Origin of the sequence: Pseudomonas sp. SMV7 (genome assembly GCF_052041995.1) — a bacterium.
In the GTDB taxonomy this organism is placed as follows: Bacteria; Pseudomonadota; Gammaproteobacteria; order Pseudomonadales; family Pseudomonadaceae; genus Aquipseudomonas.
The window spans coordinates 327,492-383,997 of the sequence record NZ_JBKGGT010000001.1; the positions used below are offsets into that span (position 1 = coordinate 327,492).

The window sequence follows — 56,506 nt, forward strand, 5'->3', positions numbered from 1 at the left end:
GCGCCGGCTACATTGCCAGTGGGGCGATTCAGCATCAGCAGTGGGATGAAAAGCGCATCGACTTCCAGCCCTACCCATACCCCAGCTATACCGAAGAGCTGGTCAAGCGCCTCAAGCACACCTTGATCGAGGGCGAGCACAGTTTCCTTGCCGGCCTGGACCCGGCGCAAACCGCCCGCGACCTGGTTGACGATCGCTTCGTGCGCAACGCCATCGCCGCCGTCGGTGGCCCCTCGGTGTTCGGCATTGCCGAGAACTACCAGCGTAGCGAGGAGTTCGCGGTCTGATGCGCAAGCATGTCGTACATGCCGGCCTCGGCCTGGCCGGCCTGCTGGGGTTGCTGTTGTTGTGGTGGGCGGGCGTGCAGCTGTTCGGCGAGGCCGATGGCCTGTCGGCACGCTTCTCGCCCCAGGCGACCCTGGCCAGCCTGGTCGAGCTGCTGGGGCAGGGCGAGGTCTACGGGCATGTCTGGGTCAGCCTCAAGCGCATCCTGGTCGGCTTGTTGCTGGCGTTGCTGATCGGTGTGCCGCTGGGCTTGCTGGTGGGCAGCTATCGACACCTGGAGGCCGCAACCACGCCGGCGTTCCAGTTCTTGCGCATGATCTCGCCGTTGTCGTGGATGCCGGTGGTGGTGATGCTGATGGGGGTGGGTGACCAGCCGATCTACTTCCTGCTGGCGTTTGCCGCGTTGTGGCCGATCCTGCTGAATACCGCCGCCGGGGTCCGGCAGCTGGACCCGCGCTGGTTGCAGTTGAGCCGCAGTCTGAGCGCCACGCGCTGGGAAACCTTGTGCAAGGTGATCGTGCCGGGGGTGATCGGCCATGTGCTCACCGGTGTACGCCTGGCCATCGGCATTCTGTGGATCGTGCTGGTGCCGTGCGAAATGCTCGGGGTGAGCGCCGGGCTGGGCTACTTCATTCTCGATACCCGCGACCGCCTGGCGTATTCCGAGCTGATGGCGATGGTGTTGCTGATCGGCGTGCTGGGGTTCGTGCTGGATGCCCTGGCGCGTGGGTTGCATCGGCGCTGGGTACATGGCTGAAGGGCCAACGGGGCTTCTCCGCGAGCAGACCCGCGAGAAGCCCGTGGGTCAGTGCACGCTATTGCGCTGGCGTACACACGCCTGGGCCTGAGCGGTCAACTCATCCAGCCGCTCATCGCGCTGCTGTTCCGCTTCGAGCATGGCATCCTCACCCTGCTGGTTGAGCAGGTAGGTATGGATCTGCATCACTTCGGCCGTCTGGTAGATCGGCGCGATATCCAGGCGCCCGATCAGCGCACCGCTGGCGCGCCCGGTGCTGCTCATCAGCACTTGCGGGCCATTGGCGGCCACCACCTGCATGCCCATGGCCTCGAACCACGGCACCTGGCTGGCAAAGGCATTCAGCTCGACGCAGGCATGGCGCGCCTGCAGGTCGGCCAACAGGGCGCGGGCAATGCCCTGGCGGCGATGGCTGGAGCGCACGGCTAGAAACGCCAGCGCACACACCTGCTCGTCGTCCTCGGCAGGTAACGACAGGGCAAAGCCCAGCAGTTGGTCCGGTGCTTCGGCGTCCAGCGCAAGGGTCAGCGCCACGGCCAGGCCGCGGGTGCCGTCCAGCGCCTGCAGGTACTGGTGCACCTCCATGCCAACGCCGTATTGATACAGCGGATACAGCGGGTTGTCGGCGCTGATGGCAACGCTGCTCAGTTGGCCGACATGGTGGATCACCAGTTCGCGGATCTGGTTCTGGAAGGCTTCAGGCGGCACGCTGTCGAGGCGGCTCAGGATGAACATCGGGGGGTGGGCTCCGGCGGTTGGGTAGACGGCCCGCGCCGTGTCGGCGCGGGCCCTTAGTCTAACCGGTTTTGCCCGTCAGCCTTGTAGCTGCAAGGCACCAAGCATCAGATCGAGGTTCTGCACTGCTGCGCCAGCGGCGCCTTTGCCGAGGTTGTCGAACACGGCGGTCAACAATACCTGGCCATGTTCAGGGTTGGCGAACAGTGCCAGGCGCAGGTCATTGCTGTCGTTCAACGCCTCCGGGTCCAGGTTCGGCGCCGCGCCGTGCTGATGCAGGGGCAGGACCTGGACGTGGCGGGCACCCTGGTAGTGCTGCTCCAGGCAAGCCTGCAACTGCGCAGCGCTGACCTGGCCGGGCAGCAGGCGCAACTGTAGCGGGATGCTCAGCACGATGCCCTGGCGGTAGGCCGCGTAACCGGGCAGGAACATCGGCCGTGCCGACAGCCCGGCGTGCTGCTGAATTTCCGGCACGTGCTTGTGCGCCAGCTCCAGGCCATACAGTTGCAAGGTCGGGGCTTTGTCGGCACCGGGCTGCTCATGGCGTTCGACAGCCGCGCGGCCACCACCGGAATAGCCGGAGATGGCGTGGATGTTCAGCGGGTAATCCGCTGGCAGCAGGCCAGCCTTGACCAGTGGCCGCAGCAGGGCGATGGCGCCGGTGGGGTAGCAGCCGGGGTTGCTGACGCGTTTGCTGTGGGCGATGCGTTCGGCTTGCTGCTCGTCGAGCTCCGGCAGGCCATAGACCCAGCCAGGTGCCGTGCGGTGCGCCGAGCTTGCGTCGATCACCCGCACCTGCGGGTTGTCGATCGTCGCCACCGCCTCGCGCGCGGCATCGTCGGGCAGGCACAGCAGGGCGATGTCGGCGCTGTTGATCGCCTCGCGGCGACGTTGCGGGTCTTTGCGTTCGGCGTCCGGCAGGGTCAACAGGCTCAGGTCGCGGCGGCCTTGCAGGCGCGCATGGATCTGCAGGCCGGTGGTGCCTTGGTCACCGTCGATGAAGACAACAGGAGTGTGCATGGTCAGCGTCCGGTCGGGAGGGGATGGCCTATGCTCGCTTGTGGTGTAGATAAAGGAAATTTGAATATCATGACGGCAATATTCAGTTTTTCTGAACGTGACGGCTCTTGATATGCGTGAAATCAGCCTCGACCGCCTGCGCACGCTGGTGGTGATCGTCGACTTGGGCTCGTTTGCCGAGGCCGCCCGCCAGCTCAACCTGGCGCCGCCTACCATCAGCCTGCACGTGGCCGAGCTGGAGGCGCGCATCGGCGCGCCATTGCTCACCCGCGCCCGCGCTCAGGTACGCCCGACCGCCATCGGCGAAACCCTGCTGGCCCGCGCGCGACGCCTGCTGGCCGATGCCGACCAGGCGCTGGATGAAGTGCGCCGGCAGGTCGAGGGGTTGACCGGCAGGGTGCGCCTGGGTGCTTCGACCGGTGCCATTGCCCACCTGCTGCCGCAGGCGCTGGAGCATTTGCGTGCCGCGCACCCGGGGATCGATGTGCAAGTACAGGTGCTGACGTCCCAGGCATCGCTGGCCCGCTTGCGCGAGGGCACCCTGGATATCGGCCTGGTCGCCTTGCCGCAGGTGGCTGGCAAAGGGCTAGAGGTCACCCCTTGGCGGCGCGACCCGATCCTCGCCTATGTGCCGGCCGACTGGCAGCCGCCGGCCAAGGTCACGCCGGCCTGGCTGGCGCAGCGGGCGTTGATCCTCAACGACAGCAGTACCCAGCTGTCGCGGGTAACCGGCGAGTGGTTCGCGGCGGCAGGGTTTTACCCCGAAGCACGGATCGAGCTGAACTATAACGATGCCATCAAGAGCCTGGTCGGGGCCGGATACGGGGCGACCTTGCTGCCGCAGGAGGGGGAGGTGGCCGAACTGGATCGGCGCATCGTCCGCCGACCGCTGCGCCCGGGGCTGTGGCGGCAATTGGGCATCGCCTGCCGTGACGGGCAGGTGGAGCGAGCCACCGGGCATGTGCTGCAGGCATTGCAGCGGTTGCGGCAGTAAGGGGGCTGCACAGCAGCCCCAGGCTTCACCCGCGTTCTCGCGCGCGTACCGCGGTGACCGTCTCGCCACCCACCCCCCAGTTATCGGTCGGCACTTCCTCGATTACCACGAAAGTACTGGCCGGCGGCTTGCCCAGCACCTGCTGCAGCATGCGCGTGGTCTGTTCGATCAACTGGCGCTTGTGTTCGGCGCTCACCCCTTCATCGGTCACGCGAATATGGACATACGGCATGTTGTTCGCGCCTCCGTTCAGTGCCAGGTGCCAGCGGTGCTACCGCCGTCCACCGGCAGGATGACACCGCTGACGAAGCCTGAATCCGCCAGGTACAGCACGGCGTCCACGACATCCTGCGGCGAGCCGGTGCGGCCACTGGGTGACAGCGCGCCCATCCCCTGCAGGTTGCCGCCATGCAACGGCGTGTCGATGATCCCGGGCGCCACGGCATTGACCTGCACGCCGCTGGCTGCCAGTTCCAGCGCCAGGCCTTTTACCGCCTGGTTCAGGCCGCCCTTGACCAGCACCGGCAGCAGGGCCGGCACGCGGGTGTCCGGTTGCAGGGCGATGGAGGCGGTAATGGCGATGATCTGGCCATGCCCCTGGCGGGTCATGAGCCGCGCCGCTTCCTGGGCCGGGTAGAAGAACCCCTTGAGGTTGGTGCCGACCAGCGCGTCGACATCCGCTGCGCTGTACTCCGTGGCCGGTTTGGCAATGAAGATGCCAGCGTTGTTGATCAGCAGGTCGACACCGCCGAAGGCCTGCTCGGCGCGGGCGAACAGGCGTTGTGCGGTGTCTGGCTCGGCGATGTCGCCGGCTACGCCGATGAAGCGCGAAGGGTGGCCGAGGCGGGCAGCAGCCTGTTCCAGGCGGGCCTGGCTGCGAGCGTTGCCGATCACGTTGTCGCCGCGTTCGAGGAAGGCCTCGGCGAGGGCGAAGCCCAGGCCGCTGGAGGCCCCGGTGATGATGACAGTGCGTGCGGTATGCATGTGGCGGATCTCCAGTGAAGTGAGCCATGGGCTCGGTGTGGAGCCACTCTAGGTTGATACTGCTACTTGAAAAATGAGGCACAAGGCATTTCAATCGATACACCATGTAATCAATCGAGCCGCCATGAGCCGCCATTTCGATGACCTTCAACTGGGCAGCCTGGAGCTGTTCTGCCTGGCTGCCGACCGGGGCAGCTTCAGCGCGGCGGCCACCGAGGCTGGCGTCACGCCGGCGGCGGTCAGCCGCAGCGTGGCACGCCTGGAGGAACGCCTGGGTGTGCGCCTGTTTGTCCGCACCACCCGGCAGATGCGCCTGTCTGCTGCGGGCCAGGCCTATTACCAGCACTGTCGGCAGGCGCTGGGGCAACTGGTCGAGGCCGAGCGTCAGGCCACCGGCGGGCAGGCTGAGCCGAGCGGCCGCTTGCGCATCAGCGCGCCCACGCCTTATGCCCATCACCGCTTGCTGCCGCTGCTGCCGCGGTTCCACCTGCGCTACCCACGCGTGCAGGTGGACGTGCATGTCAGTAACCGCAACGTCGACTTTGCCGAGGAACCGTTCGACCTGGCCATTCGTGGCCGTGAGCCGGCCGATTCACGCCTGGTGGCGCGCCGCCTGGAGGATGCCGAGCTGGTGGTGGTGGGCACGCCGGGCTACCTCGCCCGTGCCGGCACGCCGCAGACGCCGCAGGACCTGCTGCAGCACGACTGCATCCAGTTCGAGATGCCCAGCAGCGGCCGTCGCCCGCCCTGGACCTTTCGCCAGGCTGGGGGCCTGGTGGAAATCGACACCCAGGGCGCGTTCACCTGCCTCGGTGACTTCCTCGCCACCACCACGCTGGTGCGCCATGGCGGCGGGTTGATGCAGGCATACCGGTTTACCGTGCAGGATGCCCTGGCCAGTGGCGCGCTGGTGGAGGTGCTGAGCGAGTATGGCGGGACCTCCCGGCCCTTCCTGTTGCTCTACCCTCAGGCCCGCTACATGCCGTTGCGGGTGCGGGTGTTCATCGACTTCCTGTTCGCCGAAGCAGGCTCGCCGGCAGGCTGAAACGCTGCGGCGCTGGCGAGGGCGATCTATGCTTTTCGCTGCGTCGGGTTGAATGAAACCCGACGGACCTATGGTTTCTCAGGAGAAAGCTCCATGAACCCCACGAAATGCATCCCTCTGCTGGTGATTGCCTCCGTCCTCAGTTTTGCCGCTCACGCAGACCCAGCGAGCAACTGCGCGGCCAAGATCAAGGAGCTTGAAGACATCAACAAGTCCGAAGGTCAGGCACTGCACGGTGGCATGGCGCATGACTATCACGAGTTGATGAAACAGGCCAAGGAGGGGCAGGCTGCAGGCGACATGACCAAGTGCCAGGCCTCGGCTGACCGCGCCAAGACCATCTACAACAAGGCGCGCAACAAGTAGCGATTGCCGATGGCAGCCTCTTCGCCGGTAACCCCGCGTCCACAGGATTGCCGCCCGATACAGGGCCGCTGCAATAGGTGTGGCAGCGGGACTACCTGCGAAGAGGCCGGCGCAGGATGGCGCCTGCTCAGAACCAGCGGTCGTTCTTCTTGCGCCCGCGGGTCAGCGCCGGCAGGATCAGGCCCGCCAGCAGGCCCGCGCCGGCAATGCTGCCGCCATACACCATGTAGCGCATCATCACCTGCTTGTTCTCGTCACCCAGGCGGGCCTTGGTATCGCGCAGGTCCGACTGGCTCTGGTCGAGCTGTTCGTTCAGCGCCTGGTTGCGCGCCTGCAGTTCGTCGATGAGCTTTTTCCGCGAATCGAGCGTTTCCTGCATGCCCTGTACGCGATTCTTCCAGCTGTCGTCGATGGTTTTCAGTTGCCCGGTCAGCTCCGCGACCTGGGCGTCGAGCTGCGGCAGGCGCTCGCCCTGGCCTGGTACCGCTTGCAGGTCGCTGCTGAGAATCCACACCACGTCGCCATTCTGCCCGCGCACCTGGCTGTAGTTGCCCTGGGTGCCGATCAGGGTCAGTTTCTGCCCGGACTTGAGGGTGCCGACGATGCGGTGGCCGTCGGTCGGACCGCTGCGCACGTAGGTGCTCAGGCTGTCGCTGACCCAGCGTGCATCGCTGGCGGGCTCTTCGGCGTGCACCGGTGCGGCAAGGGCCACCAGGGTGGCGATCAGGCCGCTGCGCAGGGCAGTGAGGGCGGAAGCAGTTGGGCGGAAATCGGGCATGTTGGTCTTCGCTGAAACAGGACAAAAGTAGGCCCGGTAACCTGGGCCGATGAACCGGTCGGTGAGTTGACCGCCAGCGAAAGACCGCTTTTTTGTCAGCAGGTTCACCACCTGATATCGGAAATGTCTGCAGAGTATTGCAGAGACCGCCAGCGTGCCGGTATGGCACCGCGATTGGCAAGACGGGCTAGACTCAATCGTTCACCTCTTTCATGGAGCAATACCATGACTGCCAAGAACACCCTTTGCCTCTGGTATGACAACGATGCCGAGGTGGCGGCGAACTTCTACGCCAGCATCTTTCCCGATACCCGGGTGACTGCGGTGCACAGGGCGCCTGGCGATTACCCATCGGGCAAGCAGGGCGATGTGATCACGGTCGAATTCACCGTCATGGGCCTACCCTGCGTGGGGCTTAATGGCGGCAAGGCCTTCACCCATTGCGAGGCGTTTTCGTTCCAGGTCAGTACCGAGGACCAGGCCGAGACCGACCGTTACTGGCATGCCATCGTCGATAATGGCGGCGAGGCCAGCGCCTGCGGCTGGTGCAAGGATCGGTGGGGGATCTCCTGGCAGATCACCCCACGCATCCTGATCGAAGCCATCGGCCACCCGGATCGTGCGGCGGCCAAGCGGGCGTTCGACGCCATGATGCAGATGGGCAAGATCGACGTGGCCCGGATCGAGGCTGCACTGAAGGGTTGAGCCAGGGCGAGACAGCAGAGCGTGCGAGAGCGGGTCCAGCGGCGAACAGCGGCAACGCGGGTGCCCTATGCTGGATTTCGCCGGTAACCCACTCCTGCACCGAGCGCATCAGGTTTCGGACACTTCGCTTGCTGCCACTGTTGCCTTGCGGGACGCCTTTTTCTCCTGCACCACGATATAGAACTCCTCGCCGTGCTTGACCGCACCATACAATACGGCCTTTTCGATCAGTTCATTGCCACGCAGGTGGCGCAGCATCATCGGGTCCTTGCGCAGGTCGCGGTACAGCGCCAGGCACAGCAGTACCATCACCACCACGAACGGCAGGGCCACGACGATGGTCAGGTTCTGCAGCCCGGTCAGCGCTTCGCCGGGCGCGCGCGGGTCGCCAATGGCCAGCATGATCGCCGCCACCGTACCGGTCAGCGCGCCCCAGAAGATCACCGTGCGCCGCGATGGGGTGGTAGTGCCGTGCTCCGACAGCGTGCCCATGACCAGCGAGGCGGCGTCGGCACCCGAGACGAAGAAGATGCCCACCAGGACCATCACCAGCACCGAGGTCGCCGAGGCCAGCGGATAGCTGTCCAGCAGCTGGTACAGCGCATGGTTGCTGTTGACTGCACCATTGGCCAACTGGAAGGCGCCCTCGCGCAGGGCCTCGATGCCCGCGCCGCCGAAGATGGTGAACCACACCAGGCTGACCAGGCTCGGTACCAGCAATACGCCGGTAACGAACTGGCGGATGGTGCGCCCGCGGCTGATACGGGCAATGAACATGCCGACGAAGGGTGTCCAGGAGATCCACCAGGCCCAGTAGAACACGGTCCAGCCGGCCAGCCAGCTGTTCATCTGCTCACCGCCGCTGGCGTTGGTGCGGGCCATCATTTCCGGCAGCAGCTTGATGTAGATGCCGATCGAGGTGGGCAGCAGGTTGAGCATCAGCAGGGTCGGGCCGACCATGAACACGAACGCCGCCAGCACCAGCGCCAGTACCATGTTGGTGTTGGACAGCCACTGGATACCCTTGCCGATGCCCGAGACCGCCGAACTGACGAAGGCAATGGTCAGCAGGGTGATGACCGAGATGTAGAACAGCTTGCCGGGGTTTTCGATCCAGCCGTTGTATTCCAGGCCGCCAGCGATCTGCAGGGCGCCCAGGCCCAGTGAAGCGGCCGAGCCGAACAACGTGGCGAAGATCGCCATCATGTCGATCAGGCGGCCCAGCGGGCCGTTGGCATGCTTGCCGATCAGCGGCCGGAAAGCCGCGGAAATCAGCTGCGAGCGGCCACGGCGGAAGGTGCCGTAGGCAATCACCAGGCCGACAATGGCGTACATGGCCCAGGGGTGCAAGGTCCAGTGGAACAGCGTGGTGGCCATGGCCACCTGCATAGCTTCGCTCGACTGACCGCTGGCCGACCCTGGCGGTGGTGACACATAGTGCGACAGGGGCTCGGCAACGCCGAAGAACATCAGGCCGATACCCATGCCGGCACTGAACATCATCGCCACCCAGGACACCGTGCGGAATTCTGGCTGCTCACCGTCACGCCCCAGCGGCACCCGGCCGTAGCGGCTGGCGGCCAGCCACAGCACGAACACCACGAACAGGCTGGAGGTCAGCACGAAGAACCAGCCGAAGTTGAGAATGACCCAGGATTGCGCGCTGGAGGCGCTGCTGGCCAGGCTGGCCTGGTTGAGGAAGCCCCAGAGGACGAAAGCGATTGCCAGCAGGCTGGTGAAGCCAAAGACGATCCAGTCGAGCTTGCCCTCGAAATGCCGGTCCTGGCGCGCTTCTGCGGTTTTCGAGGGGTCCGTCACGCCAAGGTCGAGCGTTTCGGTGATGTGTTCCTTTGCCATGTATGTTGGGGCCCTTTTCTGGCTTACCTGCCGGCGCAGGCTTGTTGTGTGTGGGCTACCGAGTTGGAGCACTCGCCTCGGCGGGAAACTGCTGGCGCGATTATCCTGCGCAGGAAATGCCGGCACCTGTCCCGATAGCGCCGCGGGGCGTCCATTACGCGACCTGGCAAATACTTTTAGTTCTGGGGGTAATGGCCCTTTCTGCTTCGCGTTCTGGTACCCTGAAGGGCATCACCCGGGCCCGCACATACGAGCACCGTAGAAGCGCTGCTGCTTGCGGGCCTGGCCGTACCAGGAAACGGAGATTCGTCAACATGGCCACTGACCGTGTGAGCCTGATTCATTTCGATAAATTGAGCATGAGCCCTGCCGCTGCCGATCGGTTCCAGAAAGCCCTCGACGCGCTGGAAGCGCTCAAGCTGCAGGACCGTTACGTGTACCTCATCGCTCCTTATCTGGGTGATATCGCTGACGCCTCCGACCGTGAGCAACTGGCCACCGCCCTGGAGCAGGGCTTGCGCGTGGTCGACGAGCTGCTGGCGGCCAGGTCGGTCAGCAAGGTCAAGGCCGAGGACGTACGCCAGGTGTTCCAGGGCGCGGCCGAACAGGCGCGGGCAGCCATGCCTGGCTGAGTGAGGCATGGCCAAAGACATCGACAACCCTTGTGTCGCGCTGTGCCAGTTGAATAGCGAGCTGTGCGTGAGCTGTGGCCGCACCCGCGACGAGATCCGCAAATGGCGGGGCATGAAGCGCCCCGAGAAGATGGCCACCGTGCAGCGGGCGGCAACGCGCATGAAAGCTATCGCCAAGAAGGCGGCCAAGCGGCAGAATGCCGACTGAACCTGCGTATCCTGCACGCGTCCCTTCCTGTTTTGTTGTCTGACGAGCCTGAAATGGATTCTCACTCGCTGTTAGCCTTTACCCTGGTCGCGGCCATCGCGATCGCCAGCCCTGGCCCTGCCACCCTGATGGCCATCAACAACAGCCTGGCCCACGGCCAGCGCAGCGCGATCTGGTCGTCGCTGGGCAATGGCTCGGGCCTGTTCTGCCTGTCGGCTGCCGCCATGCTCGGGCTTGGCGCACTGCTGGCCAGTTCTGAAATGCTCTTCAACGCCGTGAAGGTCCTGGGCGCCGGCTACCTGTTCTACCTGGGTGCGCGGCAGTTGCTGAAAACCAGCCCGATGCTGGCACAGGGCGGTGCAGAAGTGGCGGCCAAGGTGCGGCCCACACCGCTGAAGTTGTACAAGTCGGCGTTCTTCACCGCAGTCACCAACCCCAAGGCGACCATGTTCTTTACCGCGCTGTTCCCGCAGTTCATCGACCAGGGTGCAGCGTTGCTGCCACAGTTCCTGATCCTGACCGGGATTTTCGTCGCGTTGTCGCTGGTTTCGCTGAGCCTGTATGCGGCACTGGCGGCACGCGCCAAGGGTGTACTCACCCGGCCATCGCTATCGCGCTGGGTAAGCCGGGTGGTGGGCACCACCTTTATCGGCTTTGGCGCGGCGATCCTGGCGATGCGGCGGCAAGGGGCGTGAAGTAGGGGTGATGTGCGAGCAACCCCTTGGTTTCGCCACCGCTATGCTGGCCGGCAGCGTTTTGCCGGCCTGTGTCGTGCTGGCCGATAAACGGCCAGCCTGTTGCCTGCCCGTGGTCCAGACTGTCCATGGCGTGCACAGCGGGTTGCTGCAGCCGACCGAGGGTTGTCGATGATCGAACGTCGCTTACGCCACGCCTTGCGGCTGTTGCCGTGCCTGTTGCTGCTGCCCATGGTGGCGGTAGCAGGCGAAGCGTGCCAGCGGCTGACAGCCACCGGCAATGCCGAATACCCGCCCTACCTGTGGCGTGACCCGCAGAACCCCCGGCAACTGATCGGTGCCAATGCCGACCTGCTGAAGTACCTGGGCAAGCAGCTGGGGCTGGATATCGACGTGATTTACGCTGGGCCATGGTCGCGCGCGCAGGAAGAAGTGCGTACGGGCCGCATCGACCTGATGGCCGGGTATTTCCTGACCCAGGCCCGCCAGCAGCAGATGGACTTCATCTTCCCGCCGTTCCTGCATACCCCGAGCGTGGTCTGGGTGCGCCAGGACAATACCTTCTCCTACCGGCAATGGGCCGACCTCAAAGGCCGTAAGGGTGGCACGCTGGTCAGCAACAGCCATGGCCAGCAGTTCGACGACTATGCCAGGGCCAACCTCACCCTCGAAGCTGTACCCGGCGCCAGGCAGGCGTTCGAGAAGCTGTTGCACAAGCGCAGCGATTACGTGGTGTACGAGCAGTACCCTGGCATGGCACTGGTGCGCAGCTTGGGTATCGCGGGGACGGTACAGGTGCTGGAGCCGCCGATTTCCAGCGAAGGGCTGTACCTGGCGATGTCGCATCACTCGCCCTGCAACCAGCCCCGATTGCGCGAAGCGCTGGCGCGGGAGATGGAAAAGATCGTGGCCGGGGCGCTGCCTGAACAGCTGCTGCAGCAGAACCTGGAGCGTTGGCAGTAACCGCCTGCCGCGTTGGCTACAAGGACCGTGCCAGCTGTTCGGCTTCCTTGGCCCGGGTCACGCTTAGCGCGCCGGGCAGGCTGACGGCGTTCTTCGCGGCGAGGAGCTCGGCCATCACGCTGACGGCGATCTCCGCCGGTGTCTTGCTGCCGATATAAATACCGATAGGGCCGTGCAGGCGCTGCAGCGATGCTTCGCTTTCGCCGAAGTGTTCGATCAGGCGCTCACGGCGCAGTTGGCTGTTGCGCCGCGAGCCAATGGCGCCGATGTAGAACGCCGGGCTGTGCAAGGCTTCCAGCAGCGCCAGGTCGTCCAGCTTGGGGTCGTGGCTGACGGCGACGATGGCGCTGCGCAGGTCCGGGGCGAAGGCGCGTACCACGTCGTCCGGCATACCGCTCAGGCGGGTGACGCCGGCAACATTCCAACCGGCCGTGTACTCGGGGCGTGGGTCGCACAGGGAAACACTGAAACCGTTGAACAGGGCCATGGTCGCCAGGTATTCGGCCAGCGCACCGGCACCGATCAGCAGCAAGCGGTAGCCGGGGCCGAGGGTGTTGCACAGGCGCTGGCCATCGAAGCTGAACAGCTCGGGCGTGCGGGTGGCGGTGAGGCTGGCTTCGCCGCTGCGCAGGTCGAGGTCGCGGCGCACCAGGTTGCCGCTGTCGAGGCTGGCCAGCAGCTGTTCCAGTTGCGCCAGCGACGGGGCGAACTCCAGCACCAGTTCGAGGGTGCCGCCGCAGGGCAGGCCGAAACGGTGGGCGTCGTCGGCGCTGACGCCATAGCGCACCACCTGCGGCCGGCCTTCAGGCATTCCCGGTCCGCCATTGGCGCTGGTGTAGCGGTGGATGAGGTCGTCTTCGATACAGCCGCCGGAGACACTGCCGACTACCCGGCCATCGCTGCGCAGGGCCATCATCGAGCCCACTGGGCGCGGTGATGAGCCCCAGGTGCGCGCGACCGTGGCGAGCAGGGCACGGTGACCGGCGGCGAGCCAGTCGCGGGTGGTGCGCAGGACGAGCAGGTCGATGCTTTCCATGGGGACTCCATTAAACCTGATGTTGGCTGTGCCGGCCTCTTCGCGGGCTTGCCCGCTCCCACAGGGACCCCACAGTCCTGACGGGCGGCGCCATACCTGTGGGGGGGGGGGCGGGCAAGCCCGCGAAGAGGCCGGTACAGGCATTACCCATTTCAGCGCATGTGCAAAATGATCGGGCTACTGCTGGCCGGGTCGGTATGCCCGCGCAACTTGCCCACCGCCTGCGCGTTCACCGCACCGCCATTGTTCCCCCAGGCACTGCGCACGAAACCCAGCACATCAGCAATGTCCTGGTCGCTCAATTGCTCACGGAAGGCCGGCATGCGATAGGCATCGGGCAACCCGGCCGTCACCACCCGTTGCGAACCATTGAGGGTGATATTGATCGCCGAGGCGGCTTCCTTGGCCAGTGCCGAAGTAGCGCCGGCCAAAGGTGGCATCCACTCGGCCTGGCCCTTGCCATCCAGGCCGTGGCACGACGCACAGCGAGTTACATAGGTAGGCGCCCCAGGGCTATCGAGCCGTGCCGCTGCCGATTCGGCCTGGTACTGCCACGGCGCACCATCGCGTTGCGGGTCGCCGGGCAGCGACTTCAGATAGCGGGCGATGGCGGCCAGGTCGTCGTCGCTCATGAACTGCGTGGAGTTGTTGAAGGCCTCGGTCATCGAACCGAATACCACGGCGTGGCGGTTGCGCCCGCTCTTGAGGAACTGCGCTATTTCCGCCTCGCTCCAGCGCCCCAGCCCGGTATTGTGGTCGGCGCGCAAGCTCGGTGCATACCAGCCATCGAGCAGGGCACCGGCGAGGAACGGCTTGCCACTGTCATCCAGGGCCTTCTCGTTGAACGCCAGGCCGCGCGGGGTGTGGCAGCTGCCGCAGTGGCCAGGGCCCTGGACCAGGTAGGCGCCGCGGTTCCACTGTGCATCCTTGCCGGCCTGGTCGGCGTACGGTGTGCTGGTGGCGAACAGGCCGTTCCACACGGCGATGGGCCAACGCAGGTTCAGCGGCCAGGGAATGTCGCCGGGCTGGTTGGCCTGCGCTACCGGTTGCACGCCGAGCATGAAGAAGGCGTACAGCGCCTTGACATCGTCATCGCCAAGCTTGGCGTAGGACGGGTAGGGCATGGCCGGGTACAAGCGCCGGCCACCGGGCGCGACGCCGTGGCGCACGGCGCGGTCGAAGTCGGCCAGGCTGTAGCGACCGATGCCATTGTCGCGGTCGGGGGTGATGTTGGTGGCATGAATGGCGCCTAGCGGGGTGGCCATCTTCAGCCCGCCGGCGAACGGCTTGCCGTCCGGCACGCTGTGGCAGGCCACGCAGTCGCTGAGCCGGGCCACGTATTCGCCACGGCTGACCAGCGCCGGGTCGGCAGCCGTGGCCTGTTCGCCGGTAAACGGCGAAACGGGCTCGCGGGTGACATACCAGGCCAGCAGGCCTGCCGCGACCAGGCACGGCAACGCCAGCCAGCCAGCGGTTCTTGCGAAACGATGGGTCATGCTACGTCCTTGTGCGCTCAGCTGAAGGTATGGCGGCTCAGCGGCAGGCTGCGCACGCGCTGGCCGGTCAGTTGCGCGACCGCGTTGACCACTGCCGGGGCGACGGCGGGCAGCGGTGGCTCGCCGATACCGCCCATCTTCGCCCCGCTCTCGACGATACGCACATGCACCCGGGCCATGCGCGAGGGCGGCAGGATCGGGTACAGGTCGTAGTTGCGCGCGCGTGGCTTGCCGTCGACGTACACCGCTTCTTCCAGCAGCGTCTGCGACAGGCCCAGGGCGACGGCGCCGTTGACCTGGTGCTCGATGATTGCCGGGTTGACGATGCTGCCTGGGTCGATGGCCTGCCAGATGTCGTGCACCTTGACCTGGCCATTCTCGATCGACACCTCGGCAATGACCGCCGCCTCCGAGCCGAACGGCGAGGCCATGGCCACGCCGCGTGCGCGCTTGCTGCCGTCCTCGGCAGTGAACGGCCCACGCTTCCAGCCGCCGGACAGTTCGGCAACCGCCTGCAGCAGGGTGGTCAGGCGCGGGTTGTCGCGCAGCAGGTGCAGGCGCAGTTCGAACGGGTCCTTGCCGCCCTTGTCGGCCAGTTCGTCAAGGAACGACTCATAGAAGAAGTCGTTCAGCGAGTTGCCCACCGAGCGCCAGTAGCCAAGCATGGCCGGGCCTTTGACGTAGACCTGGGCGATGCGTTTGTTGGCGATGGCGTAGGACTTGCCCGACAACCCTTCCAGCGCAGTCGGGTCGAGCTTGTCGCCCTGTTTGCCGGCGAGGGCTTCGGTCGGGCCTTCGGTGGCGCTCACGGCCTCGAGGGCTACCGGCAGGCCGTCGGCATCCAGCCCGGCACGCAACTTCACCACCGCCACCGGGCGCAGTACGTCACGCAGGAACTCTTCCTCGCGGCTCCAGATGAGCTTCACCGGGCGGCCGACCGCCTTGGCCAAGGCAATCGCCTGAGGGTAGGGGTTGGCCGAGTCGTAGAGGAAGTGGCGGCCGAAGAAACCGCCCAGCAACGGCGAATGCAGGGTGATCTGTGCCGGGGCCAGGCCGGTGCGCCGGGCGATGTCGTCACGGAACATGTCTGGCGCCTGGTTGGGTAGCCACACCTCCAGCGAACCGTCGCCATTGAAGCGCGCCAGTGCCGAGGGTGGCTCAAGCTGGGCATGGTTGAGGTACTGGTTGTGGTAGGTCGCCTCGACGCGGGTCTTGGCACTGGCCAGCATGCCGGCTACATCGCCCTGGTTTTCGTCATCACGGGCCGGGCCTTTGACCGAGGCCAGGTGCTCGCGCCAGCCGTCGCTGGAGAAGTCGGCCGGCATTGGCCGTACCGGGCTGTCGGCGGCAGGCTCCTGCCAGTCCACCTGGATGGCTTCTACTGCGCGCTTGGCGTGCCACCAGCGCTCGGCAACCACCGCCACGGCACCAGGCAGCTGATGCACCGAGTGTACGCCTTTCATGGCCTTGACCTGCTCTTCATTACGCAGGCCACCGACGGTCATGCCCAGGCGTGGCGCGTGCTGCACGGCAGCATGGAGCATGCCGTCGACCTTGACGTCGATGCTGTACACGGCCTTGCCGGTGGATTTGTCATAGGCATCCAGGCGGCGTACCGGCTTGCCGATCCAGCGAAACTGGCTGGGGTCGCGCAGTTTGACGCTGGCCGGGTCGGGTACCGGCAGGTCCATGGCCCGTGCGGCCAGTTCACCATAGGGCACGGAGCGCCCGCTCGTAGTATGTACCACGTTACCCGGCGTGGTGGTGAGCTGCTCTAGCGGCACGCCCAGCTGCTCGGCGCCTGCCTGCAGCAGCATGGCGCGGGCGAGGGCACCCAGGCGGCGCATGGTCGGGTAGCTCATGCGTACCGACATGCTGCCGCCGGTAATGCGCATGCCGTTTTCCATCACTACATAGGCTTCCCCAGGCGGCGCGCTGTCGACCACGAACCGGGCCGGGTCGACATCCAGTTCTTCGCCGACGATCTGGGCCATGGCGGTGAAAGGGCCTTGCCCGCCTTCCATGAACGGGCTGAGCAGACGCACCGTGCCGTCCGGGCGGATCTCCAGGAAAGCTGGCACTTGGGTACCGCGTTCAGCGCTGGCTGCGGCCGCTGCCTGCACGCGGGCCGAGCCCATGGGCAGGCCAAAGCCAAGCACCAGAGCCCCGACAGCGGTACCGGCGAGGAAGCGCCGACGCGACAGGTTGAGGGTCGCGCCGTGCTGTAACTTGAGCAGTTCTTCTGCGGGTGTATCGACGGGCGTGCGCATCAGGCCTTCTCCCCTTGGGCCAGGTCATGCATGGCGGCATGGATGGCGTTGTAGGTGCCGCAGCGGCACAGGTTGACCATCGCCGCATCGATCTGCGCGTCAGTGGGCCTGGGCGTGTGCTTGAGCAGTGCGGTGGCCGCCATCACCTGGCCGGACTGGCAATAGCCGCACTGGGCAACCTGGTGCTCGACCCACGCCGCAACCACCCGCTTGCCGACAGCGTCGGCCTCGATCGCCTCGATGGTAGTCACCTCACGCCCGACCACACCGGCCACTGGCGTGACGCAGGCGCGCACCACATTGCCGTCCACCAGCACTGAACAGGCGCCACACTGGGCCAGGCCGCAGCCATACTTGGTGCCGGTCAGCCCCAGGTCGTCGCGGATCACCCACAGCAAGGGTGTATCAGCGTCTGCCTCGACCTGGTAGGTCTTCTGGTTGATGCGTAGTTCCATGGTTCACCTGCCCGTCAACGGTTGCTGTCGCTGTGCTTTTGCTGATCGGGGAATACGCTGTTCCCCAGTCCGGAAACGCTAGCACAGGGGGCTTACCGCTGGTCGGCTGCAAGGGCCAGGTTCAGAGGATCAGGCAAGTAATTCGGCGGAATGCGCAAGCTGGTCGCGCAAACAGGACTTCCACCGTGAAAACCCGGATAATGCCGGCCACTTTCGTTTTGCACGCTTAAATCACGGTAATCCCGCATGGAAATCAAGGTCAATTTTCTCGACAATCTCCGTCTCGAAGCCAAGTTCGACGACTTCACGGTGATCGCCGACCAACCGATCCGTTACAAGGGTGATGGCTCGGCCCCGGGGCCGTTCGACTATTTCCTGGCGTCCTCGGCCTTGTGCGCGGCTTACTTCGTCAAGCTGTACTGCCAGACCCGCAACATCCCGACCGAAAACATTCGCCTGGCGCAGAACAACATCGTCGATCCGGAAAACCGCTACAACCAGATCTTCAAGATCCAGGTCGAGCTGCCCGAGGACATCTCCGAGAAGGACCGCCAGGGCATCCTGCGTTCCATCGACCGCTGCACCGTGAAGAAGGTGGTACAGACCGGCCCCGAGTTCGTCATCGAAGTGGTCGACAACCTCGATGCCGATGCCCAGGGCCTGTTGATGCCGGTGGCGGACACCAGCACCTACATCCCCGGCAAGGACCTGCCGCTGGAACAGACCATCGCCAACATGTCGGGCATCCTCGCCGGGCTGGGGATGAAGATCGAGATCGCTTCGTGGCGCAACATCGTGCCCAACGTGTGGTCGCTGCACGTGCGCGACGCCCAGTCGCCGATGTGCTTCACCAACGGCAAGGGCGCGACCAAGGAAGCCGCGCTGGCCTCGGCGCTGGGCGAATTCATCGAACGCCTGAACTGCAACTTCTTCTATAACGACCAGTACTGGGGTGAGGACCTGGCCAACGCGCCGTTCGTGCACTACCCGAACGAGCAATGGTTCAAACCGGGCCCGCGGGATGCGCTGCCGGTCGAGATCCTCGACGAACATTGCCTGGCCATCTACAACCCGGACGGCGAGCTGCGCGGCTCGCACCTGTACGACACCAACTCGGGCAACACGGCCCGTGGCATCTGCTCGCTGCCATTCGTGCGCCAGTCCGACCAGCAGGTGGTGTACTTCCCGTCCAACCTGATCGAGAACCTGTTCCTCAGCAACGGCATGAGCGCCGGTAATACCCTGGCCGAGGCGCAGGTGCAGTGCCTGTCGGAAATCTTCGAGCGGGCGGTGAAGCGCGAGATCCTCGAAGGCGAGCTGTGCCTGCCGGATGTGCCGCAGGAGGTGTTGGCCAAGTACCCGGCGATCGTTGCCGGCATCCAGGGCCTGGAGGAGCAGGGCTTTCCGGTACTGGTCAAGGATGCTTCGCTGGGGGGCGAATTCCCGGTCATGTGCGTGACCCTGATGAACCCGCGTACCGGCGGTGTATTCGCCTCGTTCGGTGCCCACCCGAGCCTGGAAGTGGCGCTGGAGCGCAGCCTCACCGAACTGCTGCAGGGGCGCAGTTTCGAGGGCCTGAACGACCTGCCGCAGCCGACCTTCGAAAGCCACGCGCTGACCGAGCCGAACAACTTCGTCGAGCATTTCATCGACTCCAGCGGCGTGGTGTCATGGCGCTTCTTCAGCGCCAAGGCCGACTTCGAGTTCGTCGAGTGGGACTTCTCTGGCCATGGCGAGGACTCCAACGTGCAGGAGGCCGCGACCCTGTTCGGCATCCTCGAAGACCTGGGCAAGGAAGTGTACATGGCCGTGTACGACAACCTTGGCGCCACCGCCTGCCGCATCCTGGTGCCGGGTTACTCGGAAATCTACCCGGTGGAGGACCTGATCTGGGACAACACCAACCGCGCCTTGTCGTTCCGCGCCGATATCCTCAATTTGCACAGCCTCGACAACCGCGCCCTCAAGCTGCTGCTCAAGCGCCTGGACAACTGCGATGTCGATGACTACACCACCATCACCACGCTGATCGGCGTCGAGTTCGACGAGAACACGGTCTGGGGCCAACTGACCATTCTGGAACTGAAGTTGCTGATCTGCCTGGCCGTGCAGCGCTTCGAGGATGCCAAGGAACTGGTCGAGGCGTTCCTGCAGTTCAACGACAACACCGTCGAGCGCGGGTTGTTCTACCAGGCAGTGAACGTGGTGCTGGAAGTGTTGCTGGATGACGAACTGGAAATGGACGACTACGAGGCCAACTTCCGGCGTATGTTCGGCGACTCGCGCATGGACGCGGTGTTGGGCTCGGTCGATGGCAGCGTGCGCTTCCATGGCCTGACCCCGACCAGCATGAAGCTCGAAGGCCTCGATCGCCACTTGCGTCTGATCGAAAGTTATAAAAAGCTGCATGCGGCTCGGGCCAGGCTGGCCTGATCATGCGTTACTGACGGATATCGCCGGGGGCCGCTTTGCGGCCCTTCGCGACACAAGGCCGCTCCCACAAAGCGCGCGCTCGTATATATCGGTTTCAGATAGCCGCTATCCCCAATCTGTCTTGTCGCTTCGCCTGCCAGGCGCGTAGCGTTTTGCTGTCATTCCCCTCAACCCATGGCGCGTTGACCGCCAGAAGGAACTCGGCTGCGCGCCTTGAAAGGCGCAGACCATGAATACTTCCCTGGATACCAATGCTCTGAAAGCCAGACAGCAAGCCATATGGGCCAGTGGCGACTACGCAGTGATCGGTACCACCCTGCAAATCGTCGGCGAGCGCCTGGCCGAGGCCTGTGACTTGCGCTGGGACGAGCAGGTACTGGATGTTGCCGCCGGCAACGGCAACGTCACCCTGGCCGCGGCCCGACGCGGTTGCCGCGTTACCTCCACCGACTATGTGCCGGAACTGCTCAAGCGCGGCGAAGAGCGGGCGCGAGCCGAGCGCCTCACGGTGGTGTTCCAGACTGCCGATGCCGAAGCATTGCCGTTTGCCGATGGAGCCTTCGATGTGGTGCTGTCCACCTTCGGCGTGATGTTTGCCCCCGACCAGGCCCAGGCCGCACGCGAATTGAGCCGTGTGTGCCGGCCCGGTGGCAGGATCGGCCTGGCCAACTGGACCCCGCAAGGCTTCGTCGGGCAGATGTTCAAGACCCTTGGACGGCATGTGCCGCCACCTGCCGGGGCCTTGTCACCCGCGCGTTGGGGCGATGAGGAGCAGTTGCGCGTGCTGTTCGAAGGTGCGCTTGGCGGGTTGCAGGTCAGCCGCCAGCTGTTCAACTTCCGCTATCGCTCGGCGGCGCATTACCTCGAGGTGTTCCGCACCTGGTTCGGACCGATGCGTACAGCCTTTGCCTCGCTGGAGCCGGAGGCGGCTGCGGCGCTGGAGCGTGACCTGACGGAGTTGTTGAATGCTTGCAATGTGGGCGGCCCTGCGTCGTTGGTCGTACCGGGCGAATACCTGGAGGTGGTGATCACTCGCGGCCGTTAGCAGGGGTCCTTGGAGTCAGCGCGGCCCCCAGTTGGGTTCGCCGTGAGGAGGAACTTGTCTGAGCCGTGATCCGTGAAGTGGCGCAGGGACCTTGGTTGCGGTTCATCCATGCTCAGTTCTTGCACTTGGCCATGACCACCTGGCACGTTCTCGGTGAACCCCCCGACCGGCTGGCATAGCGCACGCAGTTATCCAGCGATTTCTTGCGGGCAATGCTCAAGGTATCGCCCCATGCCAGGCCACCTTCGCCAGTGGTAGGGACGGCTTTGGCGAAGCAGTTGGACCCAATTGTGCGTGCCGCATGGTTGGTCTTGCCGGTCTTGCTGGAGCAACCGGCCCCGAGCACCAGGCTGAGGGCCAGCAGGGTGGCCAACGCCCAGGGCGGACGCGGGCGAATCGGGTTGCTGCTCATCGCTTGTCTCCTTGCGCCAACGCCTCGCAGCATAGGCCATTCAAACCAAACGGTGAACTATCGCCTTGTCGAGAGGCTCCTTTGCTAGGCGCGCCCCGTGCACGCCTGGTGGCCATGCCATCAGTCCTTGGGTCACTGAATGAAAAGGAGGCACCGTGACCGTATCCGAGCAAACCTTCTACCGCTGTACACCCGGCCCGCTACATGCCTTGCTGCTGTCCGGCAGCGTTCCGTTGTTCCTCGCTGCGCTACTCAGCGATATCGCCTACTTCAACAGTTACCAGATCCAGTGGAGCAACTTCGCCGCCTGGTTGATCGCCGGCGCCCTGGTGTTCTGCGGGTTGGCGCTGTTGTTCGCGTTGGCCAACCTGATCCGTGCCGAGCGCAAGCGTGGCCGGCCGACGTTGTACTTCGTTCTGCTGCTGGTGACCTGGGTACTGGGCCTGGTCAATGCGTTCGAACATGCCAAGGACGCCTGGGCGGTAATGCCCTCCGGGCTGGTGCTGTCGGTGATCGTGAGCGTGCTTGCGACAGTGGCTGCCTTCACCGGTTTGAGCGGCCTGCGCTCGGGAGGTGCAGCATGAAGCTTGTGCCTGCGTTGAGCCTGTTGAGCATGGCGCTGCTGCTGGCTGCTTGTGGGGGTGATGGCGAGCCGACCCAGGCGCTTGGGCCTGACCCGAAACTGCCAGCGCCACAACGTGGCCTGCTGCCGAGCATGAAGATCGCCCAGCCGGCAGCCTGGGGTGAGCAGAAGCCGACGGTGCCTGAAGGCTTCAGCGTCACCGCCATTGCCACTGGCCTGAAGATCCCGCGGCAGACCCTGGTGTTGCCCAATGGCGATATCCTGGTTGCCGAGGGCCGCGGTGGCAGCGCGGCCAAGCTCAAGCCCAAGGATGTCATCGCCAGCCAGATCAAGGCCAAGGGCAATACCCAGGTCACGGGTGGCAACCGCCTGACCTTGCTGCGCGATGCCGACGGCGACGGTCGCTACGAGGTGCAGTCGGTGTTTGCAGAAAACCTCAATGCGCCGTACGGCCTGGCCTTTGCCGACGGCAAGCTGTACGTGGCCAACCAGGATGCCCTGGTGCGCTTCGACTACCAGGACGGCCAGACGCGGGCCGATGGCCCGCCAACCAAGGTCACCGACCTGCCCGCCGCGATCAACCACCATTGGACCAAGGCGCTGACGATCAGCCCGGATGGTCGTTACCTGTATGTGGGCATCGGTTCGAACAGCAACATCACCGAGCGTGGGCTGGAAGTGGAGATCGACCGGGCCATGGTCTGGCAGGTCGACGCTGCAACCGGCGCGCACCGGCCCTATGCCACTGGCCTGCGCAACCCGACGGCGCTGGCCATCCAGCCGCAGACCGGGCAGTTGTGGGCGGTGGTCAACGAGCGCGATGAACTCGGGCCTGACCTGGTGCCGGACTACCTGACCTCGGTGCGTGAAGGGGAGTTCTATGGCTGGCCTTACAGCTACTGGGGGCAGAACGTGGATGAGCGGGTACGGCCGCAGAACCCGGAAAAGGTAGCGGCGGCGATCAAGCCGGACTACAGCCTCGGTTCGCACGTGGCGGCATTGGGCGTGGCCTTCTCCATCCCGGCCATGGGCGAGCGCTTCGCCGACGGCGCATTCGTAGGTGAACACGGCAGCTGGAACCGGCCCAACCCGGTCGGCTACAAGGTGATCTTCGTGCCGTTCAGCAATGGCAAGCCGGCAGGCGAGCCGATCGACTTCGCCACAGGCTTCCGGGCTGAGGATGGCAAGACCCGCGGACGGCCGGTGGGCGTGACGGTGGACCCGCGTGGTGCGTTGATCATTGCCGACGACCTGGCCAATACAGTCTGGCGGGTAACGCGCAACCGCTGATGGTGCAGGCGACAGGAGCGGCCTTGTGTCACGAAAGGCCGCTCCTGCACAGGGCGCGAGCTGCTTGTCCCGCGATCAGAAGCGGTAGTTGAAGCTGGCTTCCAGCGTACGCGGTGCGCCTGGGGTGATCAGGTCCACCGAACCGTGCGCAGCGGCATAATAGTCGCGGTCGAACACGTTCTTCAGGCGCAGCGCGGCATCCCACTGCGGCACGCTGTAGAGCAGCGCGGCGTCGAAGGTGGTGTAGCCTGGCATCACCACCACGTTGTCCAGCGCGGTATAGCGCTCGTCGACATAGTTGGCACCGGCGGCCACACGCCATTGCGGGGTCAGGGTACGCACCAGCCAGACGTTGGCGCTGTTGCGTGGCGTCAGGGTTGGGGTCTGGCCTTCGTTGGCCACGCCATTGGTCTTGCTGTTGGACTTGGTGATCTCGGCGTCCAGGTAGGCGTAGCCGGCGTAGATCTGCCACTTGTCGCTCAGTTGGCCGCTGACGGTGGCTTCGAAGCCGTCGGTGCGCTGCTCGCCAGCCAGCACGGTGAGGTTGGGGTTGGCCGGGTCGGCAGTCTTCATGTTGGTGCGCTCGAGGCGGAACACCGCTGCTGTCACCGCCAGGCGGCTGTCGAGCAGGTCCCACTTGGCGCCGAGTTCGTAGTTGGTGGTTTCTTCCGGTTCCAGGTGCTGGTTGCTCGGGCTGACCGCGAACACCTCGCCCGAAGGCTGGTAACTGCGGCTGACCGAAACGTAGTAGGACTGGATGGCATCTGGCTGGTAGACCAGGCCGGCGCGCGGGCTCCAGGTCTTGTCGGTGCGGTCGAGGTCGACATTCTGCGCGCGGTCGTCGTCATACTCCTGGCCAAAGATGTCATAACGTACACCGACCAGCGCTTTCCAGTGCTCATTCAGCTCGATCATGTCCTGAACGTACAGGCCAGTGGTCTGCTGGAAGTTGGTGCCCTTCGACGACAGGTTGGCGGCATGCTCCGGTACCGCCACCAGGGCGTCGCGGTACACCGGCACCTGGGCCACGTTGCTCTGGCTCAGCACCCGCTGGTGCTTGTCCTGGAAGCCAACCTCCACGCCATACAGCAGGTTGTGCTGCATCCCGGCCAGTTGCGCCTGTTGCTTGAGCTCGGTCTGGTTGAACATGCCGTACTCGTCACGGGCGACGTTGCCGCGGTTGAGCTTGACCAGCAGCTCGCCATTCGGCGCAGTGACGAAGCGCGTCGGGCTGCTGTCGGCGAGGGTGTTGTTGCGGTCCAGGTCGTAGCGGTAGTAGCGGCTGGTGTTGGTCAGGGTCAAGTCGTCATTGATGCGGTAATCCAGGCTTGCGGTCAGCGAGAACACTTCGCTGCGGGCATAGTCCTGGTCGGCATCGCCGGAACCGAAGCGCTTGTCACGGTGCACATCCACCGGGCGGTTGCCCAACGCCGGGATGCCGAAGTCGATCAGGCGCTTGTCGTACAGGTAGGTGGCGCCCAGGTTCAGTTCCAGGTCGTCGGAGAGACGGAAGTAGGCCGATGGCGCGATGGCCTTGCGGTCGATGTAGCCGTCATCGCGGAAGGTGTCGCTGTCTTCGAAGGCGCCGGTCACGCGGTAGGCCTGGTTGCCCTGCGGGTCGGCCCAGCCACTGTCGAACTGGGTACGGCGCTTGCCCTCGCTGTCGAAGCTCATGCCGACTTCGCGCTTGGGCGTGAAGCTGGGTTTCTTGCTGATGCTGTTGATCAGCCCACCTGAAGAGCCACGGCCATACAGCACGGCGGCGGGGCCCTTGATGACCTCGACCCGCTCGATATTGGACAGGTCGCGGAAGTACAGCGCGTCGTCGCGCACACCGTCGATGTACATGTCGCCAATGGCGCTGAAGCCACGAATGGTCACCTGGTCGCGCTGGCCGTCGCCGTTGGACAGACCGACGCCAGGCACATTCTTCAGCACGTCTTCCATGGACTGCGCGCCCTGGTCCTTGATCACGCTTTCCGGCACGACGTTGACGGTTTGCGGGATGTCGCGCAGCGGGGCGTCTATCTTCAGGGCGCTGCGGCTTTCACCGGCCTTGTAGCTTGGTTGCTCGTAGGCGCTGGTGACGGCGGTAGCGGGCAAGGCCAGGGAACCCTGCGGCTCAGGTTGAACGGCCGCGTGGACAGCAGGCACAACCAGAATGCCCAGCATGGAGAGCGATGCTGGGGCAACAGACTTTTTTGCCATTACAGGTGACTCTTTGTTGTATTTGAGAGTGCGAATAGTAATGATTTGTAAACGTAAAGCAAGTGTAAAGAATTCGCATTTACTCTTGCAATGCTGAGCAGGTCCACTGCGCGAAGCGTGCGTCGAAAGGGTTGTCAGGCAGGTCGGCTGACAGTGGCTATGCTTGTCAGCGCGTGAACAGTTTGCGCAACCATCCGGTCTTGATTACAGGGAAGCAGGCCTATGAATCCAATCCGCTCCATCGCTCATGCTGTCGCTCTGGCCACGCTGGCCTCCGCTGCCAGTTTCACCGTGCACGCCGCGGGTATCCCCATCGGCAGCGAGGCGCTGGAAAGTCACGTCACCACGCAAGTCACGGCCATTGATCTGGCCAATCGCCAAGTCACGGTGAAAGGCCCTGATTCGAGGAAGGATGTGACCTTCCAGCTGACGGAAAAGGCCAAGGCGCTGCCCAACCTCAAGGTGGGTGACCAGGTCGATATCTATGTGACACGTGCGGTGGCCTACGTGTTGAACCCGGAAGTGGGCGGGGCGCCCAAGGCGACCGACGAGTCCGGTACCATCCGCGCCACGGCGGACAATCCCAACCCCGGTGGCGAGGCGTTCCGCCAGGTCAAGGTCACCTCGCAGATCAAGAAGATCGACCTCGAGCAGCATGAAGTCAGCTTGCTGCCACCGGAAGGCAAGCTGCAGGTGGTCAAGGTCGAGAACCCCGACCTGCAGGCACGCATGAAAAACCTCAAGGTCGGGCAGACCGTCGACGCTATCTACACCGAAGTGCTGCGCGTCGAAACCTCACGCTGATCTCCACTAGCGCCGACCTCGGCTGCTGCCGGGGTCAGGCTTCGGCTGGCGCGGGTCGGTATCCGCCACGATGCCGTGCAGGCCGGATGGTGTTGTTGAAACCGCCGTAACACCCAGTCAGGGCGGGCTTTTGCCGGCATCCTTGAGCCCGTTGGCGACCGAGTCCCTGGGGCTCGTAGCCCATGCATGCAACGAATAGTGTGCGTGCAGCATTTCGATTTCCATCAGTTTCGCGGATTGCACATCATGGCCGCATCCATCCATACGATGAGGAAGACGGTCGTGGTCAGTAAATCGATGTTGCTGCTGGCATTACCCGTGGCCCTGGCGTTGCTTGCCGGTGCCGTGTTGCCGTTCCAGGCTGCCGGCAACGCCGCCGTCGGGCGTGCACTGGGGCACTGGTTGTGGGCGGCGTTCACCTCGTTGACAGTGAGCTCACTGGTAGTGATTGCTGCGTTGCTGTTGCTCAGGGTGCCGGCGCCCGACCTCGGCAAGGCCCTGCAAGGGCCTTGGTGGCTGTGGATCGGCGGTGTACTGGGAGCCCTGTACGTGGCCGGCGCGGCAGCGCTGACACCGAGGCTGGGCGCCGCGGGATTTCTGGTGTTGGTCGTGGCGGGGCAGATCATCACGGCGGTGGTCGCCGACCACTTCGGGTTGATGGGGCTGGGCGGCAAGCCACTCAGCCTGGCCAGGGTGGCTGGCGTGGTGCTGATCCTGCTGGGTGTGCTGCTGGTGCAGGGCAATTGGGCGGCGGGCGCACCGGCCAGCACCGCGGTGGTTGCGAAGCAGCCGGAGGGCTGATCAGGGCTCTGGCTGGCTGCAGGCCCGCACGGTTTCGCGCAGCCAGCGGTGCCCCGGGTCGTTGTTCTTGCGAATGTGCCAGGCTTGCTGGTAATCGAATGGGGCGATGGTCAAGGGTGGGGTGAACTGGCGCAGCGTTGGATGCTGCTGCAGCGAACCTGCTGCCCGCCGCGCTACGGTAAGGATCAGGTCGGTACCGGCCAGCACTTCGACGGCTGCACTCCAGTGGGGCAGCGCCAGTGCAATGCGACGGCGCAGCCCCAGCGCGGCCAGTGCGCGTTCGATCTCATCGAAAGCATCCGGGCGCATTGCCATCAACACATGCGGGCGGGCCAGCCAGTCCTCCAGGGCCAGGCCACCGCTGGCGGGCAGTACCTGGCAATCGGCGACGCTGATGAAGTCGTCGGCAAACAAGGCCTCGGTAGTGATTTCTTCGGGTGGGGCGGGGAACAAGCCCATTGCCAGGTCCAGTTCGCCATCGAGCAATTGCGCCAACATGGCTTCGCGGCTGGCCTGGCTGATGGCCAGGTCCACTCCCGGGGCGACCTGGCGCAGGTGCCTCAGCAGGGGCGGCAGGATGATGCGAGACGCGTAGTCCGACAGCGACAGGCGGAAGCGGCGTTGGGCCTTGGCCGGGTCGAATTGCGGGGCGGCCAGCAGGCCGTTGAGGGTGTTCAAGGCGTCCTGCAGAGGCCCGACCAGCGATTGGGCGCGGCTGGTCAGGACCATGTGGCCATGCTGGCGCACCAGCAAAGGGTCGTCGAAATGCTTGCGCAACTGCGCCAGCGCATGGCTGACCGCAGGTTGGCTACGGTGCAGGCGCAGGGCAGCACGGGTGACATGCTTTTCGCATAGCAAGGCGTGCAGGGCCAAGAGCAGGTTGAGGTCTATCTTGCGCAGTTCATCCATGGGGCGAATTGCCTGGGGCCTGGGCTACGGGGGCGACCAGCTTAACAAATGCCGATGCTGATGCGGGGCCGCGGCGTAACTCCCAGACCAAAGTTGGCGCCCTCTGACTAACTCCTGCGTAGCATTAAGTATGATATGTAACCTGTTGATATATATGGGTTCAACGTCTTGCTACGGCATGCTGCACACACTGCTCGTAGTAGGTCTGCCTGATCGCCGCCGGCTTGAGCCGCGAGCGGCTGTTATAGGTCTGCTCGGTAATCCCGAAGGCGGTCATGCGCATCCACGGTTTGGCGAACTTGCGTACCTGTAGCTTCTTGCGGGTGGCATACAGCGTTACCCCGGAAAGCTTGGCCTGCTGGGCTTCGGCGGCGATCTGCGCGCCCCAGTCGCACGTGTGGCGATCGTTCTGGCTCAATGCCCGTGCATGAGCGCCGAAAGCGAGCGTGGCCAGCAGGCAGCCGGCCATCGTGGCTAGAATTACGCGCATGTTGCTGTCCTAAATATCTGAAGGAGCAGGAAGTTTGCCTACGCTTGAGCGAACCAGGGGCCAGCAATATGCCGTCAGTGCGTGGCCCTGTGCAGCGCCGGGCCGTGCAGGCGAGAAATACCGCACCGTATGTATGTGATCGTACAACTGCTTGCGCTATGATGAGCGCTGTCTTCCAAGGTGAAACACAGCGTAATGACAGAGCAGCAGGTACAGGCAAGGACCCGGCGCAAGCCGCGCAGTCTGGCCCAGGAACTGGTCACGGTGCTGACCGAGCGCATTCGCAGCGGCCAGCTCAAGCGCGGCGACAAGCTGCCGACCGAATCGCAGATCATGGCCGAAGAGGGCGTCAGCCGCACGGTAGTGCGTGAGGCAATCTCGCGGCTGCAGGCCGCCGGGCAGGTCGAGACCCGCCATGGTATCGGCACCTTCGTCCTGGACGCGCCGGCCACGGGTGGCTTTCGCATCGACCCGGCGACCGTCGTCACGCTGCGTGAAGTGCTGGCGGTGCTGGAGTTGCGCATTGCCCTGGAGATCGAGTCGGCAGGCCTGGCAGCGCAGCGTCGCAGCGACGAACAACTGGCCGGCATGCGTGCGGCGCTGGATGAAATCAACGAAGGCGCGGCCCACGCCAGCGATGCGGTGTCAGCCGACTTCCAGTTTCACCTGCGCATTGCCCAGGCCAGCGGCAACCACTATTTCGCCGACATCATCAACCACCTGGGCACCAGCATCATCCCGCGTACCCGGCTGAATTCGGCGCGCTTGGCGCATGATGACCAGGCGCATTACATGAGCCGGCTGATGCATGAGCACGAAGCGATCTACGAAGCCATCGCGCGGCATGACAGCGAAGGGGCCAAGATGGCCATGCGCATGCACCTGAGCAATAGCCGCGAGCGTTTGCGCCAGGCCCATGCCGAGGCCGAGGCGCAAGGGGCCTGAACCCCTGCTGGCAGCGCCGGCCTGTTCGCCGGCACGCCGAATGAAAAGCCCCGCCATGCGCGGGGCTTTGTTGTTTCGGGCAACCGGTCAGATCGGCCCTTCACGCCATTGGCCATTCACCAGCCGACGCAGCCCCAGCGGGTTGTCATCGCGCAGTGCTGCGGGCAACAGGGCCTGCGGGTAGTTCTGGTAGCACACCGGGCGCAGGAAGCGGTCGATGGCCAGGGTGCCGACCGAAGTGCCGCGCGCATCCGAGGTTGCCGGGTAGGGCCCGCCATGCACCATCGCATCACATACCTCGACACCGGTCGGGTAGCCGTTGACCAGAATCCGCCCGACCTTTTCTTCCAGCAATGGCACCAGCCAGGCAAAGGCCGCGAAGTCTTCGGGCTCGCCGATCAGCGTCGCGGTCAGTTGCCCGCGCAGGCCGAGCAGGGCGCTGCGCAATTGCGCGTTGTCCTGCACTTCGACGGCCACGGTGGTGGGGCCGAACACTTCTTCCTGCAGCAACGGGTCGGCTTCGATCAGCAAGCGGGCATCGGCCTTGAACAACTGCGCACGGGCCTGGCTGCCTGCCTGAGCCTGGCCGGCCAGGTGCTGGATACCGGCATGGGCCTGCAAATGCTCCAGGCCAGCAACGTAGCTGCGCAAGCCTGCGGCGTTGAGCAGGGTCTGGCCGGCTTGCTGAGCCAGGTGGTGGCCAAGCTCGGCCAGCAACTGGCTGTACTGCGGCGACTGCAGGCCGATGACCAGGCCCGGGTTGGTGCAGAACTGGCCAGCGCCGAGGCAGACCGAACCCGCCAGGTCGCGGGCAATCGAATCACCACGCTTGGCCAGGGCGGCCGGCAGGATGATCACTGGGTTGATACTGGACATTTCGGCGAACACCGGGATCGGCTGCGGGCGTTCGGCGGCCATGCGGCACAGGGCGTCACCGCCTTTCAGCGAGCCGGTGAAGCCAACCGCCTGGATCGCTGGGTGCTTGACCAGCCACTCGCCTACGCCGCCACCGAAGACCATGTTGAACACGCCCTTGGGCATCCCGGTGCGCTCGGCGGCGCGCTGGATGGCGCAGGCCACCAGGTCGGCCGTGGCCATGTGGCCGCTGTGGGCCTTGAACACCACCGGGCAACCGGCAGCCAGGGCGGCGGCGGTGTCGCCCCCGGCGGTGGAGAAGGCCAGCGGGAAGTTGCTGGCGCCGAACACCGCAACCGGGCCGACGCCGATGCGCATCTGGCGCAGGTCTGCGCGTGGCAACGGCTGGCGCTCGGGCAGGGCAAGGTCGATGCGCGCACCGAGGAAATCACCGCGGCGCAATACCTGGGCGAACAGGCGCATCTGGCCACTGGTACGGCCGCGCTCGCCGTGGATACGTGCGGCGGGCAGGGCGGTTTCGCGGCAAACGATGCTGACGAAGGCGTCGTCCAGCTCATCCAGTTCGGCGGCAATGGCGTCGAGGAACTCGGCGCGCCGCGTCGGGGCCAACTGGCGGAATTCGGCAAAGGCCGTCGCGGCAGCCTTGGCAGCCTGGTCCACTTCGCCTTCGGTAGCCTGGAAGAAATTGTATGGCAGCGCCTCGCCAGTGCTGGCGTCCAGGCTCTGCAGGCGCTGTTGGCCCGCGGCGCTGCGCTGGCCGGCGATGAAGTTGTGGCCGAGGATTTCAGGCATGGGGTGCTCCTGTGGGCTTTAGGGGAAAAGTGGAACGCATTCGGGGCGCAGCCCTGTTGGAGCGGGTTTATCCCGCGAACAACCCAACGCGATGGATGGCACCGGCTGCGCCGGTGATCGCGGGTGAACCCGCTCCTACAGGGGTGGTGAACTAGCGGACGTCCGAGCAACCTCGGGGCATCAGGTAATCGGCGCCGGGTTGAACAGGGTGATGTCGTTATGCAGGCGGTGCTGCTCGGCCCAGGTCCGCTTGCGGCCGCTGGCCACGTCCAGGTAGTAGTGGAACAACTCCCAGCCCAGCGCTTCGATGGTCGCGCGGCCGCTGGCGATGCGCCCGGCATCGATGTCGATCAGGTCGGGCCAGCGCTGGGCCAGCTCGCTGCGGGTGCAGACCTTGACCACCGGCGCCATGGCCAGGCCGTAGGGCGTGCCGCGGCCAGTGGTGAACACATGCAGGTTCATCCCGGCGGCCAGTTGCAAGGTGCCGCAGACGAAGTCGCTGGCCGGGGTGGCGCAGAAGATCAGGCCTTTGCGCTTGACCCGCTCGCCCGGGCCAAGCACGCCCTGGATGGCACCGCTGCCGGACTTGACAATCGACCCCAAGGCCTTCTCGACGATGTTCGACAGGCCGCCTTTCTTGTTGCCCGGTGTGGTGTTGGCGCTGCGGTCGGCGGCGCCCTGTTGCAGGTAACGGTCGTACCAGTCCATCTCACGGATCAGCGCATCGGCGACGTCCTGGTCTTGCGCGCGCGAAGTGAGCATGTAGATCGCATCGCGCACTTCGGTCACTTCCGAAAACAACACGGTGGCACCGGCACGAACCAGCAGGTCGGCGGCGTAGCCCAGCGCCGGGTTGGCGGTAATGCCGGAGAAGGCATCGCTGCCCCCGCACTGCATGCCCAGGATCAGCTCGCTGGCCGGTACGCTTTCGCGGCGGCGCTGGTCGAGTTTTTTCAGGCGGGTTTCGGCCAGTTGCATGATCTGTCCGATCATCTCCGCAAAGCCCAGGCTGGCGTCCTGCAGGCGGTACAGCCATGGCTCGCTGAGGTCCACCGAGGGATCGTCGGCGTGCATCACCTGGTCGGCCTGCAGCTTTTCACAGCCCAGGCTGATGACCAGGGCTTCGCCGCCCAGGTTGGGGTTGCGTGCCAGGTTGCGCAGCGTGCGGATCGGGATGTAGGCATCGCGCGCGTTGATCGCCACGCCGCAGCCATAGCTGTGGGTGATGGCGACCACGTCATCGACATTTGGGTAACGGGGCAGCAGCTCGCTGCGAATGCGCTTGACGGCATGCTCCAGCACGCCAGCCACGCACTGCACGGTGGTGGTGATGCCAAGTATGTTGCGGGTGCCGACGCTGCCGTCGGCATTGCGGTAGCCTTCGAAGCTGAAGCCTTCGAGCGGCGGCAGCGGCGGCGGAATGGCATCGCAGCGCGGCAGGCTGTCCAGCGCCGGGGCGGCCGGCATGGCCAGCTGGCGCTCCTGCACCCAGCTGCCCTGGCGCAGGTCTTCCAGTGCGTAGCCGATCACCTGCCCATAGCGGCGCACGGGTTGGCCCTTGGCAATGGCCACGGTGGCCACCTTGTGGCTTTGCGGCACGCCTTCGACCAGGGTCAGGCCGTCGGCGAAGCGGGCGCCTTCGCCCAGGCCGCCGGCATTGACCACCACCACGACATTGTCGTCAGCGTGCAGGCGGACGTAGCGGGGCGAGTCGGAATGTTCGATCAACTGCATGTGCGGGCCCTATCTGTAAGGTTCTCAGGCTTTTGTACATCCGCCTGCGCCGGGGGGCCGACACAGGCGTGCTCAGTCAGTGCTGCGAGCTGGCCAGTTCGCCGCTGGCGGCTGGCCCGGCGTCAGGCTTTGGGGTTTCGCGCAGCTCGATGCGCCTGATCGGGCCGACGATGACCAGGTAGCTGAACACCGCCACCAGGGCATTGGCGCCTACGTACACCAGCGCCCACTTGAACGAGCCGGTGGCGCTGATGATGTAGCCGATGACGATCGGCGTGGTGATCGAGGCGATGTTGCCGAAGGTATTGAACAGACCGCCCGACAGCCCGGCGATCTGCTTGGGTGAGGTGTCGGCGACTACCGCCCAGCCCAATGCACCGATGCCTTTGCCGAAGAACGCCAGGGTCATGAAGCCGACCACCATCCATTCGCTATCGACGTAGTTGCAGAACACCATGCTGGTCGACAACAGCAGCCCGCAGACAATCGGCAGCTTGCGCGAGAAGGTCAGCGAGTTGCCGCGGCGCAGCAGCCAGTCGGAGATCACCCCACCGAGCACGCCGCCGATGAAACCGCAGACCGCCGGCAACGAGGCGATGAACCCGGCCTTGAGGATGGTCATGCCGCGCTCCTGCACCAGGTACACCGGGAACCAGGTGAGGAAGAAGTAGGTAATGGCGTTGATGCAGTACTGGCCCAGGTACACCCCCAGCAGCATGCGGCTGGTCAGCAGTTGCCTGACATAGCCCCATTTCGGGCCGTCGCTGCCGCGCTTCTGGTCCATGTCCACAAGGCCGCCATTGTGCTCGATATGTTCGAGTTCGGCCGGGCTGATGCGCGGGTGCTGGCGCGGGTTGTAGATGGTCTTCAGCCAGACCATGGAGAACACGATGCCCAGTGCGCCCATGACGATGAACACGTGCTCCCAGCCGAAGCTGAACACGATCCAGCCCATCAGCGGGGCGAACAGGGCCGTGGCAAAGTATTGCGCCGAGTTGAAGATGGCCGAGGCGGTGCCGCGTTCCTGGGTCGGGAACCAGGCCGCGACGATGCGGGCATTCCCCGGGAACGACGGGGCTTCGGCAAAACCGACCAGGAAGCGCAGGGTGAACAGCGTCACCACCGCCCAGGCCACCGGCAGGCCACCGACAAAGCCCTGCAGCAGGGTGAACAACGACCAGGTGAAGATGCTGAAGGCATAGACATTCTTCGAACCGAAGCGATCGAGCAGCCAGCCGCCTGGAATCTGCCCGGCCACGTAGGCCCAGCCGAAGGCAGAGAAGATGTAACCCAGGGTGACGGCATCGATGCCGAGGTCTTTCTGCAGGCTGGAACCTGCGATGGCAATGGTGGCGCGGTCGGCATAGTTGATCGTGGTCACCAGGAACAGCATGAACAGGATCAGGTAGCGCACATGCGTCTTTTGGCTCGCTTGCATGCTGGCAATACTCCCACTAGTTATTTTTGTGCGGGCTCATGAAGGGTCCGGAGTGGCTGGCCACTCCGGGCGCGGCATCCGGCAGGCCGCGGGCGGCGCTTACTGCGGGCCCATCTTGTCCATCAGCGCGGCGAGCTGTTGGTATTCCTCGGCAGTCAGGTCGGTCAGCGGGGTGCGCACCGGGCCGGCATCGTAGCCGGCAATCCTGGCACCGGCCTTGACGATACTGACGGCGTAACCGGCCTTGCGGTTGCGGATGTCCAGGTAGGGCAGGAAGAAGTCGTCGATCAGCTTGGCCACGGTGGCGTGGTCGTCACGGGCAATGGCGTTGTAGAAGGCCATGGCGGTCTTCGGCACGAAGTTGAACACGGCGGAGGAGTACACCGGCACGCCCAGGGCCTTGTAGGCAGCCGCATAGACCTCGGCGGTCGGCAGGCCACCCAGGTAGCTGAAGCGTTCGCCCAGGCGGCGACGGATCGACACCATCAGCTCGATGTCGCCCAGGCCGTCCTTGTAGCCGATCAGGTTCGGGCAGCGCTCGGCGAGCTTTTCCAGCAGGTCGGCGTTCAGCCGGCAGACATTCCGGTTGTACACCACGACACCAATGTTCACTGCTTTGCACACCGCTTCGACGTGGGCGGCGACGCCTTCCTGGCTGGCTTCGGTCAGGTAGTGCGGCAACAGCAGCAGGCCCTTGGCACCCAGCCGTTCGGCTTCCTGGGCGTACTCGATGGCCTGGCGGGTAGCGCCACCGACGCCGGCGAGGATCGGTACCGAGGTGGCACAGGTGTCGACAGCGGTCTTGATCACTTGGCTGTACTCGCTGGCGGCCAGCGAGAAGAACTCACCGGTGCCGCCGGCGGCGAACAGGGCGCTGGCGCCGTAGGGGGCAAGCCATTCCAGGCGCTTGACGTAGCCCGCCGGGTTGAAGTCGCCCTGGGCATTGAAGTCGGTGACCGGGAAGGACAGCAGGCCGTGGGATAGGATGGATTTCAGTTCTTGTGGGGTCATTGTTGTAGGCATCCTGTGGCGCTTGGGGGTGAAGGGTGTTGTTCTGCGCTGGAAGTAAGTTATCGTACAACTAGTGCGATGGCTAGTGCCTTTTGGGAATTTTTTGCGGGGATGGCAGGAGGATTGGGGGACGCCAGGGCGGATTGGTTTTAGATGTGTGTGGTTGCGTAAATCGAGCGCAGAAGATCCAACGACAACCGCTCGGCAGTCATCATATCTCTTAAGAAGAAAAGGAAAAAAGATCGCGGAGACAGGCACAAGCCCGCCGCCCGCTTCCACGGGAAGTGTTCTGGGACCAGCAGAGGGTGACCGTGGAAGCGGGGGCGGCCTTGCGCCGCCCCGCGATCAAAGCGCAGTAAAGCGAAGGTCAGGCCGCCTGCTGGCGCTTGATCTGCGCCTTGCGTACCTGGGCCCGGCACGCATCGCCGAAGGCCTGGAAGATCTTGATCGAGTCCGGGTTGCTCGCCGCTTGCCACTCCGGGTGCCATTGCACGGCGAACAGGAACGGCGAGAGGCTCGGGGCATGAATCGCTTCGACCAGGCCGTCTTCGGCGTGGGCGATGGCCTCGATGCCGGCGCCGAGCTTGCGCAGGCCCTGGCCATGCAGCGAGTTGACGCGAATCTCGTCGGTGCCCAGGGTGTCACGCAGCCAGCTGCCTGGCTCGATCTTCACCCCATGCACCTGGGCGTATTGCACCTCGACCGGGTCTTCCGGGTTTTCCCGGTGGTCATTGAAGCCAGGCTCGGCGTAGACCTTCTGGTAGATGTCGCCACCCAGGGCCACGTTGATTTCCTGCATGCCACGGCAGATGCCGAAGATCGGCAGGCCACGCTTGATCGCCGCCTTGACCAGCGGGATGTCGAACAGGTCGCGGTGCTTGTCCTGGCCTTTGCCGGGGGTCTGGTTTTCCTGGCCGTACAGGGCCGGGTCGATGTTGCTGCCCGCGCCGGTCAGGTACACGCCGTCGGCCATGTCCAGGTAGGTTTCGAGGTCATCGATGCCGCAGCAGGTGGGGACCAGTACCGGCACGCAATCGGCGAATTCGACCAGCGGAGTGATGTATTTGTGGGTCATGACCTGGTAGTCATGGCCTTTGCGCTCTTGGCTGCCCATGGTCATCAGGACGACGGGTTTGCGCAGGGAAGGTTGCTTGTTGCCAATGTTGCTGTTGGACATATGTCACCTTGGGACAGGTTCGGCCTGTCGTTGTTGTGCAGGTGCACGGCGCGCGGCCTTGGGTGCAGCCTGTAGCCCCGAGCACTGCCGGCTCGTCAGAGGCGACGATTCCGGTCGGGGCTTGTAGATAGCTTGCCAGAGCCGTTCGATATGTCAAACGACGGAGCAGGGCTTGATGGCAGGGAATGCGCCGGTTTTTGGGAGCTGAAACCGATGCGGGCCTGTGACGGCGTGGGTTTGGCGGGGGTCGGGGTCAATAATATTTAACGATGCAGTTGGGTCTTTGCAGCGCTGCAATGAAGGGCCGGCAGAGTCGCCCACGCCTTCGGCTGACGCGGAACTGTGCAAGAGCGGCCTTGTGTTGCGAAAGGGCTGCAAAGCAGCCCCGGCAATTTGTATATCTGCGCTGAGACCTGGGGCTGCCATGCAGCCCCTTCGCGACACAAGGCCGCGCCTCCGCCAGCTATCGCGCCAGCTTGCATGATGTTCAATCAGTGCAGTATCTGCGCCAGGAACCCTTTGGCCCGCTCGGTACGCGGCTGGTTGAAGAACACCTGCGGCGGGCTGTCCTCGATGATCTGCCCGCCCTCGAGGAACAGCACGCGCTCGGCCACCTGCCGGGCAAAGCCCATTTCATGGGTGACGCAGAGCATGGTCATGCCGGTACCGGCCAGTTGCACCAACACGTCCAGCACCTCGGCGACCATCTCTGGGTCCAGCGCCGAGGTGGGCTCGTCGAACAGCATGATGCGTGGCTTCATGCACAGCGCCCGGGCAATCGCCACCCGCTGCTGCTGGCCACCGGACAGCTGGCTGGGGTACTTGTGCGCCTGGCTTTCGATACCGACCTTGCTCAGGTACATGCGCGCCCGCTCTTCGGCATCCTTGCGCGACAACCCGCGCACGCTGGTGGGCGCCAGCAGGCAGTTGTCCAGCACGCTCATGTGCGGGAACAGGTTGAAGTGCTGGAACACCATGCCGATGTCGCTGCGCACCCGCGCCGCTTCGCGGCTGGTGGCAGCCAGGTCGATGCCATCGACCTTGATGCTGCCCTGCTGGGCCACTTCCAGACGGTTGATGCAACGGATCAGCGTCGACTTGCCCGAACCCGACGGCCCGCATAGCACGATGCGTTCGCCTTCACGCACCTGCAGGTTGATGTCGCGCAGTACATGGAACGCGCCGTAGTGCTTGTTAAGGCCCTCGATGCGGATCAGCAGCGGGCGTGGGTCGGGTTCGGGGGCAAGGCTGGCAAGGCTCAGTGGTGCGGTCATCTTTGTTGTTCTCCCGCGTGGGTTCAGTCGAAACGGGTCGCGCTATAAGGCGCGGGGTCGGTGAAGGGGCGTTCGCCAGTGACCAGTTCGGCCAGCAGGCGGCCGCTGACCGGGCCCAGGGTGAGGCCGTGGTGGGCATGCCCGAAGTTGAACCACAACCCTGGGTGGCGCGGGGCCGGGCCGATCACCGGGCGCATGTCCGGCAGGCAGGGGCGGCGGCCCAGCCAGGGGGTGTCGTCCAGGCGCTCGCCGAGCGCCGGGAACAGCTTGCGGGCCAGGGCTTCGCAGCGGCCCAGCTGAATCTGGTTGCCCGGTGCGCTGCTGGCCGCGAACTCGATGCCGGTGGTCAGGCGCACGCCGCGGGCCATGGGCGCCAGCACGTAGCCGCCCTGGGTATCGCAGATGGAGTGCTCCAGCTGCGCACCGTCGCGGGTGCTGTAGTGCATGTGGTAGCCACGCTTGATCGCCAGCGGGATCTCATAGCCCAGGCCGCTGAACAGGTCGGCGGACTGTGGGCCGAGGCAGGCCACCACCTCATCGGCGCTGATCGGGCCGCGGCGGCTGTCGACCTGCCATTGGCCGCCGACCTGGCGCAGGCTGCGTGCATCGCCATGCAGGAACTGCCCGCCGCGTTGCAGGAACAGGCTGGCGTAGCCGCGGGTGAGGGCGCCAGGGTTGTTCACGGTCTTGGGGTCGAGCCAGTGGATACCGCCGACCACGGTGGCGTCCAGTTGCTGTTCGCGGGCCTGCAACTGCCCGCATTCGAGGATTTCGAACTGCAGGCCATAGCGGCTCAGGCCTATGGCGTCGGCCTTGGCCTGCGCGAACAGCGCCGGGTCGCGGAACACTTCGATCCAGCCTTTGGCCTGCACCAGGCCTTCCAGGCCGGCGGCGGCGATCAGCGCATCGTGTTCCTCGACGCAGCGTTGCACCAGCGGCAGCATGTCGGCGGCAGCCCCGGCCAGGCGCCCCGGGGCCGACTGGCGCCAGTAACGCCACAGCCACGGTGCCGCCTTGGGCAGGTGCAGCAGGCTGTAGCGCACATCGGGCTGGCGGTTCAGGCCATAGCGCAGCAGCGCGCCCAGTTGCCGCGGGAAGGCGTAGGGAATGACGCTGGAGCGCTCGATCAACCCGGCATTGCCGTGGCTGGTGCCGCTGCCCGGTTCGTCGCGGTCGATCAGGATCACCTGGCGCCCGCGGGCCTGCAGGTGCAGCGCGGTGCTGACGCCGACGATACCGGCGCCGAGGACAAGGGTCTGGCAATGCATTGGAACGTATCCTTCGGTCAATTCAGGTGGCGGCCCAGGCGGGCTTCCAGGTGTTTCAACAGGCGCCGTACCAGTTCGACGATCAGCAGGTAGAGCACGGCGGCCCACAGGTAGATCTGGAAGTCGAAACTGCGCGAGAAGGCCAGTTTGGTCACACCCATCAGGTCGTAGATGGTTACCAGCGAGGCGATCGCGCTGGCCTTGATCATCAGGATCAGTTCATTGCCCAGCGGGCCGATGGCCACCAGCAGCGACTGCGGCAGGATCACCTTGAAGAAGGTGGTGGAGCGCTTCAGGTTCAGTGCCCGCGCGGCTTCATGCTGGCCAGGAGCCACAGCCATGAGGCTGCCGCGGAAGATCTCGGCCTGGTAGGCGGCAGTGTTCAAGGTGAATGCCAGCAGGGTGCAGAACCACGCCTCGCGGAAGAACCACCACAGGCCGACGTCCTGCCAGAAGCCCTTGAGCGAGCCCAGGCCGTAATACAGCAGGAACAGCTGGGCCAGCAGCGGCGAGCCGCGGAAGAAGTACACGTAGCCGGCCGCCATGCGTTGCAGCAGCAGGCTGCGCGACATGCGTGCCAGGGCCAGCAGCAGGCCCAGCACGGCACCCAGGCTGAAGGAAATCGCCACCAGCTTGGCGGTCACCAGCAGGCCGTCGAGGAAGCGCGGGCCGTAGCGTTCCAGCAGGTTGGGGTCGATAACCAGCGCCAGCAGTTGTTCGAGGCTCATGCGCGTGCTCCTTGCAGGTGGCGGTTGCTGCGCCGTTCGATGAAGGCGAACACGCGTCCGGAGAGGGCGGCGAACAGCAGGTAGCCCAGGCAGGCGACGCCATAGAAGAACATCGGTTCCTTGGTCACGCTGACCGCCAGGTTGGTCTGGCGCATCAGGTCGACCAGCGAAATGGTGGACACCAGTGAGGTGTCCTTGAGCAGCGACAGCCAGTTGTTGGACAGGCCGGGCAGGGCGATGCGGGTCAGTTGCGGCAGCAGCACCTTGAAGAAGCCGGTGCGTTTGCTCAGGCCCAGCGCCGAACACGCTTCCAGCTGGCCCTTGGGCAAGGTCTTGAAGGCGGCCAGCCAGATCTCGCTGGAGAACGCGGCGAACACCAGGCTGAAGGCAATCATCGCGGCGAGGAAGGTATTGATCAGGAACTCACCCGGGTAGCCCATGGCGGCGAGGATCTTCTGCGCGGCGATCTGGCAGCCGTAATAGATGATCAGCAGCGTCAGCAGTTCCGGCAGGCCACGGAACACCGTGGAAAAGGTGGTGGCCCAGAGCCGTGGCAAGCGCTTGCGCGAGCGTGCCGCGAGGGCGACCAGCAGGCCCAGCGGCAGGCCGACGGGCAGGCAGGCCAGGGCCAGGGACAGGGTGACCAGGGCACCGGCCAGCAGCGCCTGGCCCCAGCCTCCGCTGGCGAAGGACAGCAAGGACAATTGATCGAGCATGACAAACCCCTAGGGCGGGTAGGTGCGATCTCTAGTGGAAGCGGCCTTGCGTCGCGAAAGGGCTGCGTAGCGGCCCCAGGATTCATGCAACTGCACAGATTGCCGGGGCCGCAGCGCGGCCCTTACGCGACGCAAGGTCGCTCCCACAGGAGGTGCGCAAAGTTTCCTGAAGATCAGTTGTAGATATCGAAAGCGAAGTACTTGCTGGCGATCTTCTGGTAGGTGCCGTTGGCCACGATCTGTTGCAACGCAGTATTCAGGCGCTGGCGCAGGGCTTCGTCGTCCTGGCGCACGGCAATCGCGGCGTCGGCCTTGGTGTTGGCCACGTCGCCGAGGATCTTGCAGCAGTCCCCGCCGTTCTTGTTCATCCACTCCTGCAGCGGGAACTTGTCGGCGATCACGCCGTCCAGGCGGCCAGCGGCGAGGTCGGCGTTGGCTTCGTCCATGGTCGGGTACAGCTTCACGTCGGCGCCCGCCTTGGCATAGACGTCTTCGGCGTAGATGGCCTGGGTCGACGACGACTGCGCGCCCACGGTATAGCCGTCGAAGTTGGTCTGGGCGTCGCTGATCTTGCTGTCCTTGGCCACGGCGACGGTCAGCGGTGTGCGGTAGTAGTGGTCGGTGAAGGCGATTTTCTTGCGTCGCTCCTCGGTGTTGATCATCGAGGCGACCACCGCGTCGTACTTGCGTGCCATCAGGGCGGGGATAATGCCTTCCCAGTCCTGGGCCACCAGCGTGCATTCGACTTTCATCTGCTCGCACAGGGCGTGGGTGATGTCGACATCGAAGCCGTGCAGCTGGTTATCGGCGTCGACATAGTTGAAGGGCGGGTAGGCGCCCTCGGTGGCGAAGCGCAGGGTTTCGGCACTGGCGGCGCCCGACAGCAGCAGGGCACACGCACCCACCAAGGCCATGGTCTTGTTCATCTCGCACCTCTTGCACTCTTGCTATTGTTGTTTTCCCGTCGCCCACGAGGTGTAGCCGACGAATTCGTTATGTAGAGCGGCAGTTGCTTCCAAGCGTTTTTCAACATCCGGCCCGAGCTTCTTGCAGACCTCGTTGACCATCAGGTGGACCCACGACAGCATGGCCGAGGTGGACTCCCAGAACAGATTGAACTCGGTGGGGATACGGAACACCTCGTCGGCGTTGGCATCGGCCCAGTCACAGAAGGTGTCGGTCACCAGGGTGACCGCAATGCCGGCCTGGCGCGCCTTCTGGCACAGCAGCAGGGCGTGGCGGGAATAGCGGCGCGCCTCGAACACCAGCAGGGCGCTGTCTTCGGCGCGGCCCAGCAACACGTCGCCAAAGTGCCCGGCGCCGAGGTCGACCAGTTGCACGCCATCACGCAGGTACTGCAGCAGATGGCTCATGCACATGGCGATGCCGCGTTCGGTCTGGAAGCCGGCGATGAACACCCGCGGCTTGCTCGCCAGGCGTTGCGCAACGGCGTGCCAGGCGTTGCCCTGGCGATACTCGTGTACCCGCACCAGGGCGGCGATTTCCAGCTCCAGGCTGCCGACGTTGTCGCTGGCGTCCTGGTTCTGGCGGTAATCTTGCAAGCGGTCACCCACCAACCACGGGCCATCGCCCAGGTCGTTCTGCAGGTCTTGCTTGAGCGCCTTGAGATGGGCATAACCCAGTGAGCGGCAGAAACGGCCAACGCTGGATTCGCTGACGCCCAGCTTCGCCGCAATGCTGGCCGAGGTCTGGAACGGCAGTTCATGCAGGTTGGCGAGCATGTAGGTGGCGATCTTGCGGCCCGAAGCAGCGGCCCCTTCGAGGCTGTGTTCCAGGCGTTGCTTGATCATTTGGCTCATGCTGCGGCTCCAGGGGTGAGGCTTGGGAAAGAAAATGAATGTTTTCTGTCATCAAGTCAACAATTGACAGATAGCTGTCACATGCAGGAAAGTTTTTGTCGTTGCAACGCTGTAGCCATTCCAATTCCAACAAGGAGCTTCAGATGTCCGCACCTTCCCCCAGCACCGTCGTGCGCGTGCCTTTCAGCGAGCTCCAGAGCCTGTTGCAGGCCATTTTCCAGCGCCACGGTTGCAGCGATGGCGTCGCCAGCGTGCTGGCCCACAATTGCGCCAGCGCCCAGCGCGATGGTGCCCACAGCCATGGCGTATTCCGCATGCCCGGCTACGTCTCGACCCTGGCCAGCGGCTGGGTCGATGGCCAGGCCACGCCGCAGGTCAGCGATGTCGCGGCTGGCTACGTGCGGGTCGATGCCGCGGGCGGCTTTGCCCAACCGGCGCTGGCAGCGGCCCGTGACCTGCTGGTGGCCAAGGCGCGCAACGCCGGTATCGCCGTGCTGGCGATTCACAACTCGCACCATTTCGCGGCGCTGTGGCCAGACGTGGAACCCTTCGCTGACGAAGGCCTGGTGGCGTTGAGCGTGGTCAACAGCATGACCTGCGTGGTGCCGCATGGCGCGCGCAAGCCGCTGTTCGGCACCAACCCCATCGCCTTCGCCGCGCCCTGCGCCGAACATGACCCGATCGTCTTCGACATGGCCACCAGCGCCATGGCCCACGGCGACGTACAGATCGCCGCGCGCGCCGGCCAGCAGCTACCTGAAGGCATGGGCGTGGATGCCAATGGCGAGCCGACCACCGACCCCAAGGCGATCCTGGAGGGCGGCGCCTTGCTGCCGTTTGGCGGGCACAAGGGCTCGGCACTGTCGATGATGGTCGAGTTGCTGGCGGCGGCGCTGACCGGCGGGCATTTCTCCTGGGAATTCGACTGGGCGGGGCACCCGGGCGCGAAGACGCCTTGGACCGGCCAGTTGATCATCGTCATCGACCCGAGCAAGGCCGAGGGCGAGCGCTTTGCCCAGCGCAGCCGCGAGCTGGTGGAGCAGATGCAGGCAGTGGGGCTGACGCGCATGCCAGGCGAGCGGCGTTACCGTGAGCGCGAGGTGGCCGAGGAGGAGGGGGTGGCGTTGACCGAGCAAGAGTTGCAAGGCCTGAAGGAGCTGCTTGGCTGACCCGGCCTCTTCGCGGGCACGCCCGCTCCCACAGTGATATCGCCGCCCTTGGGACCTGTGGGAGCGGGCATGCCCGCGAAGAATCCAGCACAGATCTTCAGCCATGCATTGTTGCATGGACAACCTTGCACAATAGTTGATGTCCCTGGCCGCGCTCTCCGGGTATGCTCAGGGCTGACTTTTCGTACTGTCCTGATCCAAGGAGCTGCACGCTGTGTTCAAACATGTCGATGCCTATGCCGGCGACCCGATCCTCTCGCTGATGGAAACCTTCAAGGCCGACCCGCGCGCCGACAAGGTCAACCTGAGTATCGGCCTGTACTACGATGAGGCCGGCGTGGTGCCGCAACTGGCGGCTGTGGATGCGGTGGAAAAACGCATCGCCGGCCAGGACCACGAAGCTTCGCTGTACCTGCCGATGGAAGGCCTGGCCAGCTACCGCCAGGCCATCCAGGCGCTGCTGTTCGGGGCCGATCACCCGGCCGTGAGCGCTGGCCGCGTAGCTACCGTGCAGACCGTGGGCGGTTCCGGCGCGCTGAAGGTCGGTGCCGACTTCCTCAAGCGTTACTTCCCGCAATCGGAAGTCTGGGTCAGCAACCCGACCTGGGACAACCACCGTGCCATCTTCGAAGGCGCCGGGTTCAAGGTGCACACCTACCCGTACTTCGACCAGGCCACCCGTGGCGTGGACTTCGCCGGCATGCTGGCAACCTTGCAGACGCTGCCGGCCAACAGCGTGGTGCTGCTGCACCCGTGCTGCCACAACCCGACGGGTGCCGACCTGGACCAGAACCAGTGGCAACAGGTGGTCGAAGTGGTCAAGGCGCGCCAACTGATCGCGTTCCTCGACATCGCCTACCAGGGCTTCGCCGAAGGCCTGGTGGAAGATGCCTATGCCATCCGCGAAATGGCCCGGGCCGGCGTGCCGTGCCTGGTCAGCAACTCGTTCTCGAAGATCTTCTCGCTGTACGGCGAGCGCGTCGGTGGCCTGTCGGTGGTCTGCGACGACGAGGCCACCGCCCAGAGCGTGCTGGGCCAGCTCAAGGCCACCGTGCGCCGCAACTACTCCAGCCCGCCCAACTTCGGTGCCCAGCTGGTCGCGGGTGTGCTCGGCGATGCCGGCCTGAATGCCCAGTGGGCGGCGGAAGTCGAAGTGATGCGCAAGCGGATCCTCGACATGCGCCAGGCGCTGGTCGATGCCCTGGCCGTATTGCTGCCAGGCCAGGACTTCCAGTTCTTCCTGCGTCAGCGCGGCATGTTCAGCTACACCGGCTTCAGCGTCGAGCAGGTACGCCGCCTGCGCGACGAGTTCGGCGTCTACCTGATCGACAGCGGCCGGGTGTGCATGTCCGGCCTGCGCCCGGCCAACCTGCAACGGGTTGCCGAAGCGTTCGCTGCGGTCCAGAAGTAAGACCGGCAGGGGCCTGAGCGGCCCCTCCTGTGGGAGCTGGCCGCTCCCACAGGACGCTCCTTCACCTTCGCGTCAGCCCGCAGGCACAACCCGCTTGTAAAGACAAGTGCAACCGTCCCTCGGATAGGGCTTCGCAAGCGCACCCTTTCCGTGCACAATCGCGCCCCTCTTTCCCGGTTGAGTTGGGCGGAACGTCTATTTCGCCATTCTCAGCCTGTTGCAGTCTTGCGAGTGGAGCTTCACCCGGAATGAATGAGCAGGCCCCAAGCGTTGAACAACGCTTTGCAGAATCGACCCCCGCCACCCTTGGCAGCTGGTCGCGTCACGACACCACCTGGATGCTGGGCCTGTTCGGCACAGCCATCGGCGCCGGAACCCTGTTCCTGCCGATCAACGCCGGCCTTGGCGGTTTCTGGCCGCTGCTGATCCTGGCCGCGCTGGCTTTCCCGATGACCTACTTTGCCCACCGCGGGTTGACCCGCTTCGTGCTCTCGGGGCGCGGTGACGGCGACATCACCGAGGTGGTGAAGGAGCATTTCGGCGCTTCCGCCGGCGCCGCGATCACCGTGCTGTACTTCTTCGCGATCTTCCCCATCCTGCTGATCTACAGCGTGGCGCTGACCAACACCGTGTCCAGCTTCCTCGAGCACCAGCTGCACATCGAGCCGCCGCCGCGGGCCATCCTGTCGTTCGTGCTGATCCTCGGCCTGCTGGCCATCGTCCGCTGCGGCGAGCAGGCCACCGTCAAGGTCATGAGCCTGCTGGTCTACCCGTTCATCGTCGCCCTGGCGCTGCTGGGCCTGTACCTGGTCCCGCACTGGACCGGCGGCATCCTCGACAGCGCCCACCAGGTGCCGCAGGCGTCCGCGTTCCTGCATACCCTGTGGCTGGCGATCCCGGTGATGGTGTTCTCCTTCAACCACTCGCCGATCATTTCCGCCTTTGCCGTGGACCAGAAGCGCCGCTACGGCGCGCACGCCGATGAACGCAGCGGCCAGATCCTGCGTCGTGCACACCTGCTGATGGTACTGATGGTGCTGTTCTTCGTGTTCAGCTGCGTGCTCACCCTGAGCAGTGCCCAGCTGGCCGAAGCCAAGGCGCAGAACCTGTCGATCCTGTCGTACCTGGCCAACCACTTCAGCAACCCGACCATTGCCTTTGCCGCGCCGCTGATCGCCTTCGTGGCCATCGCCAAGTCGTTCCTCGGCCATTACATCGGCGCCAGCGAAGGCCTCAAGGGCATCATCGCCAAGACCGGTGCGCGCCCGGGTGCCAAGGCCCTGGACCGCATGGTTGCTGCGCTGATGCTGGTGGTGTGCTGGATCGTTGCCACCCTCAACCCGAGCATTCTCGGCATGATCGAGTCGCTGGGCGGGCCAATCCTCGCGGTGCTGCTGTTCCTGATGCCGATGTACGCCATTCGCCGGGTACCGTCGATGCGCAAGTACAGCGGTGCGGCGTCCAACCTGTTCGTCGTGGTGATCGGCCTGGTTGCGCTGAGCTCGGTGGTGTACAGCCTGATCGGCTGATGCCCACCCTGCGCTGAAGCATGCCCGGGTCGCTTGTCGCTACCCGGGCATTTTTTTGTCCACAAGATTTGTCTGGCAATAGAACAATTTCACCTGCCCCATAGGCACTCGAGCGCCTTCATGCTTAACTCAGTGTCCTTTTCAAACCCCCGCATAAGGAATTCGTCATGGCTCAAGTGACTCTCAAAGGCAACCCGGTCCAGGTCAACGGCAACCTGCCGCAGCCCGGCGCCCAGGCTCCGGCTTTCTCCCTGGTCGGTGAAGGCCTGGCCGACAAGTCGCTGCAGGACTACGCCGGCAAGCGCAAGGTGCTGAACATTTTCCCTAGCGTCGATACCCCGACCTGCGCCACTTCCGTGCGCAAGTTCAACGCCCAGGCCAACAACCTCGACAACGCCGTGGTGCTGTGCATCTCTGCCGACCTGCCGTTCGCCCAGGCACGCTTCTGCGGTGCCGAAGGCCTGGACAATGTGAAGAACCTGTCGACCCTGCGTGGCCGCGAGTTCCTCGACAACTACGGCGTCGCCATCGCCGACGGTCCGCTGGCCGGCCTGGCTGCCCGCGCCGTGGTGGTGCTGGACGAAAACGACAAGGTGCTGCACAGCGAGCTGGTTGGCGAAATCGCTGACGAGCCGAACTACGATGCGGCGCTGGCTGTGCTGAAGTAAGGGTTGTGTCAGGGCGGTGTGGGCATTTATTGCCTGTACCGGCCCTTCAGCGGGTATGGGCTACGGAATCTTCCGGCCTGGCACCGCTCCAGGCAACACTCTGTAAATGGCTCGGAACGCGTTCCGGGCCGTTTTCATTTAAAGTTCAGTGTCTTGGCAACGTCAGGCAAAGGTAAACCTCTGGTAAAGGCCCTTTGCTAAAGCGATGCCAGTGCTTATCGTTTCATCCTCCCAGGTCGTCATTCCGGACAAGGTTCGTTCAACCCATGCAAGTGCCCAATTCCCGCTCCCCCCGTCGCTGGCTCGTCGGCCTGCTGATCCTCCTGCTGGTGGCTGCACTGGCCTGGTGGCTGTGGCCTGCCGCGACGCCGGCACACAAGGAAGCCGGTGGCGGGCGCGGCGGCAAGGGCATGGGCATGGGCATGATGGGCGGCCGCCCTGGCTTTGGCGGCTCCAGCGACCCGGTACCGGTGCGCGTCGAGCCGGTGCGTGTGGGCGACTTCCCGCTGTACTACAAGGCCCTGGGTACGGTCACTGCGACCAACACCGTGAACGTGCGCAGCCGCGTGGCTGGCGAGCTGGTGAAGATTCACTTCAAGGAAGGCCAGCAGGTCAAGGCCGGCGACCTGCTCGCCGAGATCGACCCGCGCCCCTATCGCATCGCCCTGCAACAGGCCGAAGGCACCCTGGCGCAGAACCAGGCCCAGCTGAAGAACGCCCAGGTCGACCTGGCCCGTTACAAAGGCCTGTACGCCGAGGACAGCATCGCCAAGCAAACCCTCGACACCGCCGAGGCGCAGGTGGCGCAATTCCAGGGCTTGGTCAAGACCAACCAGGCGCAGGTCAACGATGCCCGGCTGAACCTCGAGTTCACCCAGATCCGTGCGCCGATCAACGGCCGTGTGGGCTTGCGCCAGCTTGACCTCGGCAACCTGGTCGCGGCCAACGACACCACCGCGCTGGTGGTGATTACCCAGACCGAACCGATCAGCGTTGCCTTCACCCTGCCGGAAACCGAGCTGAGCACGGTGCTGGAACGCTACCGTAGCGGTGCCAGCCTGCCAGTCGAAGCCTGGGATCGCAGCGACAGCAAGCTGCAGGCCAGCGGCGTGCTGGGCAGCATCGACAACCAGATCGACACCACCACCGGTACCCTCAAGTTCAAGGGCCGCTTCGAGAACAAGGACCTCGCCCTGTTCCCCAACCAGTTCGTCAACGTGCGCCTGCTCGCCGACACCCTCAGGCAGGTGACCATGGCCCCGGCGGCGGCGATCCAGTTCGGCAACGATGGCACCTTCGCCTACGTGGTCAACGAGCAGAACACGGTGAACGTGCGCAAGCTCAAGGTGGGCGCCAGCGACGGCGAGCACAGCGTCATCCTCGACGGCCTCAAGGCTGGCGAGCGCCTGGTGCTGGAAGGCACCGACCGCCTGCGCGAAGGCACCAAGGTGGAAGTGGTCGAAGACAGCTCGCAAGTGCCGACCACGCCCGGCCAGCACCTGCAGGGGCAGGAGGCCAAGGGTTCGGCGCAGGCCGGTGAAACACAGCCTGGTAAAACAGCAGGCAAGGCGGGCGCATGAACCTCTCGCGCCTGTTCATCCTGCGGCCGGTCGCCACCACGCTGAGCATGCTGGCCATCGTCCTGGCCGGCCTGATCGCCTACAAGCTGTTGCCGGTTTCCGCCTTGCCGCAGGTCGATTACCCGACCATCCGGGTCATGACCCTGTATCCCGGCGCCAGCCCGCAGGTGATGACCAGCGCTGTTACCGCCCCCCTGGAGCGCCAGTTCGGGCAGATGCCGGGCCTGGAGCAGATGGCGTCGACCAGCTCCGGCGGCGCCTCGGTGCTGACCCTGCGCTTCAACCTCGACATGAACATGGACGTTGCCGAGCAGCAGGTGCAGGCCGCGATCAACGCCGCCAGCAACCTGTTGCCCAGCGACCTGCCGGCGCCGCCGGTGTACAACAAGGTCAACCCGGCCGACACCCCGGTGCTGACCCTGGCCATATCCAGCAAGACCATGCCGCTGCCCAAGCTCAACGACCTGGTCGACACCCGTGTGGCGCAGAAGCTCGCGCAAATCAGTGGCGTGGGCATGGTCAGCATCGCCGGCGGCCAGCGCCAGGCAGTGCGGATCAAGGTCAACGTCGATGCGCTGGCCGCCAACGGCCTGAACCTGGAGGACGTGCGCACCCTGATCGGCGCCTCCAACGTCAACCAGCCCAAGGGCAACTTCGACGGGCCGACCCGCGTCTCGATGCTCGACGCCAACGACCAGCTGCGCTCTCCCGAGGAATACGCCAACCTGATCCTGGCCTACAACAACGGTGCACCGCTGCGCCTGAAGGACGTCGCCGAAATCGTCGACGGCGCGGAAAACGAACGCCTGGCCGCCTGGGCCAACGACAACCACGCGGTGCTGCTGAACATCCAGCGCCAACCGGGCGCCAACGTCATCGAGGTGGTCGACCGCATCAAGGACCTGTTGCCGTCGATCACCGACAACCTGCCGGCCGGCCTCGATGTCTCGGTGCTGACCGACCGCACCCAGACCATCCGTGCCGCGGTCAAGGACGTGCAGCACGAACTGCTGATCGCCATCGCCCTGGTGGTGATGGTCACCTTCGTCTTCCTGCGCCGCTTCAGTGCCACCCTCATTCCGTCGATTGCCGTACCGTTGTCGCTGATCGGCACCTTCGGCGTCATGTACCTGGCCGGTTTCTCGGTTAACAACCTGACGCTGATGGCCCTGACCATCGCCACCGGCTTCGTGGTCGACGATGCCATCGTCATGCTGGAGAACATCTCCCGACACATCGAGGAGGGCGAGACGCCCCTGCAAGCAGCGCTCAAGGGCGCGCGGCAGATCGGCTTCACGCTGGTGTCGCTGACGTTCTCGCTGATTGCGGTACTGATCCCGCTGCTGTTCATGGCCGATGTGGTCGGCCGCCTGTTCCGTGAGTTCGCCATCACCCTGGCAGTGGCCATCCTGATTTCCCTAGTGGTGTCGCTGACCCTCACGCCGATGATGTGCGCGCGCCTGCTCAAGCGTGAGCCCGCGCCTGAAGCGCAGGGCCGTTTCTACCGCGCCAGCGGCGCCTGGATCGACTGGCTGATCAGGCACTACGGCAATGCCCTGCAGTGGGTCCTCAAGCACCAGCCGCTGACCCTGCTGGTCGCCGTGGCCAGCCTGGCGCTCACCGTGTTCCTGTACCTGGTGGTGCCCAAGGGCTTCTTCCCGGTGCAGGACACCGGGGTGATCCAGGGCATTTCCGAAGCGCCGCAAGCCACCTCGTTCGCCGCCATGAGCGAGCGTCAGCAGGCCCTGAGCAAGGTGATCCTGCAGGATCCGGCGGTGCAGAGCCTGTCGTCCTACATCGGCGTCGATGGCGACAACGCCACGCTCAACAGCGGCCGTCTGCTGATCAACCTCAAGCCACATGGCGAACGTGATGTCAGCGCCAGTGAGGTGATCAGCCGTCTGCAGCCGCAACTCGACCGCCTGGTGGGCATCCGCCTGTTCATGCAGCCGGTGCAGGACCTGAGCATCGAGGACCGCGTCAGCCGTACCCAGTACCAGTTCAGCCTGTCCTCGCCGGATGCCGACCTGCTGGCGCAGTGGAGCGGCAAGCTGGTGCAGGCGCTGCAGCAGCGCCCGGAGCTGGCCGACGTGGCCAGCGACCTGCAGGACAAGGGCCTGCAGGTCTACCTGGTGATTGACCGCGACATGGCCAGCCGACTGGGCATCAGCGTGTCGCAGATCACCAACGCCCTGTACGACGCGTTCGGCCAACGGCAGATCTCCACCATCTACACCCAGGCCAGCCAGTACCGCGTGGTGCTGCAGTCGAAAGACGCGGCGGTCATTGGCCCGCAGGCGCTGGAGTCGGTCCATGTCAAGGCGAGCGATGGCGGCCAGGTGCGGCTGTCTGCCCTGGCGCGCATCGAGCAGCGCCAGGCGCAGCTGGCGATTTCCCACATCGGCCAGTTCCCGGCGGTGACCCTGTCGTTCAACCTGGCCCACGGCGCATCGCTGGGCAAGGCGGTGCAGGTGATCGAGCAAGTGCAACAGGACATCGGCATGCCGCTGGGCGTGCAGACCCGTTTCCAGGGTGCCGCCGAGGCGTTCCAGGCGTCGCTGTCGAGCACCCTGCTGCTGATTCTGGCGGCGGTGGTGACCATGTACATCGTGCTCGGCGTGCTGTACGAAAGCTACATCCACCCGGTGACCATCCTGTCCACCCTGCCTTCGGCAGCGGTTGGGGCCTTGCTGGCCTTGCTCATCAGCGGCAATGACCTGGGCATGATCGCCATCATCGGCATCATCCTGCTGATTGGCATCGTCAAGAAGAACGCGATCATGATGATCGACTTTGCCCTCGAGGCCGAGCGCCACCAGGGCATGAGCCCGCGCGATGCCATCTACCAGGCGGCACTGCTGCGCTTCCGGCCGATCCTGATGACCACCCTGGCCGCCCTGTTCGGCGCCGTGCCGCTGATGCTCGCTGGCGGCTCCGGTGCCGAGTTGCGCCAGCCGCTGGGCCTGGTGATGGTCGGCGGGTTGCTGGTCAGCCAAGTGCTGACGCTGTTCACCACACCGGTGATCTACCTGTACTTTGACCGCCTGGCCCGGCGCTGGCGCCCGGCCACTGACGCCAGGCAGGCCGAGGCATGAACCTGTCCGGCCCGTTCATCCGTCGCCCGGTGGCGACCATGCTGCTGAGCCTGGCGATCATGCTGCTGGGTGGGGTCAGCTTCGGCCTGCTGCCGGTGGCACCGCTGCCGCAGATGGACTTCCCGGTGATCGTGGTGACGGCCAACCTGCCCGGCGCCAGCCCCGAGGTCATGGCCTCCACCGTGGCCACGCCGCTGGAACGCAAGCTGGGCAGTATCGCTGGCGTGACCACCTTGACCAGCAGTTCCAACCAGGGCTCCACCCGGGTGATCATCGGCTTCGAGATCGGCCGTGACATCGACGGGGCGGCGCGCGAGGTGCAGGCCGCGATCAACGCTACCCGCAACCTGTTGCCCAGCGGCATGCGCAGCATGCCCACCTACAAGAAGGTCAACCCGTCGCAGGCGCCGATCATGGTGTTGTCGCTGACCTCCGAGGTGCTGCAGAAAGGCCAGCTGTACGACCTGGCCGACACCATCCTGGCACAAAGCCTGGCCCAGGTGCCGGGGGTAGGGGAGGTGCAGATCGGCGGCAGCTCGCTGCCGGCGGTGCGTATCGCCGTCGAGCCGCAGTTGCTCAACCAGTATGGCCTGTCGCTGGACGAGGTGCGCACGGCGGTGGCCAATGCCAACCAGCGCCGGCCCATGGGCTTTGTCGAGGATGCCGGGCGTAACTGGCAGGTGCGTGCCAACGACCAGCTGGAAAGCGCCAGTGACTACGAGCCGGTGGTGATCCGCCAGCAGAACGGCACCATCCTGCGCCTTTCCGACGTGGCGACCATTACCGATGGTGTCGAGAACCGCTACAACAGCGGTTTCTTCAATGACCAGAGTGCCGTCCTGCTGGTGGTCAACCGCCAGAGCGGCGCCAACATCATCGAGACCGTCGACCAGATCAAGGCGCAACTGCCAGCCCTGCAGTCATTGTTGCCGGCCAGCGTGCAACTGAACGTGGCCATGGACCGCTCGCCGGTGATCAAGGCCACCCTGAAGGAAGCCGAGCACACCCTGCTGATCGCGGTGGTGCTGGTGATCCTGGTGGTCTACCTGTTCCTGGGCAGCCTGCGCGCCTCGCTGATCCCCAGCCTGGCCGTGCCGGTGTCGCTGGTGGGCACCTTCGCGGTCATGTACCTGTGTGGCTTCTCGCTCAACAACCTGTCGCTGATGGCGCTGATCCTGGCCACCGGCCTGGTGGTGGACGATGCCATCGTGGTGCTGGAAAACATCTCCCGGCATATCGAGGATGGCCAGCCGCCGCTGAAGGCGGCCTACCTCGGTGCCAGGGAGGTGGGCTTCACCTTGCTGTCGATGAACGTGTCGCTGGTGGCGGTGTTCGTGTCCATCCTGTTCATGGGTGGCATCGTGCGCAACCTGTTCCAGGAGTTCTCGGTCACCCTGGCGGCGGCGATCATCGTGTCGCTGGTGGTTTCGCTGACCCTCACGCCGATGCTGTGTGCCCGTTGGTTGAAACCGCACCGGGCCGAGCAGACCCGCCTGCAGCGCTGGAGCGACAAGCTGCACCGGAACATGGTCGAGGCCTATGACCGCAGCCTGGGCTGGGCCCTGCGGCACAAGCGCCTGACCCTGGTCAGCCTGCTGGCGACCATCGGCATCAATATCGCCCTGTACGTGGTGGTCCCCAAGACCCTGATGCCGCAGCAGGACACTGGCCAGCTGATGGGCTTCATCCGGGGTGACGACGGGTTGTCGTTCAGCGTGATGCAACCGAAGATGGAAATCTACCGCCGTGCCTTGCTCGCCGACCCGGCAGTGCAGAGCGTTGCCGGCTTCATCGGCGGCAACAGCGGCACGAACAACGCCTTCGTGCTGGTGCGCCTGAAACCGATTCACGAGCGCAAGCTCGATGCGCAAAAGGTGATCGAACGCCTGCGCAAAGAGATGCCCAAGGTGCCAGGCGGGCGCCTGTTCCTGATGGCCGACCAGGACCTGCAACTGGGCGGCGGCGGCCGTGACCAGACCTCGTCGCAGTACCTGTACACCCTGCAGAGTGGCGACCTGGCGGCGTTGCGCGAATGGTTTCCGAAAGTGGTCGCGGCACTGCGTGCGCTGCCGCAGCTGACCGCCATCGATGCCCGCGACGGGGCCGGGACCCAGCAGGTGACCCTGGTGGTCGACCGTGACCAGGCCAAGCGCCTGGGGATCGACATGGACATGGTCACCACGGTGCTCAACAACGCCTACAGCCAACGGCAGATCTCCACCATCTACGACAGCCTCAACCAGTACCAGGTGGTGCTGGAGATCAACCCGAAATACGCCTGGGACCCGAGCACGCTGGAACAGGTGCAGGTAATCACCGCTGATGGCGCCCGCGTTCCGCTGTCGACCATCGCCCATTACGAGAACAGCCTGGCCAACGACCGGGTCAGCCATGAAGGGCAATTCGCGGCCGAAAACATCGCCTTCGACATCGCCGAAGGCTACAGCCCCGACCAGGCCATGGCGGCGCTGGAGCGCGCAGTGGCCAAGCTGGGCCTGCCGGAGGAAGTGATTGCCAGGCTCGGTGGCAGTGCCGACGCCTTTGCCAAGACCCAGCAAGGCCAGCCGCTGATGATCCTGGGCGCGCTGGTGCTGGTGTACCTGGTGCTGGGCATCCTCTATGAAAGCTACATCCACCCGTTGACCATTCTGTCCACGTTGCCCTCGGCCGGCGTTGGCGCCTTGCTGGCGCTGTACCTCACTGGCGGCGAATTCAGCCTGATCTCGCTGCTCGGGTTGTTCCTGCTGATCGGCGTGGTGAAGAAAAACGCCATCCTGATGATCGACCTGGCCCTGCAACTGGAACGTCATCAGGGCCTGTCACCGGAGGAGTCGATCCGCCGTGCCTGCCTGCTGCGTCTGCGGCCGATCCTGATGACCACCCTGGCGGCGATTCTTGGCGCCTTGCCGCTGCTGCTGAGCCGCGCCGAAGGTGCGGAAATGCGCCAGCCGCTGGGCCTGACCATCATCGGAGGGCTGGTGTTCAGCCAGGTCCTCACCCTTTACACGACGCCGGTGGTGTACCTGTACCTGGACCGCCTGCGTCACCGTTTCAACCGTTGGCGCGGCGTGCGCACCGACGCCGCCCTGGATACCCCGCTATGAATTTTGCCCAGACCCCGCTTCACCGAACCCTGCAGGTGCTGGCCCGTGCGCGTGGCTCACGCCTGCTCGGTGCCGGGTTGTGCGTGGCCTTGCTCAGTGCCTGCACCCTGAGCCCGGATTATCATCGCCCTGAGACGAGTGGCACGGCGCAATTCAAACACGCCGCAGGCTGGACCCAGGCCACGCCGTCCGATGCCATTGCCCGCGGGGCCTGGTGGGAAATCTACGGCGATACCGGGCTCAATGCGCTGGTCGAGGAACTGAACCGCAGCAACCAGACCGTGGCGCAATCCGAAGCCCAGTATCGCCAGGCCCAGGCGCTGGTGCGCAGCAGCCGCGCGGCACTGTTCCCCAGCCTCGACCTGAGTGTTGGCAAGAACCGCTCGGCCCAGGGCACCGGCAGTTCCAGTTCCAGCCTGTCCAATAACAGCAGCGGCATTCGCAATACCTACAATGCCCAGCTCGGCGTCAGCTGGGAAATCGACCTGTGGGGCAAGCTGCGCGAAACCCTCGATGCCAACCAGGCCAGTGCCGAAGCCAGCCTGGCCGACCTGGCCGCGATCCGCCTCAGCCAGCAGTCGGAACTGGTGCAGAACTACCTGCAACTGCGGGTGATCGACGAGCAGAAGCGCCTGCTGGAAGCCACCGTGGCGGCCTATGAGCGCTCGCTGCGGATGACCCAGAACCAGTACCGCGCGGGCGTTGCCGGCCCGGATGCGGTGGCCCAGGCGCGTACCCAGCTGAAAACCACTCAGGCCGACCTGATCGACCTGGCCTGGCAGCGTGCGCAATTCGAGAACGCCATTGCCGTGTTGCTGGGCAAGACGCCGGCCGAGTTCGCCCTGGCCGACAGCAAGCGCATACCGGCGCTGCCGCAGGTACCGGTGTCGCTGCCTTCGCAGTTGCTCGAACGGCGCCCGGACATCGCCGCCGCCGAACGCAATGTGATGGCTGCCAACGCCAGCATCGGTGTAGCACGGGCGGCGTACTTCCCGGACCTCAGCCTGAGCATGAGTGGCGGCTATTCCAGCAGCAGTTTCAACAACTGGATCGAACTGCCCAACCGCTACTGGTCGGTGGGCCCGCAGCTGGCGCTGACCCTGTTCGACGCCGGCAAGCGCAGCGCCGAAGTGGACCGCACCGTGGCGGTGTATGACCAGACGGTGGCGCAGTACCGCCAGACCGTGCTTGATGGCTTCAAGGAAGTGGAGAACCTGCTGGTGCAGTTGAAGGTGTATGGCGATGAGGCAGTGGTGCGCCAGGAAGCGCTGGAGGCTGCGCGCGAGTCGCTGCGCCTGACCGAAAACCAGTACCGTGCGGGGCTGATCGGCTACCTCGATGTGGTCAATGTGCAGACTACCGCGCTGAGCAACGAGCGCAGTGTGCTGAACCTGCTGCAAGGGCGCCTGGTCGCCAGCGTACAGCTGATTGCCGCGCTGGGCGGCGGCTGGGACGCCGGGCAGGCATTCGCCGGGCAGGCATTCGCCGGGCAGGACTGACCTGCCTGGCGAGCGCAAGGCACAAAAACCCCGTGCGTTTCGCCTAAGCTTGAGTACAATCGTCAGCTTTTTCGGGCCTGGGCCCGCCCCCTGGAACTTCCAATGCTGACCGGTAGCTACTCCTCTTCGCTGGTGTTGATTTCGCTGTGCGTGGCGATCCTGGCGTCCTATACCGCGCTTGACCTGACCGGCCGCATCGCCACGGCAAAGGGCCGCGCTGCGTTGTTGTGGATGGGGGGTGGCGCACTGGCCATGGGAATCGGTGTATGGTCGATGCACTTCATCGGCATGCTCGCCTTCAGCCTGCCCATCGACCTGGGCTATGACCTGGCCCTGACCGCCTTTTCGCTGCTGATCGCGGTACTGTCCTCAGGGTTTGCCTTGTGGCTGGTCAGCCAGCCGAGCCTGCCGTGGCT

51 protein-coding genes (2 of these 51 only partly in view) are annotated in these 56,506 nt (G+C 64.9%); 26 read left to right on the forward strand and 25 right to left on the reverse strand.

Annotation, left to right across the window (positions count from 1 at the left end):
• Positions 1-287 carry the final stretch of an ABC transporter substrate-binding protein gene (locus tag ACLEJP_RS01745; protein ID WP_440804009.1) on the forward strand. The gene continues 919 nt to the left of window position 1, outside the view, so 287 of the gene's 1,206 nt are visible here — the last part of the coding sequence; its start codon lies off the left edge, out of view; it ends in the stop codon at positions 285-287.
• A complete protein-coding gene (locus ACLEJP_RS01750; protein WP_440804011.1) occupies positions 287-1,042 on the forward strand; it encodes an ABC transporter permease in 756 nt (251 codons plus the stop codon). The genes ACLEJP_RS01745 and ACLEJP_RS01750 overlap by 1 nt, the downstream gene beginning before the upstream one ends.
• Positions 1,043-1,090: 48 nt before the next feature.
• Here ACLEJP_RS01750 and ACLEJP_RS01755 read toward each other — a convergent pair whose 3' ends face one another.
• Entirely contained in the window at positions 1,091-1,777 is a 687-nt protein-coding gene (locus tag ACLEJP_RS01755) for a GNAT family N-acetyltransferase (RefSeq protein ID WP_440804013.1), read from the reverse strand.
• A 78-nt stretch (positions 1,778-1,855) separates the two neighbouring features.
• On the reverse strand, positions 1,856-2,797 hold the full coding sequence (gene argC, locus ACLEJP_RS01760; RefSeq protein WP_296231982.1) for an N-acetyl-gamma-glutamyl-phosphate reductase: 942 nt from the start codon (positions 2,795-2,797) through the stop codon (positions 1,856-1,858).
• A gap of 112 nt (positions 2,798-2,909) precedes the next feature.
• Between argC and ACLEJP_RS01765 the strand changes: the two genes are divergently transcribed.
• Positions 2,910-3,791, forward strand: coding sequence for a LysR family transcriptional regulator (locus ACLEJP_RS01765; protein WP_440804016.1), 882 nt, complete (start codon positions 2,910-2,912; stop codon positions 3,789-3,791).
• 25 nt (positions 3,792-3,816) lie between these two features.
• On the opposite strand, the gene ACLEJP_RS01770 is transcribed toward ACLEJP_RS01765, so the two are convergent.
• A complete protein-coding gene (locus ACLEJP_RS01770; protein WP_061551649.1) occupies positions 3,817-4,023 on the reverse strand; it encodes a tautomerase family protein in 207 nt (68 codons plus the stop codon).
• Positions 4,024-4,040: 17 nt separating this feature from the next.
• Complete coding sequence (locus ACLEJP_RS01775) at positions 4,041-4,775, reverse strand: SDR family NAD(P)-dependent oxidoreductase (protein WP_440804018.1); 735 nt, start codon at positions 4,773-4,775, stop codon at positions 4,041-4,043.
• 124 nt (positions 4,776-4,899) lie between these two features.
• On the opposite strand from ACLEJP_RS01775, the gene ACLEJP_RS01780 reads away from it, so the two are divergent.
• Together ACLEJP_RS01780 and ACLEJP_RS01785 are read left to right on the forward strand one after the other, a co-directional pair.
• Positions 4,900-5,820, forward strand: a complete 921-nt coding sequence (locus ACLEJP_RS01780) for a LysR substrate-binding domain-containing protein (protein WP_440804020.1) — start codon at positions 4,900-4,902, stop codon at positions 5,818-5,820.
• Positions 5,821-5,913: 93 nt separating this feature from the next.
• Positions 5,914-6,186 carry a hypothetical protein gene (locus tag ACLEJP_RS01785; RefSeq protein ID WP_440804023.1) on the forward strand — a complete coding sequence of 91 codons (273 nt, stop codon included), beginning with the start codon at positions 5,914-5,916 and terminating at the stop codon, positions 6,184-6,186.
• 127 nt (positions 6,187-6,313) lie between these two features.
• On the opposite strand, the gene ACLEJP_RS01790 is transcribed toward ACLEJP_RS01785, so the two are convergent.
• Positions 6,314-6,964, reverse strand: coding sequence for a TIGR04211 family SH3 domain-containing protein (locus tag ACLEJP_RS01790; protein ID WP_440804025.1), 651 nt, complete (start codon positions 6,962-6,964; stop codon positions 6,314-6,316).
• A 225-nt stretch (positions 6,965-7,189) separates the two neighbouring features.
• Between ACLEJP_RS01790 and ACLEJP_RS01795 the strand changes: the two genes are divergently transcribed.
• Complete coding sequence (locus tag ACLEJP_RS01795) at positions 7,190-7,669, forward strand: VOC family protein (RefSeq protein ID WP_440804027.1); 480 nt, start codon at positions 7,190-7,192, stop codon at positions 7,667-7,669.
• A gap of 108 nt (positions 7,670-7,777) precedes the next feature.
• Here ACLEJP_RS01795 and ACLEJP_RS01800 read toward each other — a convergent pair whose 3' ends face one another.
• Positions 7,778-9,526, reverse strand: a complete 1,749-nt coding sequence (locus ACLEJP_RS01800; protein WP_440804030.1) for a BCCT family transporter — start codon at positions 9,524-9,526, stop codon at positions 7,778-7,780.
• 314 nt (positions 9,527-9,840) lie between these two features.
• Here ACLEJP_RS01800 and ACLEJP_RS01805 point away from each other — a divergent pair, with 314 nt between their 5' ends.
• The 4 genes from ACLEJP_RS01805 (at position 9,841) to ACLEJP_RS01820 (ending at position 12,024) form a co-directional block, all read left to right on the forward strand.
• Entirely contained in the window at positions 9,841-10,158 is a 318-nt protein-coding gene (locus ACLEJP_RS01805; protein ID WP_440804031.1) for a hypothetical protein, read from the forward strand.
• Positions 10,159-10,165: 7 nt separating this feature from the next.
• The gene (locus tag ACLEJP_RS01810; protein WP_225777466.1) at positions 10,166-10,366 is read left to right on the forward strand and encodes a DUF1289 domain-containing protein; all 201 of its coding nucleotides are present in this window, start codon (positions 10,166-10,168) and stop codon (positions 10,364-10,366) included.
• Positions 10,367-10,419: 53 nt separating this feature from the next.
• Positions 10,420-11,061, forward strand: a complete 642-nt coding sequence (locus ACLEJP_RS01815; protein WP_440804034.1) for a LysE family translocator — start codon at positions 10,420-10,422, stop codon at positions 11,059-11,061.
• Positions 11,062-11,232: 171 nt separating this feature from the next.
• Positions 11,233-12,024: a substrate-binding periplasmic protein gene (locus ACLEJP_RS01820; RefSeq protein WP_440804036.1), complete on the forward strand. Its 792-nt coding sequence runs from the start codon at positions 11,233-11,235 to the stop codon at positions 12,022-12,024.
• Between the two features lie 16 nt (positions 12,025-12,040).
• Here the strand turns inward: ACLEJP_RS01820 and ACLEJP_RS01825 are convergent, their stop codons facing one another.
• The 4 genes from ACLEJP_RS01825 to ACLEJP_RS01840 form a co-directional block, all read right to left on the reverse strand.
• Positions 12,041-13,060, reverse strand: coding sequence for an XdhC family protein (locus ACLEJP_RS01825; RefSeq protein WP_440804038.1), 1,020 nt, complete (start codon positions 13,058-13,060; stop codon positions 12,041-12,043).
• Positions 13,061-13,212: 152 nt separating this feature from the next.
• Complete coding sequence (locus ACLEJP_RS01830) at positions 13,213-14,556, reverse strand: c-type cytochrome (RefSeq protein WP_440804041.1); 1,344 nt, start codon at positions 14,554-14,556, stop codon at positions 13,213-13,215.
• 17 nt (positions 14,557-14,573) lie between these two features.
• Positions 14,574-16,826: a molybdopterin cofactor-binding domain-containing protein gene (locus ACLEJP_RS01835; protein WP_440804043.1), complete on the reverse strand. Its 2,253-nt coding sequence runs from the start codon at positions 16,824-16,826 to the stop codon at positions 14,574-14,576.
• Positions 16,826-17,281: a (2Fe-2S)-binding protein gene (locus ACLEJP_RS01840; RefSeq protein WP_296232002.1), complete on the reverse strand. Its 456-nt coding sequence runs from the start codon at positions 17,279-17,281 to the stop codon at positions 16,826-16,828. The genes ACLEJP_RS01835 and ACLEJP_RS01840 overlap by 1 nt, the downstream gene beginning before the upstream one ends.
• Before the next feature lie 246 nt (positions 17,282-17,527).
• Between ACLEJP_RS01840 and ACLEJP_RS01845 the strand changes: the two genes are divergently transcribed.
• Together ACLEJP_RS01845 and ACLEJP_RS01850 are read left to right on the forward strand one after the other, a co-directional pair.
• Positions 17,528-19,714: an OsmC domain/YcaO domain-containing protein gene (locus ACLEJP_RS01845; protein ID WP_440804046.1), complete on the forward strand. Its 2,187-nt coding sequence runs from the start codon at positions 17,528-17,530 to the stop codon at positions 19,712-19,714.
• Between the two features lie 229 nt (positions 19,715-19,943).
• A complete protein-coding gene (locus tag ACLEJP_RS01850; RefSeq protein WP_440804048.1) occupies positions 19,944-20,759 on the forward strand; it encodes a class I SAM-dependent methyltransferase in 816 nt (271 codons plus the stop codon).
• Positions 20,760-20,871: 112 nt separating this feature from the next.
• Here ACLEJP_RS01850 and ACLEJP_RS01855 read toward each other — a convergent pair whose 3' ends face one another.
• On the reverse strand, positions 20,872-21,171 hold the full coding sequence (locus tag ACLEJP_RS01855; RefSeq protein ID WP_440804051.1) for a hypothetical protein: 300 nt from the start codon (positions 21,169-21,171) through the stop codon (positions 20,872-20,874).
• Between the two features lie 155 nt (positions 21,172-21,326).
• Between ACLEJP_RS01855 and ACLEJP_RS01860 the strand changes: the two genes are divergently transcribed.
• Together ACLEJP_RS01860 and ACLEJP_RS01865 are read left to right on the forward strand one after the other, a co-directional pair.
• Entirely contained in the window at positions 21,327-21,755 is a 429-nt protein-coding gene (locus ACLEJP_RS01860) for a DUF2231 domain-containing protein (RefSeq protein WP_440804053.1), read from the forward strand.
• The gene (locus ACLEJP_RS01865; RefSeq protein WP_440804056.1) at positions 21,752-23,044 is read left to right on the forward strand and encodes a PQQ-dependent sugar dehydrogenase; all 1,293 of its coding nucleotides are present in this window, start codon (positions 21,752-21,754) and stop codon (positions 23,042-23,044) included. The genes ACLEJP_RS01860 and ACLEJP_RS01865 overlap by 4 nt, the downstream gene beginning before the upstream one ends.
• A 75-nt stretch (positions 23,045-23,119) precedes the next feature.
• Here ACLEJP_RS01865 and ACLEJP_RS01870 read toward each other — a convergent pair whose 3' ends face one another.
• Positions 23,120-25,252 carry a TonB-dependent receptor gene (locus ACLEJP_RS01870; protein WP_440804058.1) on the reverse strand — a complete coding sequence of 711 codons (2,133 nt, stop codon included), beginning with the start codon at positions 25,250-25,252 and terminating at the stop codon, positions 23,120-23,122.
• Positions 25,253-25,474: 222 nt separating this feature from the next.
• Between ACLEJP_RS01870 and ACLEJP_RS01875 the strand changes: the two genes are divergently transcribed.
• Positions 25,475-26,056 carry a hypothetical protein gene (locus ACLEJP_RS01875; RefSeq protein WP_440804060.1) on the forward strand — a complete coding sequence of 194 codons (582 nt, stop codon included), beginning with the start codon at positions 25,475-25,477 and terminating at the stop codon, positions 26,054-26,056.
• Between the two features lie 282 nt (positions 26,057-26,338).
• The gene (locus tag ACLEJP_RS01880) at positions 26,339-26,857 is read left to right on the forward strand and encodes a DMT family transporter (protein WP_440804063.1); all 519 of its coding nucleotides are present in this window, start codon (positions 26,339-26,341) and stop codon (positions 26,855-26,857) included.
• On the opposite strand, the gene ACLEJP_RS01885 is transcribed toward ACLEJP_RS01880, so the two are convergent.
• Both ACLEJP_RS01885 and ACLEJP_RS01890 read right to left on the reverse strand, forming a co-directional pair.
• Complete coding sequence (locus ACLEJP_RS01885; protein ID WP_440804064.1) at positions 26,858-27,766, reverse strand: LysR family transcriptional regulator; 909 nt, start codon at positions 27,764-27,766, stop codon at positions 26,858-26,860.
• 160 nt (positions 27,767-27,926) lie between these two features.
• Positions 27,927-28,256: a hypothetical protein gene (locus tag ACLEJP_RS01890; protein WP_440804067.1), complete on the reverse strand. Its 330-nt coding sequence runs from the start codon at positions 28,254-28,256 to the stop codon at positions 27,927-27,929.
• Positions 28,257-28,451: 195 nt separating this feature from the next.
• Between ACLEJP_RS01890 and ACLEJP_RS01895 the strand changes: the two genes are divergently transcribed.
• Positions 28,452-29,201 carry a FadR/GntR family transcriptional regulator gene (locus ACLEJP_RS01895; RefSeq protein ID WP_440804069.1) on the forward strand — a complete coding sequence of 250 codons (750 nt, stop codon included), beginning with the start codon at positions 28,452-28,454 and terminating at the stop codon, positions 29,199-29,201.
• Between the two features lie 87 nt (positions 29,202-29,288).
• On the opposite strand, the gene ACLEJP_RS01900 is transcribed toward ACLEJP_RS01895, so the two are convergent.
• The 11 genes from ACLEJP_RS01900 to ACLEJP_RS01950 form a co-directional block, all read right to left on the reverse strand.
• Positions 29,289-30,869, reverse strand: coding sequence for an aldehyde dehydrogenase (NADP(+)) (locus tag ACLEJP_RS01900; RefSeq protein ID WP_440804071.1), 1,581 nt, complete (start codon positions 30,867-30,869; stop codon positions 29,289-29,291).
• 180 nt (positions 30,870-31,049) lie between these two features.
• A complete protein-coding gene (gene garD, locus ACLEJP_RS01905) occupies positions 31,050-32,603 on the reverse strand; it encodes a galactarate dehydratase (RefSeq protein WP_440804074.1) in 1,554 nt (517 codons plus the stop codon).
• A 76-nt stretch (positions 32,604-32,679) separates the two neighbouring features.
• On the reverse strand, positions 32,680-34,041 hold the full coding sequence (locus tag ACLEJP_RS01910) for an MFS transporter (protein ID WP_440804076.1): 1,362 nt from the start codon (positions 34,039-34,041) through the stop codon (positions 32,680-32,682).
• 99 nt (positions 34,042-34,140) lie between these two features.
• A complete protein-coding gene (kdgD, locus tag ACLEJP_RS01915; protein WP_440804078.1) occupies positions 34,141-35,052 on the reverse strand; it encodes a 5-dehydro-4-deoxyglucarate dehydratase in 912 nt (303 codons plus the stop codon).
• Between the two features lie 367 nt (positions 35,053-35,419).
• A complete protein-coding gene (locus tag ACLEJP_RS01920) occupies positions 35,420-36,229 on the reverse strand; it encodes a gamma-glutamyl-gamma-aminobutyrate hydrolase family protein (RefSeq protein WP_170030249.1) in 810 nt (269 codons plus the stop codon).
• Positions 36,230-36,720: 491 nt separating this feature from the next.
• On the reverse strand, positions 36,721-37,503 hold the full coding sequence (locus ACLEJP_RS01925) for an amino acid ABC transporter ATP-binding protein (protein WP_440804080.1): 783 nt from the start codon (positions 37,501-37,503) through the stop codon (positions 36,721-36,723).
• Between the two features lie 23 nt (positions 37,504-37,526).
• Positions 37,527-38,771 (reverse strand): NAD(P)/FAD-dependent oxidoreductase, encoded by a 1,245-nt coding sequence (locus ACLEJP_RS01930; protein ID WP_225777488.1) that lies wholly within the window; start codon positions 38,769-38,771, stop codon positions 37,527-37,529.
• Between the two features lie 17 nt (positions 38,772-38,788).
• The gene (locus tag ACLEJP_RS01935; protein WP_225777489.1) at positions 38,789-39,499 is read right to left on the reverse strand and encodes an ABC transporter permease; all 711 of its coding nucleotides are present in this window, start codon (positions 39,497-39,499) and stop codon (positions 38,789-38,791) included.
• Positions 39,496-40,215, reverse strand: coding sequence for an ABC transporter permease (locus ACLEJP_RS01940; RefSeq protein ID WP_170030245.1), 720 nt, complete (start codon positions 40,213-40,215; stop codon positions 39,496-39,498). The genes ACLEJP_RS01935 and ACLEJP_RS01940 overlap by 4 nt, the downstream gene beginning before the upstream one ends.
• Positions 40,216-40,388: 173 nt before the next feature.
• Positions 40,389-41,141 carry a transporter substrate-binding domain-containing protein gene (locus ACLEJP_RS01945; RefSeq protein ID WP_440804084.1) on the reverse strand — a complete coding sequence of 251 codons (753 nt, stop codon included), beginning with the start codon at positions 41,139-41,141 and terminating at the stop codon, positions 40,389-40,391.
• 21 nt (positions 41,142-41,162) lie between these two features.
• Complete coding sequence (locus tag ACLEJP_RS01950) at positions 41,163-42,035, reverse strand: MurR/RpiR family transcriptional regulator (RefSeq protein WP_440804086.1); 873 nt, start codon at positions 42,033-42,035, stop codon at positions 41,163-41,165.
• Positions 42,036-42,178: 143 nt separating this feature from the next.
• Here ACLEJP_RS01950 and ACLEJP_RS01955 point away from each other — a divergent pair, with 143 nt between their 5' ends.
• From ACLEJP_RS01955 to ACLEJP_RS01995, 9 genes are all read left to right on the forward strand, one after another.
• The gene (locus tag ACLEJP_RS01955; protein WP_440804088.1) at positions 42,179-43,204 is read left to right on the forward strand and encodes an Ldh family oxidoreductase; all 1,026 of its coding nucleotides are present in this window, start codon (positions 42,179-42,181) and stop codon (positions 43,202-43,204) included.
• A gap of 214 nt (positions 43,205-43,418) precedes the next feature.
• Positions 43,419-44,615 carry an amino acid aminotransferase gene (locus ACLEJP_RS01960; RefSeq protein ID WP_440804090.1) on the forward strand — a complete coding sequence of 399 codons (1,197 nt, stop codon included), beginning with the start codon at positions 43,419-43,421 and terminating at the stop codon, positions 44,613-44,615.
• A 248-nt stretch (positions 44,616-44,863) separates the two neighbouring features.
• Positions 44,864-46,144 (forward strand): serine/threonine transporter, encoded by a 1,281-nt coding sequence (locus ACLEJP_RS01965; RefSeq protein WP_440804092.1) that lies wholly within the window; start codon positions 44,864-44,866, stop codon positions 46,142-46,144.
• A 167-nt stretch (positions 46,145-46,311) separates the two neighbouring features.
• Positions 46,312-46,812, forward strand: coding sequence for a thiol peroxidase (gene tpx / locus ACLEJP_RS01970; RefSeq protein WP_440804094.1), 501 nt, complete (start codon positions 46,312-46,314; stop codon positions 46,810-46,812).
• 266 nt (positions 46,813-47,078) lie between these two features.
• Positions 47,079-48,392, forward strand: coding sequence for an MdtA/MuxA family multidrug efflux RND transporter periplasmic adaptor subunit (locus ACLEJP_RS01975; RefSeq protein ID WP_440804096.1), 1,314 nt, complete (start codon positions 47,079-47,081; stop codon positions 48,390-48,392).
• Positions 48,389-51,487 (forward strand): MdtB/MuxB family multidrug efflux RND transporter permease subunit, encoded by a 3,099-nt coding sequence (locus ACLEJP_RS01980; protein ID WP_440804098.1) that lies wholly within the window; start codon positions 48,389-48,391, stop codon positions 51,485-51,487. Before ACLEJP_RS01975 ends, ACLEJP_RS01980 begins: the two co-directional genes overlap by 4 nt.
• Positions 51,484-54,591: an efflux RND transporter permease subunit gene (locus tag ACLEJP_RS01985; protein ID WP_440804101.1), complete on the forward strand. Its 3,108-nt coding sequence runs from the start codon at positions 51,484-51,486 to the stop codon at positions 54,589-54,591. The genes ACLEJP_RS01980 and ACLEJP_RS01985 overlap by 4 nt, the downstream gene beginning before the upstream one ends.
• On the forward strand, positions 54,588-56,090 hold the full coding sequence (locus ACLEJP_RS01990; protein ID WP_440804104.1) for an efflux transporter outer membrane subunit: 1,503 nt from the start codon (positions 54,588-54,590) through the stop codon (positions 56,088-56,090). The genes ACLEJP_RS01985 and ACLEJP_RS01990 overlap by 4 nt, the downstream gene beginning before the upstream one ends.
• Positions 56,091-56,192: 102 nt before the next feature.
• On the forward strand, positions 56,193-56,506 hold the beginning of the coding sequence (locus tag ACLEJP_RS01995; protein ID WP_440804107.1) for a putative bifunctional diguanylate cyclase/phosphodiesterase. 1,777 nt of this gene lie beyond the right edge of the window; the window shows 314 of its 2,091 coding nt (coding positions 1-314); its start codon is at positions 56,193-56,195; its stop codon lies beyond the right edge, outside the window.

Coding starts and splice junctions, on each gene's coding strand:
- ACLEJP_RS01775 (WP_440804018.1), bottom strand. CDS start 4,775: ATGCATACCGCACGCACTGTCATCATCACCGGGGCCTCCAGCGGCCTG.
- ACLEJP_RS01965 (WP_440804092.1), top strand. CDS start 44,864: ATGAATGAGCAGGCCCCAAGCGTTGAACAACGCTTTGCAGAATCGACC.
- ACLEJP_RS01895 (WP_440804069.1), top strand. CDS start 28,452: ATGACAGAGCAGCAGGTACAGGCAAGGACCCGGCGCAAGCCGCGCAGT.
- garD (WP_440804074.1), bottom strand. CDS start 32,603: ATGCAGTTGATCGAACATTCCGACTCGCCCCGCTACGTCCGCCTGCAC.
- ACLEJP_RS01790 (WP_440804025.1), bottom strand. CDS start 6,964: ATGCCCGATTTCCGCCCAACTGCTTCCGCCCTCACTGCCCTGCGCAGC.
- ACLEJP_RS01810 (WP_225777466.1), top strand. CDS start 10,166: ATGGCCAAAGACATCGACAACCCTTGTGTCGCGCTGTGCCAGTTGAAT.
- ACLEJP_RS01870 (WP_440804058.1), bottom strand. CDS start 25,252: ATGGCAAAAAAGTCTGTTGCCCCAGCATCGCTCTCCATGCTGGGCATT.
- ACLEJP_RS01805 (WP_440804031.1), top strand. CDS start 9,841: ATGGCCACTGACCGTGTGAGCCTGATTCATTTCGATAAATTGAGCATG.
- ACLEJP_RS01945 (WP_440804084.1), bottom strand. CDS start 41,141: ATGAACAAGACCATGGCCTTGGTGGGTGCGTGTGCCCTGCTGCTGTCG.
- ACLEJP_RS01850 (WP_440804048.1), top strand. CDS start 19,944: ATGAATACTTCCCTGGATACCAATGCTCTGAAAGCCAGACAGCAAGCC.
- ACLEJP_RS01750 (WP_440804011.1), top strand. CDS start 287: ATGCGCAAGCATGTCGTACATGCCGGCCTCGGCCTGGCCGGCCTGCTG.
- ACLEJP_RS01890 (WP_440804067.1), bottom strand. CDS start 28,256: ATGCGCGTAATTCTAGCCACGATGGCCGGCTGCCTGCTGGCCACGCTC.
- ACLEJP_RS01990 (WP_440804104.1), top strand. CDS start 54,588: ATGAATTTTGCCCAGACCCCGCTTCACCGAACCCTGCAGGTGCTGGCC.
- ACLEJP_RS01770 (WP_061551649.1), bottom strand. CDS start 4,023: ATGCCGTATGTCCATATTCGCGTGACCGATGAAGGGGTGAGCGCCGAA.
- ACLEJP_RS01935 (WP_225777489.1), bottom strand. CDS start 39,499: ATGAGCCTCGAACAACTGCTGGCGCTGGTTATCGACCCCAACCTGCTG.
- ACLEJP_RS01885 (WP_440804064.1), bottom strand. CDS start 27,766: ATGGATGAACTGCGCAAGATAGACCTCAACCTGCTCTTGGCCCTGCAC.
- ACLEJP_RS01765 (WP_440804016.1), top strand. CDS start 2,910: ATGCGTGAAATCAGCCTCGACCGCCTGCGCACGCTGGTGGTGATCGTC.
- kdgD (WP_440804078.1), bottom strand. CDS start 35,052: ATGACCCCACAAGAACTGAAATCCATCCTATCCCACGGCCTGCTGTCC.
- ACLEJP_RS01955 (WP_440804088.1), top strand. CDS start 42,179: ATGTCCGCACCTTCCCCCAGCACCGTCGTGCGCGTGCCTTTCAGCGAG.
- ACLEJP_RS01925 (WP_440804080.1), bottom strand. CDS start 37,503: ATGACCGCACCACTGAGCCTTGCCAGCCTTGCCCCCGAACCCGACCCA.
- ACLEJP_RS01980 (WP_440804098.1), top strand. CDS start 48,389: ATGAACCTCTCGCGCCTGTTCATCCTGCGGCCGGTCGCCACCACGCTG.
- ACLEJP_RS01845 (WP_440804046.1), top strand. CDS start 17,528: ATGGAAATCAAGGTCAATTTTCTCGACAATCTCCGTCTCGAAGCCAAG.
- ACLEJP_RS01815 (WP_440804034.1), top strand. CDS start 10,420: ATGGATTCTCACTCGCTGTTAGCCTTTACCCTGGTCGCGGCCATCGCG.
- ACLEJP_RS01855 (WP_440804051.1), bottom strand. CDS start 21,171: ATGAGCAGCAACCCGATTCGCCCGCGTCCGCCCTGGGCGTTGGCCACC.
- ACLEJP_RS01865 (WP_440804056.1), top strand. CDS start 21,752: ATGAAGCTTGTGCCTGCGTTGAGCCTGTTGAGCATGGCGCTGCTGCTG.
- ACLEJP_RS01930 (WP_225777488.1), bottom strand. CDS start 38,771: ATGCATTGCCAGACCCTTGTCCTCGGCGCCGGTATCGTCGGCGTCAGC.
- ACLEJP_RS01830 (WP_440804041.1), bottom strand. CDS start 14,556: ATGACCCATCGTTTCGCAAGAACCGCTGGCTGGCTGGCGTTGCCGTGC.
- ACLEJP_RS01950 (WP_440804086.1), bottom strand. CDS start 42,035: ATGAGCCAAATGATCAAGCAACGCCTGGAACACAGCCTCGAAGGGGCC.
- ACLEJP_RS01975 (WP_440804096.1), top strand. CDS start 47,079: ATGCAAGTGCCCAATTCCCGCTCCCCCCGTCGCTGGCTCGTCGGCCTG.
- argC (WP_296231982.1), bottom strand. CDS start 2,797: ATGCACACTCCTGTTGTCTTCATCGACGGTGACCAAGGCACCACCGGC.
- ACLEJP_RS01795 (WP_440804027.1), top strand. CDS start 7,190: ATGACTGCCAAGAACACCCTTTGCCTCTGGTATGACAACGATGCCGAG.
- ACLEJP_RS01785 (WP_440804023.1), top strand. CDS start 5,914: ATGAACCCCACGAAATGCATCCCTCTGCTGGTGATTGCCTCCGTCCTC.
- ACLEJP_RS01755 (WP_440804013.1), bottom strand. CDS start 1,777: ATGTTCATCCTGAGCCGCCTCGACAGCGTGCCGCCTGAAGCCTTCCAG.
- ACLEJP_RS01840 (WP_296232002.1), bottom strand. CDS start 17,281: ATGGAACTACGCATCAACCAGAAGACCTACCAGGTCGAGGCAGACGCT.
- ACLEJP_RS01940 (WP_170030245.1), bottom strand. CDS start 40,215: ATGCTCGATCAATTGTCCTTGCTGTCCTTCGCCAGCGGAGGCTGGGGC.
- ACLEJP_RS01985 (WP_440804101.1), top strand. CDS start 51,484: ATGAACCTGTCCGGCCCGTTCATCCGTCGCCCGGTGGCGACCATGCTG.
- ACLEJP_RS01920 (WP_170030249.1), bottom strand. CDS start 36,229: ATGTCCAACAGCAACATTGGCAACAAGCAACCTTCCCTGCGCAAACCC.
- ACLEJP_RS01820 (WP_440804036.1), top strand. CDS start 11,233: ATGATCGAACGTCGCTTACGCCACGCCTTGCGGCTGTTGCCGTGCCTG.
- ACLEJP_RS01900 (WP_440804071.1), bottom strand. CDS start 30,869: ATGCCTGAAATCCTCGGCCACAACTTCATCGCCGGCCAGCGCAGCGCC.
- ACLEJP_RS01780 (WP_440804020.1), top strand. CDS start 4,900: ATGAGCCGCCATTTCGATGACCTTCAACTGGGCAGCCTGGAGCTGTTC.
- ACLEJP_RS01800 (WP_440804030.1), bottom strand. CDS start 9,526: ATGGCAAAGGAACACATCACCGAAACGCTCGACCTTGGCGTGACGGAC.
- tpx (WP_440804094.1), top strand. CDS start 46,312: ATGGCTCAAGTGACTCTCAAAGGCAACCCGGTCCAGGTCAACGGCAAC.
- ACLEJP_RS01875 (WP_440804060.1), top strand. CDS start 25,475: ATGAATCCAATCCGCTCCATCGCTCATGCTGTCGCTCTGGCCACGCTG.
- ACLEJP_RS01910 (WP_440804076.1), bottom strand. CDS start 34,041: ATGCAAGCGAGCCAAAAGACGCATGTGCGCTACCTGATCCTGTTCATG.
- ACLEJP_RS01835 (WP_440804043.1), bottom strand. CDS start 16,826: ATGCGCACGCCCGTCGATACACCCGCAGAAGAACTGCTCAAGTTACAG.
- ACLEJP_RS01825 (WP_440804038.1), bottom strand. CDS start 13,060: ATGGAAAGCATCGACCTGCTCGTCCTGCGCACCACCCGCGACTGGCTC.